The following is a 57,671-nucleotide window of genomic DNA, read 5'->3' as shown; positions in this document are numbered from 1 at the left end:
AATGTTGGTGGAGAACTCCAATCTTAAGGGCAGGTTGTTCAACTAGAACTAGCGTCCGAGAGTAACGGCGTACGTACTTACGAAGGCTTCATCGAGCTGGATGGTGTGCGTATTACCGTATTTGATGTGGCGATTGATGCACCTGCATTGGGCGAATACCAATTCAACTTGTATGAACAACTTGACCATACGGGTGCTAACGATGACTCGCTCACTTTCTCACTGCCAGTTTACGCGGTAGATGCGGATGGTGACCGCTCCTCTATTACCGAAGGTTCGAACACACCAGAAGCTGCGCAAATTGTCATTCAAGTTCAAGATGACGTTCCTTCGATTGATGGCGTTGATGCGCTAGCCGTCGATGAAGACGATTTATCAAGCATTGGCTCCGATCAAAGCGACTCTGTGTTCGCGCAAGGTAGCTTCACGACGACTCAGGGCTCAGACCGTGTTGTAAGTTATCAATTAGAGAGCGGCACTGATCCACTCAATGGGTTGGAATCGCAGGGGCGATCTATCTCTCTGACGGAAACAACCAATTCAGATGGCAGCTTTACCTATTCTGCAACGGCAGAAGGGGACGCTATCTTCACCTTACAAGTGAACCCTGACGGTTCTTATTCATTTACCCTTGAAGGTCCAATCGATCATGCTGTGGGTAGCGATAGCTTAACTCTAGACTTCACTATTGTCGCAACGGACTTTGACGGTGACACCAGTTCACTTGTTCTACCGGTAACCATTGCCGATGATGTGCCAACCATTAATGACGTTGTCGCTCTTACCGTCGATGAAGATGACTTAAGTTTGGTAGGCTCTGACCAATCACAGTCAACGCTGGTCGAAGGTCAGTTTACGACAACTCAAGGTTCTGATGGCGTCGTACAGTATCAGTTGGATGTAAACGCTGATTCTTTAAATGGCCTGCAATCTCAAGGTCAAACCGTTTCCATTGCCGAAACGCAAAATGCAGATGGCAGTTACACCTACAGCGCAACGGCAAATGGCAGTGCAGTTTTCACATTAATTTTGAATACCGACGGCTCGTACAGTTTTGAGCTGCAAGGTCCAATTGACCATGCGGCAAATAGCGACAGCTTAACCCTTGATTTTAGCGTTATTGCTACAGACTTCGATGGTGACACAAGCCAAATCGTATTGCCTGTTACCATCGTGGATGATAAGCCAACTATTACCGATGTTGATGCGATTACTGTTGATGAAGATGATTTAGGCACGATTGGTTCGGACCAGACTGACCCGATTTCTATTGATGGTAGCTTCACCACCACACAAGGCTCTGACCGAGTGGTAAGTTATCAGCTTGATGCTTCTGCAACACCAGTTGACGGCCTTACATCACAAGGCGTGGCAGTTACGCTGACTGAAACCGCAAACGCTGATGGCAGCTTTACTTACGAGGCGACAGCGGGTAGTGAAGCGGTCTTTACGCTGACGGTGAATACTGATGGTAGCTATAACTTCACGCTTGAAGGTCCAATCGACCACGCGGTAGATAGCGATGAGCTGACACTCAACTTCCCAATCATCGCAACAGACTTTGATGGCGACACCACAAATGCCACTATCCCAGTGACAATCGTGGACGATAAGCCTGTTATTACCGACGTCGACACCATTACGGTTGATGAAGATGATCTAGCGTCAATTGGCTCAGACCAAAGCAATCCAATTTCTATTGATGGCAACTTTACTACCACACAAGGCTCTGACCGAGTGGTGAGCTACCAACTCGATGCTTCAGCAACACCAGTGGACGGTTTAACATCGCAAGGCGTGGCTGTCACACTGATAGAAACCGCAAATGGTGATGGTAGTTTCACTTATGAAGCGACTGCGGGTGGCAACCCAGTATTTACTCTGACAGTAGATACTGATGGCTCTTACAACTTCACACTTGAAGGGCCAATTGATCACGCGGTTGATAGTGATGAGTTGACACTGAACTTCCCAATTATCGCAACCGACTTTGATGGCGACACCGTTACTGAAACCATTCCAGTCACGATTGTTGATGATGTACCGACCATCACAGCGGTGGATGCGTTGAGTGTCGATGAAGATGACCTTAGCGGCGTGGGCTCAGACCAAACTGACGCTGTGTTCGTTGAAGGCGCGTTTACCACTATTCAAGGCTCTGACCGAGTGGTGAGCTATCAACTGGATTCAACGGCTGATCCTGTTGCGGGGCTAACGTCTCAAGGTGAGGCGATTACCTTGGTGGAAACCGCGAATGGCGACGGCAGCTTTACTTATGTTGCGACCGCAGATGGCAATCCTGTCTTCACGTTGAATGTAGCAGCAGATGGTACTTACGACTTTACGCTGCAAGGCCCGATTGACCATGCAGCTAACAGCGACAGCCTGACGATTGATTTCCCAATTATTGCCACCGATTTTGATGGTGATACGACTTCGGCGACCATTCCAGTCACGATTACGGATGATGCACCAATCATCGATAATGTTGTGCCTCTGGCTGTAGACGAAGATGATTTATCAGGCATTGGTTCAGACCAAAGCGACGCTGTGTTTGTTGAAGGCGCGTTTACGACCACCCAAGGTTCAGACCGTGTGGTGAGCTACCAACTTGATTCAACTTCTGATCCTGTCGCAGGTTTAACTTCTCAAGGTGAGCCTGTTACTTTGGTAGAGACGGCGAATGCCGGTGGCAGCTTTACTTACGTGGCTACCGCGGATGGCAATCCGGTTTTCACCATGAACGTGAATGCAGACGGTACATACAGCTTCCGTCTAGAAGGTCCAATCGATCATGCGTTAAACAGCGATGAGCTAGTACTGAACTTCCCAATCATTGCAACAGACTTTGATGGCGATACGACGACCGCGACCATTCCAGTCACGATTACTGATGACGTTCCAACCATTAATAACGTTGTTCCACTGACAGTAGACGAAGATGACCTTGCCTCAATTGGCTCAGACCAAAACGATGATGCGTTTATGTCGGGCTCTTTCACCACAACTGAAGGCTCAGACAGCGTTGTTAAATACCAGCTTGATGCAACCGCAGATCCAGTAGCAGGGTTGACCTCTCATGGTGAGCCTGTCGTGCTTGCTGAAACTGCTAACGGCGACGGCAGTTTTACTTACACAGCTACAGCAGATAGCAATGCCGTATTTGAATTGGTGGTGAAGCCAGATGGCAGCTACACCTTTACTCTGCAGGGTCCACTAGACCATGCGGTGAATAGCGACAGCCTGCAAATCGACTTCCCGATTATCGCAACAGACTTTGATGGCGATACGTCGACAGAAACACTACCTGTCACCATCGTTGATGATAAACCAACCATCACTGACGTAGACGCAATCCATGTGGATGAAGATGACTTAGCGACGATTGGCTCTGACGGCGCAGATCCAATTTCAATCGACGGCAACTTCACTACAACGCAAGGCTCTGATGGGGTAGTAAGCTACCAATTAGATACTGCTGCAACGCCAGTTGATGGTCTAACATCGCAAGGTGTGGCAGTGACGCTGACTGAAACCGCAAACGGCGACGGTAGCTACACTTATGAAGCGACAGCAGGAACTGAAGCCGTATTTACGCTGACCGTTAATACGGATGGTTCATACAACTTCACGCTGCAAGGTCCTATCGACCATGCGACAGACAGTGATGAGCTGACACTGAACTTCCCAATCATCGCGACGGATTTTGATGGTGATACCACCACAGAAACGATCCCAGTCACCATCGTGGATGATAAGCCGACCATTACCGATGTCGATGCGATTACCGTTGATGAAGATGACTTAGGCACGATTGGCTCAGACCAGACTGACCCAATTTCAATCGATGGCAACTTCACCACCACACAAGGCTCTGACCGAGTAGTGAGTTATCAGCTTGACGCTTCTGCAACACCAGTTGACGGCCTTACATCACAAGGCGTGGCTGTCACGCTGACTGAAAGCGCAAATAGTGATGGCAGCTTTACTTACAAGGCGACAGCGGGTACTGAAGCGGTCTTTACGCTGACAGTGAACACTGATGGCTCTTATAACTTCACGCTTGAAGGCCCAATCGATCATGCTGTTGATAATGATGAGTTAACGCTCAACTTCCCAATTATTGCGACCGACTTTGATGGCGACACCACAAACGCCACGATCCCTGTGACGATCGTGGACGATAAGCCAGTTATTACTGACGTCGACGCAATCACGGTTGATGAAGATGATCTAGCGTCAATTGGCTCAGACCAAAGCAACCCGATTTCTATTGATGGTAACTTCACTACCACACAAGGCTCTGACCGAGTAGTGAGCTACCAACTCGATGCTTCAGCAACACCGGTGGACGGTTTAACATCGCAAGGTGTAGCGGTAACGCTGACTGAAACCGCAAATGGTGATGGTAGTTTCACTTATGAAGCGACTGCGGGTGGCAACCCAGTATTTACTCTGACAGTAGATACTGATGGCTCTTACAACTTCACACTTGAAGGGCCAATTGATCACGCGGTTGATAGTGATGAGTTGACACTGAACTTCCCAATTATCGCAACCGACTTTGATGGCGACACCGTTACTGAAACCATTCCAGTCACGATTGTTGATGATGTACCGACCATCACAGCGGTGGATGCGTTAAGTGTCGATGAAGATGACCTTACCGGTGTGGGTTCGGACCCTGGCGGCGATCTGTTCGTTGAAGGCGCGTTTACTACCACACAAGGCTCTGACCGAGTGGTGAGCTATCAACTGGATTCAACCGCTGATCCTGTTGCGGGGCTAACCTCTCAAGGTGAGGCGATTACCTTGGTGGAAACCGCGAATGGCGACGGCAGCTTTACCTATGTTGCGACCGCTGACGGTAATCCAGTCTTCACGTTGAATGTCGCAACAGATGGTACGTACGACTTTACGCTGCAAGGCCCGATTGATCATGCCGCCAACAGCGATAGCCTGACGATTGATTTCCCAATTGTTGCCACCGATTTTGATGGTGATACGACCACGGCAACCATTCCCGTTACGATCGCAGATGATGCGCCAATCATCGATAATGTTGTGCCTCTGGCTGTAGACGAAGATGATTTATCCGGTATTGGCTCAGACCAAACTGACGCTGTGTTTGTTGAAGGCTCGTTCACGACTACTCAAGGTTCAGACCGAGTGGTGAGCTACCAACTTGATTCAACGGCTGATCCTGTTTCAGGTTTAACTTCTCAAGGTGAGCCTGTTACTTTGGTAGAGACTGCGAATGTCGATGGCAGCTTCACTTACGTGGCTACCGCGGATGGCAATCCGGTCTTCACCATGAACGTGAATGCTGACGGCACATACAACTTCCGTCTGGAAGGTCCGGTTGATCATGCGTTAAACAGCGATGAATTAGTTCTTAACTTCCCAATCATTGCAACAGACTTTGATGGCGATACGACGACTGCGACCATTCCAGTCACGATTACTGATGACGTTCCAACCATCGATAACGTTGTCCCACTAACAGTAGACGAAGATGACCTTGCCTCAATAGGCTCAGACCAGAACGATGATGCGTTTATGTCGGGCTCTTTCACCACAACTGAAGGCTCGGACAGTGTTGTTAAATACCAGCTTGATGCAACAGCAGATCCAGTAGCAGGGTTGACCTCTCATGGTGAGCCTGTCGTGCTTACTGAAACTGCTAACGGCGACGGTAGTTTTACTTACACAGCCACAGCAGATGGCAATGCCGTATTTGAATTGGTTGTGAAGCCAGATGGCAGCTACACCTTTACTCTGCAAGGTCCACTAGACCATGCGGTGAACAGCGACAGCCTGCAAATCGACTTCCCGATTATCGCAACAGACTTTGATGGCGACACCTCATCGGAGACGTTACCTGTCACTATCGTTGATGATAAGCCAACCATCACTGACGTAGATGCCATCACGGTTGATGAAGATGACTTAACGACGATTGGCTCTGACGGCTCTGACCCAATTTCCATTGATGGCAACTTCACTACAACGCAAGGCTCTGATGGGGTAGTGAGTTACCAATTGGATGCTTCTGCAACGCCAGTTGATGGCCTAACATCGCAAGGTGTGGCAGTGACGCTGACTGAAACTGCAAACGGTGATGGTAGCTACACTTATGAAGCGACAGCAGGAACTGAAGCCGTATTTACGCTGACCGTTAATACGGATGGTTCATACAACTTCACGCTGCAAGGTCCAATCGACCATGCGACGGGTAGTGATGAGCTGACGCTGAACTTCCCAATCATCGCGACGGATTTTGATGGTGATACCACCACAGAAATGATCCCAGTCACCATTGTGGATGATAAGCCGACCATTACCGATGTCGATGCGATTACCGTTGATGAAGATGACCTAGGCACGATTGGTTCGGATCAGACTGGCCCGATTTCAATCGATGGCAACTTCACTACCACACAAGGCTCGGACCGAGTAGTGAGCTATCAGCTTGACGCGTCTGCAACACCAGTGGCTGGCCTTACATCACAAGGCGTGGCAGTCACACTGACGGAAACCGCAAATGGTGATGGCAGCTTTACTTACGAGGCGACAGCGGGTACTGAAGCGGTCTTTACTCTGATAGTGAATACTGATGGTAGTTACAACTTCACGCTTGAAGGTCCAATCGACCACGCAGTAGATAGTGATGAGTTGACACTGAACTTCCCAATCATCGCAACAGACTTTGATGGCGATACCTCTGCTGAGACAATTCCTGTCAAGATCGTTGATGACAAGCCGACACTTGGTGGAATCGAAGCAACAAGTGTGCAAACGGTTGATGAGGATGATATCCCAACAGTCGGATCTGATGGTACACAGTCGAACAGCATTGCCGGTAACTTCATCGCGACTGATGGTTCTGATGGCATTGTCGAGTACAGCGTTTCTGACCTAACGACGCCAGTACAAGGCCTGACCTCTGGTGGTCAATCACTGGTTATGGTTGAAGTATCAAACGCAGGTGGTGTTTCAGTTTACGAAGCTCGTATTGATGGCACGACGACACCAGTATTCCGTGTAACCCTCGATGCCTCTGATGACAGCTACACGTTCGATTTGCTCGCTCTTCTCGATCATCCAAATGCTGATGGACAAAATGAACTGATCATCAATTTACCGATAAACGCGACTGACTTTGATGGAGACGTGTCGAACAACATCACCTTACCAATTACGGTTGTGGATGATGTTCCGACCATTGATGGTTTGCTAGCAGGCAGCGAACAAACCGTTGATGAAGATGACCTACCAGCAGGTACGGATGCTGCAAGTGCAGAAGATACTGTTATTTCAGGTACTTTTGATATCACCGAAGGTGCTGACCAAGTTGCTTCTATTCAGCTGAGTGACCTGACCACGCCTGTTGCGTCACTGACTTCAGATGGTGAAGCTATCACCTTAGTTCTGTCTTCTAGCGCAAACGGCGTGAACGTATACCAAGGTGTTGCTGGCAATCCTACTGAAGTGGTTTTCGAACTGACGCTGGATGCAACGAACAACTCCTATGAGTTCGATTTACAGAAGCCGCTTGATCATCCCGATGGTAATCAGCAAAACGAGATTGTTATTAACCTCCCTGTGACGGCGACAGATAATGATGGTGATACTTCACCAGCCTTCACATTGCCAATTACCGTTGTGGATGATGTTCCAGTTGTTACCAATATTGAAAGTCTACGTGTCGACGAAGATGACTTACCTCTTGGTTCTGATGGAACGAAAGAGCCATTAACGGTATCAGGTGAGTTCGAAGTTACTAGCGCAGATGGTATTGATGCTTTCGAATTGGATCTAAGCTCAAATCCTATCCCGAATCTGAAATCGGGTGGAGAAGAGGTAACACTTTCTCAAGACGTTGGTGCTTCAACTGCTGACGCGCTTGTTTACGTGGGACAAACTCCGGGTGGAGTGACTGTCTTCACGTTGACACTTCATCAAGATGGTAAATACGACTTTGAGTTATCTGGTCAGTTAGATCACGCGGTTAACTCTGATGAGATTTTGTTGAATCTACCTGTGAAGATCACGGATAGCGACAACGATATCATCACTGCGACCTTGCCAGTGACGATCGTAGATGACAAGCCAACCATTGATGCTATTAGCTCTGGTAGTACCTTGTCTGTGGATGAGGATGATATTCCGAGCCAAGGTTCGGACGACACGCCAGAATCCAATATCATTGGTGGCAACTTTGACGTTACTGATGGTGCCGACTCTATCGTTAGCTTCCAGTTGGATAGCTTAACGTCGCCTGTTTCTGGACTTACCTCAGGTGGTCAGCCGCTTGAATTGGTTGAATTTTCAAATTCAAATGGTGTGATTGAGTACCGAGCTTACGTACAAGGTACGACGGATACCGTCTTTAAACTGACGCTAAATGGCTCAGCTGACAGTTATGAGTTTGAACTATTAGGTGCACTTGATCATCCTGCGGGTAACGATGAAAACTCGTTGGTCATTAACTTCCCAGTCAACGCGACTGATTTTGATGGCGATGTGTCCAATAACATCACCTTGCCGATCACCGTGGTGGACGATGTTCCAGCTATTGTGAACGTGACAGACTCTAGCCAACAAACCGTTGATGAAGATGATCTTGCCGGTGGCTCTGACACGACAAGTAATGATTCTACGGTATTGAACGGCGGATTTGAGGTCGTTGCTGGTGCAGACAAGATTGTCAGCTACCAAGTTTCAGACCTCGATGCAGTCGTGTCTGGTTTAACGTCGAACGGCAGCAGCATCGAGTTGAATCTAGTAGGCACGAATGGTGGAGTAACCAGTTACGAAGCGGTTATTACTGGCACATCAACTAAGATCTTCACGCTGTCTCTTGATGCGAATAATGACAGCTACCAATTTGAGCTGTTGGGACCAATCGACCACGAAGCTGTTCAAGGTGAAAACAACCTTGTCATTGATATTCCAATTACAGTAACAGACTTTGATGGTGACACGTCATCACCACTGAATCTTCCAATTACCGTAGTTGATGACATTCCCGAAATTAAATCAGCAGATGCTTTGGCTGTTGATGAGGATGACCTTGCCAACGGCTCCCAGGCAACCAACAAAGAAAGCCTAGAAGCAACGGGCAATTTCGATACGGTGGAAGGGGCAGATACCGTTGTCTCTTATCAGCTGGATCTTACTTCTAACCCGATACCAGGAGTAACTTCAGGTGGTCTTGCGGTGACGTTAGTTCAAACCGCGGTAAGCAACAACAACTTTACTTATCAAGGTCAAACACCTGATGGTAACTCAGTGTTCACGCTAGTTTTGAACGCTGACGGCTCTTACAAGTTTACGCTTGAGGGTGCGCTAGATCACTCAACTCAAGGCGAAGATACACTCATACTTGATCTCCCAGTCTTTGCGACCGATGTCGATGGCGATACGGCAGGTATTAACTTACCAGTGACGATTACCGATGATGTTCCAACCTTGCACGATGCATCTATTTCGCGTGTTGAGGGACAAGGCAGCCGCACGGTTCGTTTATTCCGAGACCCTGTAGAGGGGGATGATGACCTTGGTGCTGACGGCGCACAAGTGACTTCATTCTCGGCTGATGATTCAGGCATTTACTTTAAGCAAAACGGTGTTGATTCTGATTCTGTCGATTTGAACGGCAGCGACCAAGTCGTATTTGTTCACAAGGTTCTTGACGGAGTGGATACTGAAATCGGTCGTTTGGTTGTTCGAACCGATGGCAGTGTGTCATTCCGTCCGAATGACGATCTTGACCATACCGAAACCGACTCGATTGATTTCACCATCAACGTTGTTGCAACCGATGGTGATGGCGATATCGCAGATGCCGATGTGGATATCTCGATAAGAGACCGCAATGCGCAAATTGACACGTCTACCGTTACTGCGTTCGAAGACCAAGGGCGTGATGGTGTCGTTGTGGGCGTTGACTCTGCAAATACTCAGGACAACTTGTCGACGCTGGATGTTAGCCCTGCGAAAGTCGACTTGGTTATCAATTTACATGATATCGACCGTAACGAGAGCTTAGGTGACATCACTATTCGAGATGCTGATACTCACAACGGTACGTTCTACTACAGAGACGGCAGTGGCAACTACATTGAGTTAACATCTGTGGGCAATACGGTTGTTCTCGACGCATCAAATGTTGAGCAGTCATTCAATGGTGAGCTTGTCTCGTTAGATAACTTGTACTTCGTACCAGATCGTCATACATCAACCGATGCTTCTGGTATCGATCCTCGTATCCGCGTGGAAATTCTTAACAATGGTACGCCAGATCATACGATTAATGGTCGTTTAGACATTGAAGTTGCTGCCGTCGCAGATATTGCAACGTGGACGGCAAGCAGCGAATTTAACTATTCGGTTGATGAAGATGGAAACAATGTCGCACTTAACATCACGGCTGAAACCCAAGACACTAGTAACCCTGAAGGCATTGTGTACGAGCTTGTCTTTACACAAGGAGAAGGTAACGCAGAGTTAGTCTATTCAGATGGTAGTGCGATACCAAAATCCGGTGGTGTTTATCTGGTGGATGCAAGCCGAATTGATGAAGTTCAAGTTGATCCGATAGATAACTTCTCGGGCGAAATCAGAATTGATGTCACCGCTATTACGACGGAAAACAACAATCCACTGCTTGGGAAAGATACCGCTCGCTCAGAAACCGAAACCATCATTATTGATGTAAACCCAGTTGCGGATAAAGGTAGTTTTACTGTAAACCGAATTAATGTGTTTGAGGATAATGCTCGAACTCAAAATACGGTAGACCCTGTCACTGATCACGACCCACTCCAATTAAGTGAAGTGATCACCATGAAACCATCAGCGGACTTAGATGGTTCTGAAGCGCTATTTGTGCGCATTTCTAACTTCTCAATTGATGGGGTTACTTTGGTGTGGCTGGACTCAGCAAACCCAAGTCAGATAGTAGAAGTGACCGATTCAGGCGGCAATGTACTTTATTACGAAGTGCCAGAGTCTGAATTAGCGAACGTCGAAGTTCTTCCTCCGTTGCACAGCAATGATGACTTTACTTTCAATGTCGAAGGCATTGTGAAAGACACAGCATCATTGTCTACCGGTACGACAGAAGATGTGTTGTCACTGGGCAGTAAGACTGTCATCGTTGGTGTAAAAGGTGTTGCTGACATACCAGACACGGTATTAATTGACGCGGGGAACGTTTGGAACCGATTCGTAGACGGAGATGTGGCCGGGATAGAGACGACTATTGAAGAGAATGGTGTTGTAAACCTCAACTTCTCGGTTGTATCAGGTGAAGTTGCCGATAGACCTCTGGATGATTCAGAAGCCATTACTGTTATCCTGTCCAACATCCCCGATGGTGTTCGTGTCGTAGATTCAGACGGTTCAAGCGTTGACCTCACCTTTGTTGGCTATGATGGTAACGGTCAACCGATTTACGAAGCAAACATCACTGGGCTGAATTTTAATTCCGGTATTCAAATTATTCCAGAAGCCTCTTCAACCGAAAACATTGCGATTACAGGGACGATCATTGTTACCGAAAATGATGGTCATAGTCGTGTGATTGAAAGAGAGGTAAGGATCAAGGTCGAACCCGTTATTGACGCTCAAGATAACTACGTTGTTCGATCTGAGGGAGATGAAGATACGCGCTTTGACATCGATTGGAAACCGACGCTCGTACAAAGCCCTGATACCGATGAATTCTTTAGTGATGTAACCATCTCTGGATTTCCTCCAGGCAGCACGGTCTATGTAGATGGTGTGGCACAAGCGCTTGTTTCTGGAACACTAACGCTTTCACCGCAAGCTGGTGAATCAGAGCAAGATTTTTCCGCTAGAATCTCTCAAAGTGGCTATGTTCAAGTCCAGTTGGAGCAGGATTCAAGTACTGACTTTGACTTGACCACAACCGTCACTGTGAAAGAGATTGACCATGAATATGTTGACGCTTCGAATCCCGGTGAAGGTATCGCTGAGAAAACCATCAATGGTACGGTGAATGTCCAAGTTAATCCAATCGTTGAGCCAGAAGATAATACGGGGGCAATAGATGACCAAACCCGTCTGCTTGTCACTGAAAGTGGTGGTGGTGCTACCGATATCGTGAAGTCAGACGATCAAGGTAACATTGACTTTACGATCAACACTTCTATGGGGGGCGAATCTGGTGCTCATATCATTAAATACCAAGAGTTTGATGCGTCTTCAGATGAAGTGGTGACTCAACTTGTTGTTCAATTTCACAATGTGGACCCTGAGATCCTCAACCAATTGGTTATCGTCGGTGCACTAAATGAAGGTGGAGGTCGCTGGACAGTAACCGATGAAGACAACTTCTCAATTAAAGCGCCGTCTGGCCTTGATTTAACACCAAGCGATGACAGCGACGATGGCGATAACGGTGGTCTCTCTCAAATTGGCTTAACCATTTACGCAGAAGTGAATGATTTGGGCGAAGATTTGGGCAACGAAAAAGATGCGACTGTCGTGCGTCAAACGGATGTGACACTAGAGTTTCCAACCGTCCTCACACCGAAAATGAGTGTAGCGGCAGAGATTCAGGTGGCTGATGATGTCCAAATTCAAGCGTTGGAAGACAATTCTATTAACCTTGGTGCTCAGTTGACGTCGAAAGTCGATGCGATTAATGCAGATGGTGTGGAAGATGTCTTAACTATTATCGTCGACCCGACAGCTCCTGGCATTCCTCCTGGTTTGGTGATCACGGGGACGGATGTTGATTTTGTCAATGGTAAATACGTGTTCCAAGCCCATATCGATGCGAGTGGAAATATTACTGGCCTTGATGGCTTGACGATGCACTTGGCAGAAGATTACGCAGGTGATTTCGAATTACCAATTCGGTTTGTCACTAAAGACACTGAGTCCGGTGATGAAAAAGAAAATAATGTCCAGTTTCCAGTTCAGGTTTTACCGGTTGCAGACGTTCCGAGTTCAGCCGGGGATCAGCCGTTGGATAGCGATGTCACACCAAATGTAAGAGTAGATATCGTCGGTACTTTCGGCTTGGATGCAAACAAACAACCGGTGACTGATCTAAATAACGACGTTCCCACGGCGGATGGTGTTGGTTACGAAGATGGCTTAATCCAACTTAACTTGAGTGTTGATTTTGCCGATCAATTTAACAACACTCAAGGTGGTCGAGAAACACTAACGAACATCAAGTTAGAGCTTGATGACACAACATTAGGTGAGTTTGTTGATGCCAATGGTAACAGCTTAGGAACCAGTATTGAGTTTAATGAAGCTGAGATTTTAGCTGGTGCGCTTGACAATGTTCTGTTTAAGCCAAAAGAAAATTACCCCGTAGGTGGTGGCCAAAATACCGTCAAGATTAATATCGAGGGAGAAATTACTGATGAAGCTGTGTTTGATCAGTCTATCTTGAATAACTCTGGCGATAATATAGATGTAAGAACCTTCACTGACGATGTCACATTTGAAGTTACGCCAGTCGTTGATGACATTACCATTACAGGTGCCGATCCGACGCAGCCAATCACGGTGATTGGTGACGAAGATACTTTAATTTCGCTGAATCAATCGGGCTCTGGTGTTTCGATCAGCCTGAACGATAATGACGGTTCTGAGAGTTTCGTTTCACTCAAGTTAACGGGGCTTCCTGATGACTTTATCGTTAAATCCAATTCCTCTGATTATGTTGTTAAGAACAACGGTGGGGGCGAATGGAGTATTCAACTAAAAGATCTCACTCAGACGTCCATTGACCTGAGTGACATCCAAATTAAACCGCCAAAACACTTTAGTGGCGAGGCTGAGATAGGTATTACGGTCTTCATTCAAGAGGAGTTGCTACAAGTTCCAACGGAACGAAACAACAACTTTACGCTTATTGTCAATCCTATTGGTGATGATGTTGATGTGAATCCCGATACTTCGGCTGCAGGTAATGAGGGCGAAGACATTGTTATTAATGTAAATGCGTTAGTGGTTGATAACAAAGAGTCCATCGGAGATGGTGCAAACTACCAGGAAAATGATCCAGAGACGCTGAGAGTTGAGGTCTCCAATGTCCCTGATGGGGCGAGTGTTTCATTACCTGATGGGACAGTGTTTACTGACCAAGGCGGCGGCATTTTTGTCTTAGAAATCAATACTCAAGACTTGGATCAAGTGGTGTTTAATTCTGGGGATCGCAACGATAACTCATGGGATGGTTCGCTGCATTTCAAAGTGCAAGCCGTTGATACTGGGCTCGATGGCAGTCAAAGCTTGGGCTCCGCAGAGGAGTTTGATGTCACTGTTGATGTTGAAGCAGTGAACGATCGTCCAGAGTTCGTCAACACAGTGGATGTGGAAACACCAGAAGATACGCCATTGCTGCTTGATGGTTTCAGCATTACCGACATTGATGCCGTACTCGATGATCCGAATGCTGAATATGTACTCAATGTGAACGTCGAAAGCGGTATCTTGGAGCTTAATCCAACGCTCATCGCTACTTACAACCTAACCGTGAGCGGTGATGGTACGGACTCCGTTGAACTGAAAGGCACAGTGGCCGATCTAAACAATGCCATTGCAGACGGTCTGATTGAGTTTAACCCAGAGCTGAACTTCTTTGGTGACGTTCAGGTGGACGTGACAGTCGATGACCAAGGTAATGAAGGTATCGTAATTGGTGGGGTAGATGACACCCTAAATACCAACAGCAGCAGCTTCAATATTGAAGTAACAGCGGTGAATGATACCCCAGAAACTACGCCAGTGACGCTACCGGACATTGAAGAAGACAGTGGTGTGTTCTCCATCTCTGAAGCGGATCTTATTGCGAATGCGACAGACGTAGAGAACGATAATCTCACGGTTAGCAATGTTCAGTTAACGGATCCGAATTCGGGCAGCATTACTTTCAACAGTGGCACGGGAGAGTGGGAATTTACCCCAGCACCAGATTACAACGGTCCAGTTGAAATCACGTACACCATCACAGATGATGGCACGACAAATGGTGCATCCGATCCTAAATCGGTTAACGGCAGCGCATCGTTCAACGTAACGGAAGTCAATGATGCTCCAACGACGTCTGAAGTGACACTTTCTGATATCGCAGAAGACAGTACGGCGGTTGATATTACCCAAGCTGATTTGTTGGCGAATGCGTCTGATATTGAAAACGACACCTTGATGGTGAGCAATGTCCAGTTGGTTGATCCAAGCAGCGGCACATTGGATTTCGACAACGTAACAGGTACATGGTCATTTACTCCTGCGCCTGGCTACAACGGCAAGGTCGATCTGACCTACGACATTACCGACAACGGTACAACGAACGGCGTTTCAGATCCTCAAACGGTGTCAGGAACGGCGACCTTCGAAGTCACTGAGGTGAACGATGCACCGGTAACATCAGAGGTAACGTTGAGTAGTACCGAAGAAGATGGTGGTTCGGTAACTATTACGGCTACTGAGTTGCTGAGCAACGCAAGTGATCCTGAGTCAGACAACTTGACCGTCGATAATGTTGTGTTAGTGGATCCAACTTCCGGCACGCTGACTCAAGTGAGTGCGACAGAGTGGACGTTTGAACCCGCAGCAGATTTCTTTGGTGACGTTAATTTCACTTATGAAATCACAGATGACGGAACCACTAACGGCGCTCCAGACCCAATTACAATCGCGGGCACAGCAGTGTTGAATGTTGAAGCGACCAATGACGCACCTGAAATCACTGCAACGTCGGTAACGGATACGATCAACGAAGCCGATGGCCAGAAAATAACGGGTATTAGTGTAAGTGACATCGACTTCACTGGTGCGCAGGCGAATGAAATCATGACGGTGACTCTTACAGTTACCGAGGGCGACCTTCGTGTCGAGCCGCCAGCAGGTAGTGGTGTGACTGTTGGGGCGGGGATGGCTGGTGAAATAACCCTAATGGGCACACCAGATAATATTAACTCCGTTCTTGGAGCAACAGACGCTTCTGAGGGTGTATTTGTGGATGCAGGAGATGTCAACGCAGCTTCAATCACTTTATCGGTGAAAGTCGAAGACAACGGTGTGTACTTCGAAAATGCATCGGGTTCCGCATTGGAGGCGAATCAAGACTTCACTATCAATGTGACACCTGTAGCTGATGCACCTACATTGAATATCAATCCTCAGTTTAATTACATTCGTCAAATTACGGCTAGCCAAACCGCGAGCAGTCAAGGTTTAGCGATTGTCGGAATCATGGCGGCGCTTACTGATATTGACGAGGTGCTGTCTTTGGAGCTAACGGGCGTACCAGCTAGTGCTGAGGTAACAAGTGGCGTTTCTCCATCAGGCATTAGCTTCGATGGTACCACTTGGACAGTACCAAGCGATGAAATTGATACGCTAGAAATTGTCGCAACAGATACTAACAGTGGTATTGATGTCGGTTCTTACGATATTTCGCTTACGGCGATATCAACGGAATCTAATGGCGATGAAGCGCAGTCTTCACCTGTCCAAATTAGTTTGGATGTGAGTAGTGATAGCGACGATATTGACCAGTCAACCGCAGTGGACGACAGCTATTTAGTTGGCGGAGACACAGGTACCAACTTGATTGGTGGAGACGGTGACGACGTTATTCTGGGTGGTGATGGTGATGACGTGCTTATCGGTGGCTTAGGCTCAGATATCTTAACGGGTGGAGACGGCAGCGATATCTTCAAGTGGACGGTAGATTCCGTTGATGAAGGGGCAGTGGATACCATTACTGACTTCACTGTTAACGAAGACAGTATCGATTTACGTGAAGTTATCTCTGATCTCAATAACTCAATGATCGACATGGATGATCTGCTTGGTCACATTTCGGCAGACTACGATGCATCGACGGAAAGTGTTTCTCTGAACATTACGACGGATGCAAATGTTCAACAGACTATTGTCGTGGAAAACTTAGGTACTTCAATCGACTTCAACGGTCTCAGCTCCAACGAAATTGTAGAGTCATTGCTCAACAACGGTGTTATTGATAACGGATAAACCTGTATACAACACAAAAATGGGCGGCTCTGATAAGCCGCCCATTTTTTTCGGGAAAGCTTGATTTTAAACAGGAGATATTTGAATCGAAATAGAAATAAAGAGCGAAGCAAAGGGGTTATCTTGTTACGACGTTATAGTGATAGTTGGAAATTAAAATAGCGATAATTTGACGTTAAATCGCCTAAACGTGGATGTCTAGCAAGCTGCCAATGATTTCATTGTTTTTCTCTATGACAGACGCGCCAACTCGGTTATAACCAGCGGCTTGTGCGAGGTTGATGAGAGATTCAACTTTTTGAGAGGGAAGGCTAGGTGTTGAGGCTGTTATTGCGATATCCGCAACCGCAGCTAAATCGATGTTGTGATCAGAAAGCTCTTCTTTTACCTTACTTACATTATTGCTAATGCCATGTGCAGCTTTCTCGGCCATTTGTTGTGACATCTGAACGATGTGGTGTCCAGATTGAATTCCCGATACAGGCATATCACTACTCCCAACATTATGATAGTGAGAGCATAGGTGGAGTTTATAAAACGTTCAAGTGTTTTATATCAATGACTTGATTAGGCAAACAGTTTGGCAAGCATTTCTCTTTCTTCACCAGATAGAACCGGTTTTTGCGCTTTATTTAGTTTCACGCTGATCTCACCTTGTAATGACTTTAACTGACTTGCCGTTAAATCACTGAGCTTTTGCTTAAGTTCATTAAATTGTTGTGCGTTCATCTCAATACCTTCGTCATGATTCGGTTTATCCGTCGTTGCCCGAAATTCTTCATCCTTTGGATACAACATATTTATTCAACCAAAATAGATTAGAATTTGATCGATTGCTTTTTGTCCGAATATTGTCAAGGTGTGTTAAGTGATACGTCAGATTTTTCCTAAGAAGGTACATAATTACCCACTTTGGGGTAGATGGAAACGTAAAAAGAAAAAGGGAAGCGATATAGCGCTTCCCTCTTACATATGGTTTGAATGTTACTAACTTACCCTGACGGCAAACTTACTAGCAAGTGAATGAAGCTCTGGGAGCATGCGATAGATAAGATGAAGTTGCTGCAATACCATGCGGGCAGAGCTGTCGTCTTCATCGCGCCATTCGTTTAAGCGTTGCTCGAGTCCAGCATCATCAATATTAGATAGGTCACACTCCTCACAATGCTGGTGAAGCTGTTTATGAAGTACATCCAGATGCTGATGAATACAACGGTGAGCATCTAAAACGAGTTTATGAATTGACTCATCTTCGATGCGAGTTCTGTGCGCGCCTAATGCAGAAATATAGTTCAACATTGCGTGATTTAACGTTAGGAAGCGAAAACTTTCATCAACAGCTGCGCGATATTTGCCAGGCTCCGCCAGCATCGTACTAATCGCAGAAGATAGTGAGGCATCATTATTGTGGGCCTGGCGGCGAGCGATACGGTAACTCAAATTGTCTTTCTTGCCGATTCTATACTGACCAATGATCTGATCGAGATACTGCTTGTTCGCCTCTATCGCATCCGACATAACTTTGTGAAGCCTTCTCGACTGCCAGTCGGGCAAAATAACTAATACTGCTCCTACTGCAAGCACACACCCGATGAGGGTATCTGCTAGTCGAGGAAGGACAACTGCGTAACCTTCACCTAGTTGATTAAATAAGAAGAGGACGAGCAGTGTAATAAAACCAGTCGCGTACCCATAGTTGTTCATCCGGAAGGCGAAAAACATCACACCAGAGATAACGATAAATACTAACTGGCTTTCTTGAGAAGGGAAAAAAGTCAGCAATGGTACACCAATCAACAAACCAGCTAATGTACCTATTACTCTTGCCGTCAATTTTTGGCGAGTGGCACTGTAGTTCGGTTGGCATACGAATAAAGTGGTTAAGAGTATCCAGTAACCTCGGTCGATGTTGAATATTTGAATGATTCCATAGCCAATCGTTAAGGCAATTGACATACGTAATGCATGCCGAAACAGCATCGAATCTTTGTGTAAATTTGCTGATATACGCTGCCACATCGCCTTTAGCGTGTGTGGGTTGGTATCGGCGAGGGTATCTTCTTCGAGGCCTTCAACATCTGGGTTGTTAATGTTATTAAGTTGTTTTTCTACCGTCGCTAAGTTGTTGAATAAATATGTTAACTGCATCAGCAGACGTTTCCAGTGCCCTTGCTTTTGTTCTTCTAGATAAGCAAGAGAGTTCTGTACTTCAGCTAATGCCAGAATCGATTGATCGGTATGGGAGTATTCATTTCCTAGCTGAATGGCTAGTGCAATATCACGACACGCTTGGGCTTGAGACTCCAAAAGATATTTAAAACGAAACAGCACATCAGAACGTTCAAATTCGGTCGCTAAATCCTGATAGCGATAATGGCTAGAACTGACTCGTTCGTGAATGTCTTGAGCGATGAAATAAATATTTAAAAATCGGTCACTAGGCCCATCAATGTGACCCCGTTTCGATCGGTTAAGTAATGTGGTTTTACAAGCGTTTAGTGCCGTAACCGTGGCAGCATTGCATTTTGCAGCTTCAATCCGTAGCGGTTGTGGCGTCAAGTTGGTCACAGGATGAAAAAGCTTGGCTTTCGCATCAAGATAATTCGCCATTTGGAAGAACACATTGGCTAGGCTTTGTTGCACCGGTTGAAGGGGCCAAAATATCTGCCAAATCATGGACATGAAGTAATACCAGGCGGCACCGGTTAACAGCAGTAGTGGCTGAAACCAAATGTTGGTGCTTTCATGTGCGCCAAGCATAGTATAAATAGCGATTAGCAACGAACCAAAAGCAATACTCGCGTACTTAGGACCTATCGCCCCAAGAATGATGAAGCCGAAGGTTGAGACAAATAATCCCAACGCAAAAGCCCAAGGGGTATCGAACAAGATTTCAATTGAAAAAGCAGCAAGCGCAAAACAGAGAAAGGTGAGAATCAGAGCCTTGATGCGTCCAGTGAAACTGTCATCACTTTCAGCCAAAGCAGCAGCAATAACGCCTAATATTAATGGCGTTATCAGCGTGTTTTGCTCGAAGTACCAAGTTGGGATAACCACACCCAGTAAGGTAATAAGGATAAGAACGCTGTAATTTATCGTCTTGTTTGCCCAATATAGCCGAAATTTAGAAGTTGCTTGCACAATGCGCCTTATGTTTCCGATGAAGAACAGGGGGAATACTACCAGACCCACTATAGCGCGTTTATGATTTACTTTAAGAAAAATTCGTGGTTGCTGATAAAATCAGCAGGGATGTCATTGACTTATATTAAAACTGCCAGGTCATGTATTGAGGATTGTAAAGCCAGCTTCAAATAACCTCAGCTTTAGGTTATTAAATCGACAGTAATGTGAATTTTATTAAAGAATAGAAGAAGAAGCTTACTTAGGTGCTCGCCGTTGCTACAATTTAGCGCCTTAAAATGATATAAATCGACAACTTCTAAACTAAAAGGCGCACGTTTCATGCAGCTTACTGCCACTAACAAAGCACAGTTTTTTATTCAAAATGAGTACCATCACGTCGAAATAAAAGAGAACAGTGTTTTATTAAGCTCGATAGGCAGTGAAGAACATATTCCTTTTACGATCTGGAATGGCAAAGTTAGCGTAAAGCGTGGGTTATTATGGAGCTCTTTACAGTTTTTTGCTCATGAACACGAAGGCAAACAACAAAGCTGGCTAGTCCAAGGTTTACCGTGGCCACAATGCCGAAAGTTCGCGCTTGAGGCCGTTCGTCAATATCAAGAGTGGCACAACACTCAGTGCCGAAAACTGGCTGAGTATCTACCTAAGTGGGAAGAAGAGCTTTACAAACTAAAGCACTTGCCTGCTTACTTATCGCATTCTCAAGTGGTCTCCTGGGTTGAAAGTCTTAACCAAGAGTTAAGCGAGATGAAAACCACCCTAGAAGAAGCCAAAATGCGAATGCCGAATCGTATGTCGCAAATAGAGCCTTGGCTCATTGATACCTCTGAGGCGCTTGGTGAGCGTAATCGCGATTGGCTAGAAGCAGAACGTCCAAATTGGGAAGTGCTGTTTAATCAAATTGAATCCTCTCCTTTGAATTTATCCCAGCAATATGCGGTATTACTCAACGACGACCACAACTTAGTTCTTGCTGGTGCCGGCTCGGGCAAAACCAGCGTTTTAACCGCACGAGTTGCCTATTTGTTGCAAAGCCATCAAGCTCAAGCAGAAGAGCTTCTCATGTTAGCGTTCGGTCGTGATGCGGCGACTGAAATGAAAGAACGCTTAGTAGATAAAGTGGGCATGGCGGCAGACGGTGTGCGCGTCAACACATTCCATCAGTTGGGCTTGTATATTCTTAAACAAGTCGAACAGCAACCTGTCGAAATTAGTCCTTTAGCGTTGGACGAAAATCAACGAACAGCATGGTGTGTAGACTGGTTGAAAAAACATTGGATGACACCCACCAACTTTAAACGTTGGCAAAAACATTTAGACAAATGGCCGATTGCGTACCTAAAAGGGGATGATGAGTTAGGAAGCCATTCAGAAAATCCAAAACTGATCGCTTGGCTAGATTCGCAGCTGTCTCATTTAGCGGCGGTGGGCTTGACCAAAAAGCAAGTACAAGAAAAGCTCGTAAACCACCAAGACTATACGCGTTTAAATAGTGAACTCGCCTTATGCTGGCCATGTTTTACAGCGTGGCAGAAAATGCTTAAAGAAAGCAACCAAGTGGATTTCCCAACCATGATCAGTCGTGCGACAGATTATGTGAATAAAGGGAAGTTTGTCTCGCCATGGCGCTTTATTATGGTCGATGAGTATCAAGATATCTCTCCAGATCGTCTGGCATTGATTGAAGCACTGTGTGAATCCACTCAGAAACAAGCAGGTGCCACGTTATTTGCTGTTGGCGACGATTGGCAAGCGATCTATCAGTTTGCAGGAGCGGATGTCGATCTTATCACTGGTTTTAAAGAACGCTTTGCTCACTCAACCGTTCATCACTTAGATACAACTTATCGTTTCAACAATCAGATTGGTGATGTAGCGAATACATTCGTGCAGCAAAACCCATCGCAGTTGCCGAAAACACTAAACAGCCACAAACAACGCAAGCAGAAGAGCGTACATACCGCGCCGAGCAATCAAGTGGAAAAGATCTTGGACCACTTGAATCAACAAGCCAAGCAAACCAAGTCAGTTTTATTGCTAGGACGTAACCATTATCATAAGCCCGATTTGTTCGACGATTGGTTGCGACGTTTCCCTAATCTCGATATTCGCTTTATGACTTGCCATGCGAGTAAAGGACGCGAAGCTGACTTTGTGATTATTCTTTCTGTGGATGAGGGGCAATTCCCCGCTAAGAAGAAGCAAATTCACATTGATGGTGCGTTGACGGAGTCCAAAGACAAATTCCCTTACGCAGAAGAGCGCAGGCTATTTTACGTGGCGATTACACGTGCGAAAGAGAAGGTTTGGATTACGCATACTGGTGCGGGATCTGCATTCGTTCAAGAGCTCGTTAATGGTGACTATCCCATCGTGACTTCTCGTTAAATGCAACGTTTAGAATGTTAAAAACAGTAAAGGCGATACTTGGTATCGCCTTTGCTTTATTTGGTTAGCATCAAAGCTTACATGCGCTCAGCAAGATAGGCTTCGTAATCCGGCACTTCGATGTCTACTTCTTGCTCAAGAAGAGGGGAGTTAAACAGGAACTTAGCGGTGGCTCGGTTCGTTGCTACAGGAATATTCCAAACACTAGCAATACGAAGAAGCGCTTTAACGTCTGGGTCGTGAGGTACGGCATTCAGTGGATCCCAAAAGAAAACGAGAACGTCGATTTTGCCTTCTGAAATAAGAGCGCCTAGTTGTTGATCACCGCCCATCGGACCACTGATCATGCTCTTGATCGCAAGTCCAGTTTCTTTACTTAGCATGTGTCCTGTCGTGCCAGTTGCGTAAAGGAAGTGACTCTGTAGCTTTTCTTTGTTTTCTTTTACCCAGCGAAGTAGCTCAGGTTTGCAGTTGTCGTGAGCAACCAAAGCCACATGTTTATGGGTTGGCATGGTACGAATGGTTTTTTGCATCAAGATGTTTCCGTTTGTATGATTTTAAAATTGTTGTGACTCAATAGAACACGTTTTTGGTCTTTCAATCAACAGCCTTAACACGGAATGTCGGCCTATATTCTGACGGAGATAACGATTCTTCGATCGTGTCGTCATGAAGCGTCTTCGGAGTCAGTGGTTTGATGGTTGGTGAGGCATGTTTGTCATACGTTTTACCTCTTAAGTAATGCGTTGCTTGCATCATGGAAAGCCGACCTTGCTGCACCATTTTATCTGTTGGTGCGAAGAGCACTTTGTTACGTAACAGGCCTCGATATACACCATGACTTAAGTACACAGAAACTAGACCGATCTCCTCAGCTTTGCCGGCACTGCGCAGCTCACTGATGGCCGCTTCAATCGCCACTGCACTGCCAACAATGTAATCTATATTTCCCATATCGATCACACGTTGAACTAGGTTACGTTGTAACTCCTTGTCGTTGTCTGCCCAAAATGAGTCAACAATGTTGATATCACTTCCTTGTATCGCTTCATAAAATCCGGCAGTAACGGGTTTCGTACCACCACGAGTTCGCGGCCCCAAAAGTAAGGCAATGTTGGTTTTTCCTGACCCCTTTGGATGGCGAGCGGCCAAATATTGACCCGCTTCGTATCCCATCCAATGCCAGTCAACACCGACAGTCCCTTTTAGCAACTCACTTTGTTCTTCATCCAAGTCGAGTTGGTTCACAGTAGCAAAAACGGGAGTATTCCCCACCCAATTTTTAAGTGAATGCTCGTAAGCCTGTGGGTCCACGGTCCCAAGGATAACCGCATCTGCTCCCCATTGGTTACACAGTGCGAGTTGTTGTTCTTGACGGGTTTTGTTTGGGTAGCCGCCCGCTTCAAGGACTCGTAGCTCGACACCTTCTCTTTTCGCTTCGGACACCATTCCATAGTTTACTGACAACCAGTATGAATCCTTTAGGTGAGGGTATATTGCACATATTTTCTCTGCGGCAACCGCTGGCAAAGAAGCAACTAGGGTTAAAGTGGCTGCAGAATGTTTGAAAAATGTGCGAAATGCGTGTTGATTTTTAACCATGAAATGAAGTTCGTTGGCATAGATTAAGTAAACACTGCAAAATATAACGTAATATGTCGCTGAACACGAACATTAAGGTCATGAAAATATGCTGCTAGCAACTGCAAGCATCGGTCGTAAACTTTTGTTGTCTTTCATTGCGATGGCAATACTGGTCATGTTATCGGCACTTATTGGTGTGTCTGGATTTTCTTTGGTTGCCAAAACCGAAAGAAATGTTGTGGATTCTGCGATTCCCGCCATGATTGAGGCGAGACAAGTCTCTGAGTTGAGTACTCGTATTATTTCGTCTGTACAAATGTTGTCGAACGCAAGAAACGAGCAGGAAAGAAAGGAGTCAGGGCGAGTGCTGTTCGAACAGCTCGAGTCTTTACTCACTCACATCAAGGAGCTCGGGAGTGAGTCGTTCGATTCTCAATTGTTAGAAGCTTTAGAGAATAACGTCCAGAACGTTATCGACAATTTGGCAGAACTCGGTGTTTCGGTTGAAAAAAAGCTGTGGCTTGCAAAAGAGATAGATACTCGTGTTGAAGAAATGCGTCTGCTCAGTGAAGAGCTAGAACAACTAACTCGTACGCAAGTTCAGAATACAAGCACCATTGCTGTTGCTAACGTCACGCATATTTATGACTTATTAGAATCGAATAAAAAATCGCAAGTTTATCAGGCGCTAGATGCACTGGTGGAGGTCGATCTTGATCTGACTGAGCGATTGCATGAACTGCACTTGTTGGCCTTTAAAATGTTGAATCAGATTGAAGAGGCTCGGACATTAACGAATATTGAGCGAATTCAACAGGTTCAAAGTGATTTCGATAGCAACCTCAAAATCATGCAACGCCGTGTACTCGCTGTGGAAGATCCTACGCGCTCTAAGCAAATGAGCCAACTGCTCATAGAGCTTGGTAAGCGTCAGGTCGTATTTTCTATACTGATGCAGCAATACGAGAATAACGAACAGTCACAACAACTGATGCAAAAGACATTAGAGTTGTTCTCAGAGCTTAATGGCACGGTCAACAAATTGGTTGATGATTCAAACAAAACCACTACCGTCGCTGTAGACCAATTGACCAGCACACTGAAATTCGCTCAGTGGTCTTTAACCGTTATTTCAATTGTTGGTTTGATTGTATTGGTGCTGATTTTATGGCGTGTGGTGTACCTTTCTGTTGTGAAGCGGTTAGCTGAATATTCCGCTGCGTTGCTGTCTGTGGCGCAGGGTAACTTAGCGGTTGAGTTGGAAGTGAAAGGCAAAGATGAGTTGGCGCATATGGGGCAGGCCATCATCACGGCTCGTAATACCGCGCAAGCACTAAAAGTGGTAGCAGAGGGTGAAGCTCAAGCCAAGCGAGAGCTTGAGGAGCATAAAGAGCATTTAGAAGAGCTCGTTGAGCAGCGCACTTCGCAGTTAAAACAAGCAAACCGCCGTTTGAATGAAGAGGTTTTGAATCACGCTAAAGCTCGCAAGCAAGCAGAGCAAGCGAGCCGAGCAAAATCGGCATTCTTGGCGACGATGAGCCATGAGATAAGAACGCCAATGAACGGAGTGTTGGGGACAGCACGCTTGTTGATTGACTCAGGCCTCAACCCAATTCAAAAGCGTTATGCGGAAATCATTAATCGTAGTGGTAAAACGTTGCTCGCGATCCTTAATGATGTACTGGATTACTCCAAGATTGAAGCGGGGCATTTAGAAATTCGTCACATGGGCTTTGATTTACACCAAATGGTGGAGGACACTTTCCAGTTAATGAACAGTCGAGCACAAGAGAAGAAGCTGCTGTTCTCCTACCATATTGAAAGTGATGTTAGTCGCTACTGGAAAGGGGATGTCACCAGAATCAGTCAGGTGCTGAACAATCTCGTTGGTAACGCGATTAAGTTCACTGACGAAGGAGAAATTGATATCTACGTTAACCTGAACCCTGAGGACGAGTCGCAAGTCCTGTTTGAAGTATCAGACACTGGAATAGGAATTGCCAAAACATACCAGAGAACGTTGTTTGATGCCTTCACGCAAGCTGAAGGTGGGATGAGCCAAACTGGAGGCACGGGGCTTGGACTTGCCATCAGTAAGCGAATCATTGAAGCGATGGGCGGTGTTTTAGAAGTCGATTCCGAAGAGGGAAATGGTAGCCGATTCTGGTTCTCTATTCCGTTAGAGGAAAGCGAACCTGTTGAAACAGGAACCGTGGCAACCGCACGTTGCAAAGTGAAAGCAAAGGTCTTGCTAGTAGAAGATAATGAAGTCAACCGAGTGGTCGCGGAAGGCTTTCTAGAAAGCATGGGGCATCAAGTCGTGATGGCGGAAAACGGCTCACAAGCAGAGCAACTGATCAGCACACAGGATTTTGATATCGCTTTAGTCGACATCAACCTCCCTGATTGTGATGGAACTGAGTTGATCCAACGCTTAAAGCGGATTGAGTGTGATAAGCCGGCCAATAAAGCGCTTGCCGTCACGCCAATGATTGCAGTGTCTGCGCACGTTTTTGCGGAAGAAGTTGAGCGCTATCTAGCCGCTGGTTTTGACGGATACTTGCCTAAGCCATTGGCAAAAGAGGCACTCGCGGCATTGATTCAGGATGCGCTAGACGGAAAGCCGTTGTTGTTGCCACAAAATGCCGACTGTACCCCGTTTGATCAAATTTCGCCTCAAGAACAAGAGCTACAATCAAAGGTCGTTCAAGCACCCCAAAAAAAGGAACCCGATGTGGTTATCATTAATCCGAGCGTGATTGAGTCCGATATGAAAATCTTGGGCAGAGATAAGATGTTGCACATTATTAATCTGTTTAGATCCACGAGCACTGATGTATTAAGCAAACTGCAAGCGTCTGCTGAGGACAATGATAGTAAAGAAGTAAAGAACCTTGCCCATAAATTAAAGGGCAGCGCGGGAAGTTTAGGACTAACTGCATTAATGAACGCTTGCCAAGCAATTGAAGCCGCGGCTCAACCTTTAGATACCTATAATGCGACTAAAGATGATTTAGTTTCTCAAGTGTCTGCATCAATTCAAGCTCTGGATGAGTTAATGGCGAAGTAATCCATCGAGCATTGAAAATAAAAAACCTCCGGCTTTCCGGAGGTTTTTTCTATTCGGTCATGTCATCTTCCCACTCGAATCGAGTGTCTAGGGCATAAGGGTCATCATCAAAAGGATGTTCCACTTTGCCACGCAAGTATTCGAGTTGATGCTCAAGCATATTGACCGTTTCGTAGTCTCCCTCAGAACAAGCAACGTAAATCTGTTGTTCAAGAGCGGCAATGTTATCTCGGATACCCATGAGAACCCCCTTAAATCATCATCGATTCTCAAAACGATTATAGTCAAGTAATCCAAATTCGATCGGTTGTTTTGTACGGTACCAATTGTGTAAACGATCGCTAAATGACCAGAATTTTTCTGAGCTTCTACGAATCGCAAAATTATCCAATAACTTAACGTAATCGGACTCGTTTTGGATGGCACTAAATTGATCGACAAAATCTTTTACTTGGTTTTCGTTGATCGAGAAAAATGCCGCAGGGTAGCTTCCCACAACGCCGCGTACAATGGTCATATCGTCGTTAGCAAAGTCACGGTTACTTTCTTCATCAAACAAGCTAGAGATGTTTGTGTGTGCATTGTTGTGAAGTAAGGTGAACAGTTCATCTTCCCCTGATTGACTTCTCACCATAAGCATAGTGATTTGCGGAACGGTTTTTAGGCCTTCACCACGAACGTGGTCAATACGTTTTAGTTGCTTTTCACTACTCGCAGAAAGAGCCGTGCCTTGAATTTCGTAGCGAGGCAGAAGCACATCTGAAACATGTTCGCTCAACAACTCCACCAACTCCGTTTTTGGATCGTCACTCTTATACTGAACGCTGGTTGGTTGGTTAAACGGCTTCACATTTCGTTGTAAAAAGTCACTCAACTGCGGGCTTTGATCTTTATACCAGCTAGATTGAAGTTCATGGCGCATATCGGCGGGTAACAACGAGATAAAGTTACTTTCGCCTTCTAGACGCAAGAAGTCCATAAACATTCGTGTCATGAGCTGATGGCCGAAGTTACCGTAAACGTCAAACCCAGCAACAAGCAAATAGTGGATACGCTCTAGTAGCGCGTAGTCAAGAATCCACACTGTTTTAGGCTGCTCACCAACTAACCCTTGAACAACAGAAGCACTATCAAAATGGCGGAATATCGTTAATGCCGCATTATGGTTGGTGCCATTACCATCCCAAATTACATCGGTGGATAGGTTTTCACCTTCTTTAAACCAGTTATTAGTGAACTCAGATTTAGCCTCTAGGTAGCGAGCTTGCTGGCGCGCGTACTTGACCCAGTTGGTAACAGGTAGCGTGTTACTTTCTTGCTCTGCCGGTAGTTTTAGATTATCAGCCTGAGATCGGTAAAACTCATTTACTTCTGGGATGTCTGCTTTATCTGGATCAAGGAAAAACACCCAAAAGCGATCATTGATAACATTCAATGCCAGTTGGCCACGACAAACTGGGCCTTTGATGTATGCCATTATTGTATTTTGTGCATTATCTAGCATGAACTTAAAGCGCGACTTCACTGGAAGGCCGATGAATGATGTCATCGGGTTTGCAGCAACTTCTGGTTCATAACTCGGTAGCTGACTAACCATGTAATCAGCATCAATAAACCAAGTTTTCCAGTTCTCTATGCGTTGCTTGTTTAACGCGAATGGCATGTGAGTTTTATCTACTATGGTCCCTTGCTCTGGAATAATTCGATAAAACACACGTTCAACCCCTGGATCATCGTACGGGCGACGCGTTGAAATACGTTTGACGGGCTGTCCTGGTGGTGTCGCAGAGCGGACGAGCGTGAAGAATCGGGGATCTTCATCGAGTTCCGAAAAGTAGAGATGAGATAAAAACAAATGCTCATATATATACCTAGCCATCAGCTGATTTTTCAAATCAGAGTGGTTAAGTAATGTTTCGTACTTATCTATTTGCGCTTGCTCATTCTCACTAACAGGTTGGTGAACGTTCATTATTGCGCCGTTTTCCAACCAAGTCATGAGTGTGTGGTATTCACTGTTTGATAGATTTGGCATACCAAAAGGCATTCCCCAGGTCGGGTTATCCTTTTCGTATTGCTCGTATTCTTCAATCGTCGGACAGGTTTGCTCTCGGTCTATCGAAAAGTCAAAGCCTTCTAACTGGACTTGGTCAGGCAATGGGTGGCGCTCTTTTTGTTGTAGCAAACGTGCGATAAGGCCTGCATCAATGTTGGCTGCCATGCTTTGATCACGTTCGTTGAGAACCGGATGAAAACCCGCATCGCGCCACTCTTGGGTTGTTTCTGCATCTTCGAATAAGCGTGTTGGTGCTGCGGCTGTGAGTCTTGTTCCTTCATATACCAGTGCTTTACTCGCACCACGGTCAATGCCCTCAACAGAAGAGAGCTTAAGTTGACATGGTGCATCGTAGCACGCGTGGCAGACGACACAGCGGTTATCCATAATGGGTTTAACTTCGCTTTGGAAGAAGTTTGCTTGAGGGGTTTCCACGTCAACTGTGCGTTCACGCACGAGCTGTGGACCAAACAGTTGGTCATAGTTAAGACCAGCATAGGTTGCACAGCCGGCAAACAAAGTAGCAATGCAAAGTGTAAAAATTAAGCGCAAATTCATTGAGTTATTTTACGTGATTCGAATTTGCATTAATTAAAGCAAAATAAGCGGTCAATTACCAAAAGTTGGGCCAATTAGCGTTAATTTTTCTGTTGATTGTCTGAGCGCTTGAAAATGTAACCCTGGCGGTGGACTGTCTGAATTCTGTCTGTTGGAACGCCTTCGTGAACTAGACGCTTTCTCATTCTGCTCATGTGCATATCGAGTGCTCGATCATGTTCAGTAAATTCACGTTTTAGTACTGTTTCGTAAAGAAAATGCTTACTAAGTACTTGATCTTGATGGTGAGTGAGAGTTTGCAGCAGCTTAAATTGAATGCTTGTTAACTGAACAGATTTCTTGTTTGGCAAGTAATTGAGTACCACAGAGTGAGTGCGCTTATCTAGTAATAGCTCCTCATCATTATGGTGAACGCCGTTGTGTTGGCATTGGTAAGTTTTTCCATTTGAAACCTTGGAGTCAAGCACGCGGGCACCTTAATTATTAATGGTAGTAAAACGTATTATCATTAATATTTATATAAAAGCAATCAGGTACTTTATGGGCACTGTGATATGCGTAGACAATCTTAATATTTGAGATTAACAGTAGTGATGAATGGTGCGATGGCGCTCTGAACTAAAGTGCTATTGGAGTGCGTATTAGCTACAAATAACGGTGTAATGTTAGGCGAAGATAGAAAGAATTCTCATTTAGTAAATTCGCTTATCCGCTATTTGTGAACTATACATTCTGTTGCAGGAAGCACTTTTCTAATACACACAGAGGTTTATATGACAGCGAAATATGGCGTTAAACGCCGATTAGCGATTCTTGCCGCCGCTTTAATCGGTGCGACAAGTAGCAGTATCGCAGCAGAGAAACCAAATATTCTCGTCATTTGGGGTGATGATATTGGCCAGTCCAATCTCAGTGCTTACACGTTTGGCTTGATGGGGTACAAAACACCAAATATAGACAGTATCGCCAAAGAAGGCATGATGTTCACTGACTATTACGGTGAGCAATCTTGTACAGCGGGCCGTTCTACTTTCATTACGGGCCAAACCGTTCTTAGAACAGGTTTGAGTAAAGTGGGGCTTCCAGGTGCTGATCTTGGCTTGAAGGAAGAGGACGCAACCATTGCCGAAATGCTGAAGCCGATGGGCTATATGACAGGGCAATTTGGTAAAAACCACTTAGGTGATAAAGATGAGCACCTTCCTACTAATCACGGCTTCGATGAATTTTTTGGCAACCTTTATCACTTGAACGCCGAGGAGGAGCCAGAAAACGTCGATTATCCTAAAGATCCTGAGTTTCGTAAAAAGTTCGGTCCGCGCGGCGTTATCCGTTCGTACGCTGATGGCAAAATTGAAGATACAGGACCTCTAACTCGCAAGCGCATGGAAACCGTGGATGAAGAGACGTTAGATGCGGCACTCGACTTTATGGATCGTGCAGTCAAGGCTGAAAAACCTTTCTTTGTCTGGTGGAACGCAACTCGTATGCACTTCCGTACTCATGTGAAAGAAGAGAACTCTGGAAAAACAGGTATCAGCGAGTATGCAGATGGTATGGTCGAGCATGATAACCATGTAGGTCAGCTACTGAAAAAAGTGGATGATTTGGGTATTAAAGACAATACAATCGTCTTTTACTCCACCGATAATGGCCCACACATGAACTCGTGGCCAGATGCAGGTACAACGCCATTCCGTGGAGAGAAAAATACCAACTGGGAAGGTGCGTACCGAGTTCCTGCGATGGTACGTTGGCCAGGTAAAATTAAAGCTGGCTCTGTTTCGAATGATATCATGCATCACATGGACTGGATGCCAACGTTTGTTGCTGCCGCGGGTGATGACAATATCAAAGAGAAATTGCTCAAAGGTTATAGTACGAATGGTAAGAAATTCAAAGTTCACCTAGACGGCTATAACTTCCTACCATATTTGACTGGTAAAGAGGATAAGGCCCCACGAGAAGAAATTTTTTACTTCTCAGATGATGGAGACTTAACTGCACTTCGCTATAACAAATGGAAGCTGGTCTTTATGGAGCAACGAGCAAAAGGCACGTTGCGTATTTGGGCTGAACCATTCACCACACTTCGTGTTCCTAAGATCTTCAACTTGCGTATGGATCCTTACGAAGTGGCTGATATCACTTCTAACACTTACTACGATTGGATGCTAGACCGTGCTTACATGCTTGTTCCTGCGCAAGCTTACGTAGGCAGATTCCTTGAAACGTTTAAAGAGTTCCCACCAAGGCAAAAAGCAGCAAGCTTCTCGCTCGATCAAGTGATGGAGAAACTAAAAGAGAACCCAAATAAGTAGGAAAAGCTAAGTGAAGTATCACATATAGAAAGAGGCTCATTAACGTGAGCCTCTTTTTTATCTGTAAAATTCTATCTATTCAGGTTTGTAGAAAGCTTGATGACGAAAACGCCTAACGCTTCAATTGACAAGAGTTATAAACAAATTGGTTCGTAGTGGGCTGCCGTTAAGTTGGCTTTGATTTTTTCACGTAGAGCGATGTGGGCTGGGTTGTTTACCTCTCGCTTATGGTAAACGAACTTGTAAGGGATAGAGCGTATCGAAATGGGGCAGGGCAAAATTTGAAGTTTGAGCGCTTTGCTCCACTTGTTTGCAAAAGATTGAGAAACGATCCCTAAACTGTCTCTTTGGGCGACATACAGCGCCATGCCTGCTAGCGAAGATGTGATCAAGTCGACTTTTCTTTCTTGAATTGTTTCCTTTGCTAGTTGCTCGAACCCCGACATGTTGTTCCATTTTCCTGAAAATAAACAGTGAGTTTCCTCATAAAATTGCTCTTTTGTGAGCGTGCCGTGTACACGGGGATGGTTCTCACGACAGATAACCACGGCTTCTTCCTCATAGGCATCTTCAATAATAAACGCTGCATCTTTCGTGATCACCGTATCGATTACTAGATCGACTTTTTGTTGTCTTAACAGCTCAAATAATAGGAACTTTTCGGGTGGTGATTCATAAAAAATAGTGTTCTTTATTGGGTCCATAATGTGCAACAAAATTTCCGAACAACACACTTCAAAATGATTTTTATCAGATATCGCATTGTCAATAATATTAACCGCTTGCTGGAATTGCGGCAGTAATTGATAAGCGGTGGAGGTTAGTGCGATCCCTCGTCCTTTTTTAACGAATAATTGCTTATCTACGACTTGCTCTAAACGCTTTATTGCAGCGCTCACAGCAGGTTGTGTAAGCCCTAATTGTTCCGCGGCTTTTGTATAAGATTGAAACTCCGCAACAACAAGAAAAGTTTGGATCAAATTCAAGTCCATAACGTCACTCATAAATTTAATTTATAGGTTAACTAATTTTGACTGCATTTATCGCCTGAAATTAGTGCTTTATCTTATATCAACAATGGTATTGAAAAGCGAATACCATTTTTACGCACTAGCGAACTCTTGGAGATAATATGAAAAATGCGACCAAAACGAGCAGTAAAAAACTCGTACTTAACGCATGTACGTTAGCTTTGGGCGCTGCATCTGCAGTTGCACATGCAGCGGACAAACCCAACATTCTTGTCATCTTTGGTGATGATGTTGGTTACTGGAACCTTAGTACCTATAACCAAGGCATGATGGCGTACAACACGCCAAACATCGATAGCATTGCTAAAGAAGGTGCGAAGTTCACTAACTTCTACGCACAGCAAAGCTCGACAGCAGGCCGTTCTGCATTCATCACTGGTCAAATGCCAAAACGTACAGGTCTATCAAAAGTGGGCTTACCAGGCGCTCCGGAAGGTATCTCGGAAAAAGATCCGACGATTGCAACCGTGCTTAAACAAATGGGTTACGCAACCGGACAATTTGGTAAGAACCATTTAGGTGACCGAGACGAGCATCTTCCTACCAACCACGGTTTTGATGAATTCTTCGGCAACCTATACCACTTGAACGCAGAAGAAGAGCCAGAGAACGTGGATTACCCTAAAGATCCGGAGTTCAAGAAGAAATTTGGTCCTCGTGGCGTTATCCATTCTTACGCTGACGGTAAAATCGAAGATACCGGTCCACTTACGCGTAAGCGTATGGAAAATGTTGATGGTGAGTTTCTTGATGCCGCAGAAAGCTTCATAGAAAAACAAGTAAAAGCGGACAAGCCGTTCTTTACTTGGTTTAACACCACTCGCATGCACAACTTCACACATGTTCCTGAAGAATACCAAGGTAAAACAGGTGCCGGTTTCTACGCGGATGGTGTTAAGCAGCACGATGACCAAATCGGTCAGCTACTTAACAAGATCAAAGAGTTAGGTGTGGATGACAATACAATCATTGTTTACACCACTGACAACGGCCCTATGGTTGATTTGTGGCCGGATGCAGGGATGACACCGTTCCGCTCAGAGAAAAACACTGGCTGGGAAGGGAGTTTCCGTGTGCCAATGTTGATTAAATGGCCTGGAAAAATTGAGGCAGGTAAAACATTCAACGGCATGATGTCATTAGAGGACTTTTTCCCGACACTAGTTGCTGCGGCAGGTGATACCAAAGTTAAAGACGAACTACTAAAAGGCAAAAAAGTTGGTGATATGGACTACAAAGTTCACCTAGACGGTTACAACCAATTGCCATATTTAACGGGTAAGTCAGACAAATCCGCACGAAATGAGTTCGTTTACTGGAGCGACGACGGCGATCTTGTGGCATTGCGCCAAGGAAAGTACAAGTTCCACTTTATGATTCAAGAGAATGAAACGGGTATGGATGTATGGCGTAAGCCGTTCACTAAACTTCGTGTGCCACTGATCTTTGACTTGAGCATTGATCCATTTGAACGAGGCGATCAAGGCATGGGTTATTCTCGTTGGATGTACGAGCGTTCATTCTTAATGATGCCAGCAATGGATACAGTGAAAGAGGTGATGGGTACATTCAAAGAATTCCCGCCTCGTATGGAAGCAGGTTCGTTCGTACCTAAGTCTTCTAAGTAAATTAAGATTATATAGCGCTTTTTGGAGCGCTATATACCCAAATAGCTTCACTTTTGCTGTACAGCGCTCACGAGGTTATTTGGGTATATGTAATAGTGAGAAACGTATGAGTAAGATTTCCCCTCGCCATTCTACTACTATGCCTATTGTTCCTCTTAAAACGGCGTCTAAAGCGCCGGTTTTGGGCGCGTATGACCGTCGATTCCATGTGATGGCAAAGCCAGGCGGAGCAAAGTGCAACATCGATTGTCAGTACTGCTTTTATCTGCATAAAGAAAATCTACTGCACCAAGAAAAGCAGCCAAAAATGGACGACGCAACACTGGAAGCGTTCGTGAAAAGCTATATCGAAAGTCAGGATGGCGAAGAAATTGTATTCTCATGGCAGGGCGGGGAGCCGACGCTGTTTGGGTTGGACTATTTCCGCAATGTCGTAGCTTTGCAAAAGAAATATCAGCCGAAAGGCGTTCGCATTGAAAACGACCTTCAGACCAACGGCATTTTGCTAAACGATGAGTGGTGTGCGTTTTTAAAAGAGCACAACTTCCTAGTTGGCTTGTCGATTGATGGACCACGAGAGCTGCACGACAAATATCGCAAAACCCGCAGCGGTAAGCCAACGTTTGATCTCGTGATGAAAGCGGTAGATAAGCTCAAAGCGCATGGCGTGAAATTCAACGCGTTGGTCACGGTGAATCGTCACAATGCGAAATACCCGCTCGAAGTATATCGATTTTTAACCCAAGAATTGGGTGTGACTTATATTCAGTTTGCGCCGGTGGTAGAAGCCAACAACTTCCAAACAACCGCGCCGCAGTTTTGGAACGAACAGATGATCCCAACCAAAGGCAGTGATCTGGCTAAACCGGGGCATCCAATGTCGATTGTAACGGATTGGTCAGTCGATCCTGAAGACTGGGGACGCTTTTTAATGGCGACCTTTGAAGAGTGGGTGAATAACGATCTTGGCCGTGTGCTGGTTAATCTGTTTGAAACCGCGGTGGCGCAAGTAATGGGGAAACCGTCTCAGCTTTGCGTGACGGCGGAGTTTTGTGGCAAAGGGTTGGCGATTGAGCACAATGGCGACGTGTTCAGTTGCGACCACTATGTGTATCCAGAATACAAACTCGCCAACATTCATGAACACTCACTGAATGAAATGGCCTTCTCTACAAGACAATATACTTTTGGCATGGCAAAACGCGATTCATTGCCGACGTATTGTAAGCAATGCCCTTACTTGCCTTATTGTTGGGGTGAGTGCCCAAAAAACCGTTTGATCAAAACGCCGAATGGTGAGAGTGGTCTAAACTATTTGTGTTCGGGAATCAAAATGTTCTTTGATTATGCGTTACCGATGTTGGTTGGTCTTGCACAACTTCTCCAATCTCAAGAACCGCAAAGATAACATAGTGAATATAACCTTAAGTTATTTCATTTGTTCTTATACTTAAATATCGAAAAGACGGCTTAAACCATTGAAAAGGTATCCTATGAACCACGCACAACAAGCGATAAAAGAACTCATCGAACAAACAGAAAAAAGCGTCATTGGACAAAGCCACGTGGTTCGAGCTTTAGTCATCGGGTTATTAACAAATGGGCATATTCTGCTAGAAGGTTTACCGGGAACGGCAAAAACACGTTCCGTAAAATCTTTGGCGAACTTGTTAAACACCAGTTTTGGTCGAATCCAGTTTACGCCGGATCTTTTACCATCTGACGTGACGGGTACTGAGGTTTATCAAGAGCTGGATGGTAAGCCGCAACTCCACTTTCAACCTGGGCCCATTTTTAACAGCATTGTACTTGCTGATGAGGTCAACCGTGCACCTGCCAAAGTACAAGCGGCACTGCTTGAAGCCATGGCCGAAGGCACAATCACGGTAGGCGATAAAACTCACGTATTGCCGGACTTATTTATGGTGCTTGCAACGCAAAACCCAGTAGAGCAAGAGGGCACGTACCCACTGCCAGAAGCGCAAATGGACCGCTTTATCATGAAGGTTACCGTCGATTATCCAGAAGATGACGCCGAACGTGACATCATTCGTTTGGTGCGCAGTGAAGAATTGGGTGCGGAAACCAGCAGCGAAATTATTACGCCAAAACACATTGAGCCAGACGTGGTGCTAGAAGCGCGCCGTCAGTTACCAAACATCGTGGTATCGGACCTAGTGGAAAACTACATCGTTGCGTTAGTGATGGCGACTCGTAAGCCAGAGCGTTATGCCGATTCAAACTTAGCAAAATGGATTGAGATTGGCTCTAGTCCTCGTGCTTCCATCGCACTCGACAAATGCGCTCGTGCGTATGCGTGGATGCAAGGACGTGACCATGTGACTCCTGACGATGTGCGTGCCATGGTTCCGTCTGTATTGGGCCACCGTTTTTCTTTGACCTACGACGCACTAGCAGACGGAGTCGATCACCAACGAGTCGTACAAGAGCTGCTAGATTGTGTAGAAATTGGGTAAGTGGGAGGCATTATGGCTAAGCCAACTCTTGCGCCAAAATCACAGGGGATGGATCCCCGTTTGTACTGCGATTACGCTCGTTTAGTACGTCTGCAAGCACAAGCAGAATCATTCAGTTTACTTCCTCACCTAAAGGCGGGTAGCGTACTCTCTGGCCGACACAATTCGTTGTTTCGCGGTCGTGGATTGAACTTCGAAGAGCTGCGCCATTACCAATTGGGTGACGATATTCGTAACCTTGATTGGAAAGTTACGATGCGTACGGGTAAGCCGCATGTACGCAGTTATACAGAAGAAAAAGATCGCAACGTAATCGTGTGTGTCGACCAGAGAAGCACAATGTTTTTTGCTTCGACGCAAGTAATGAAATCAGTTGTCGCGGCAGAGATCGCAGCGATGTGTGGGTGGCGAGTATTAAAAGATGGCGACCGAGTCGGTTTTGTCATCGCATCCCAGCAGGCGTTGTTTCACAGCAAGGCGCAGCGTTCGCAAAACGATCTTCTGGCGCAACTTAAACGTCTCGCTAAAGCCAATCAATCGCTCAATGTGGACTCCCGCAATTCCGAAAAAGCAACGTTCAGTCAATGGATTGAGCTTATTAAACGCATGAAGCTCAAGCAATCCACTTTGATTTTTATCAGCGACTGGAGCGACTGCGAGGAGCTCCATCTTGATCACCTTAAACAGCTACAACAGCACAACGATGTTCTTGCAGTGATGGTCAGTGACCCATTAGAACAAGCGCTACCAGACGATTTGGCAAAATCGAAATGGGTGGTTGGTGATGGGCAGTATCAACTCAATTTAGACAGCAAAGCAAAGGTAGAAGCTGCGAGCGCAAAGCTTGAGGCTCGAACTAGCTTACAGCGTCAATCACTCTCTCAACTTATGGCGATGAAACACCTTCCGCACATCGAACTCGATACGACAGGTGAGCACATTAAACAATTCCAAAAACTGGTAGGAGGGCGTTAAATGAGTGATCTTCCTACGCCTCCGAGTACCTACATACTCAGAGAGCTGCATGATGTGGCTGTACCACCCAGCGTGAGTTGGTACCCGCAAACTATTGGCTGGAAAATTTTAGCGGCGGTTGTGCTCATTGCATTGGTGTATGTCGTATATCGATTGGCTCGGCAATGGTGGCATAATCGTTACCGAAAAGAAGCTCTACTGGCGATTTCGCAAATCAAATCGAGCGACAAAGACATGCCAAAAGTATTGTTCTCTGTGCTTAAAGTAGTGCTGATTCATATTGATAGCCGCAACGCGAAATTGTTTGATACCGCCTTTCTGCGCAAGCTCGATGCGCTGTATCCGCAAACCGAAGATTCTCAAGCAAACTCGCAAATGGTTTTTAACGATGAGCTTTCAAAGTGCTGGCTACAAAGTATTGTTGACCCAAGCGTTACGCTAACCAACGAAGAGCGAGTAACGCTTATTGCTCGTGCGAAAAACTGGGTGAGTGAGCACCGTTGTGATGCTCAAAAAAGCGCGGCAAATAAATCACCACGATTGAAACGCAAAGCACATCAGGGAGGTCAACATGAATGATCTTCTTGCATCGATAACTGGTTTGTCTGGTTTTGAATTTGCTCACCCAATGTGGTTTCTGGTTTTGCCCTTGCCGTTGGTGGTGTACTACTTGGTGCCCGCATATCGCACTAAGCAAATGGCGATCAAAGTGCCGTTTTTTAGTCAGCTGGTGGAAGCGATTGGCGAGACGCCATCAGAAGGTGCAAGCCAGTTGACCCCGAGTTGGTGGCAGCGAGCAACGTTAATTCTTTCATGGCTTTTGGTGGTGTGTGCGATGACAAAACCCACCGTGTTAGGCGAGCCTCAAGTTCGCGCGAGTTTAGGCCGCGATGTGATGGTGGTGGTGGATCTTTCGGGCTCCATGGCCGAGCCAGATTTCACCTCACGTACAGGCGAAAAAATTTCTCGTCTTGATGCGGCAAAAGAAGTGCTGTCGGAGTTTGTTCAGTCTCGTAAAGGTGACCGATTAGGCTTGGTGCTTTTTGGTGATGCTGCTTTCGTGCAAACGCCATTTACCGCAGACCAAAAAGTGTGGCTCGAACTGCTTAACCAAACCGATGTGGCAATGGCAGGGCAGAGTACCCATCTTGGTGATGCGATTGGCTTAGCGATTAAAGTTTTTGAGCAAAGCGATAAGTCGCGTGGTGCTTTAGAACAAGATCAAAACCGTGAAAAAGTCGCGATTGTATTAACCGATGGTAACGACACGGGCAGTTTTGTTGAACCGATTGATGCGGCGAAAGTTGCGAAAGCCAAAGGCGTGAGAGTACACGTCATTGCGATGGGCGATCCGGAAACGATAGGTGAAACCGCGTTGGATATGGACACGATTCATCGCATTGCGAAAGAATCCGGCGGTGAAGCGTTTGAAGCACTCAACCGTGATGAACTATCGGCTGCCTACGACGAAATTGGCAAACTGGAACCTCAACTTTACGAAAGCACCACATACCGCCCAAAACAAAGCCTTCATCATTACTTGATGGCGTTAGTGGTCATCATGCATTTGCTCGCGTTCAGCGTCGCAACACTTAAAAGAAGGGCTGTTACACGATCATCATTAGGAGAGAGCGATGTTTGATTCTCTTAGTTGGACGCAATTCTTTACGCAGTTTCATTTTATTCGACCACTGTGGTTACTGGCTTTGGTCCCCATGTTTTTCTTGGTGTGGTTACGCTGGCGAGAAGAAAGCAAGCCAAGCTGGAAGGATATTCTGCCCGAACATTTACGCAATGCTTTGACGATAGGTGAGCGAGGCTGGCGTAAGCAACTGCCGCTTAAGCTCTTGATGCTGATTGTGTTCATCGCCATTGTGATTTGTGCAGGCCCAACGTGGCAACGTGAATCTTCCCCCTTTGGCGAAGATAAAGCCTCTCTGCTGGTGGTGCTTGATAACAGCGAATCGATGCTGCAAAAAGATCTCCCACCAAGCCGCCTTGAGCGTTCCAAACAGAAAATACGCGATTTGCTAGCCGTGCGAAAAGGCGGAAAAACGGGTTTAGTCGTGTTCGCGGGCAGTGCTCATGTCGCGATGCCTATAACTCAAGACAGCAAAGTATTTGACCCGTTTTTGGCGGCCATTACGCCAGAAATTATGCCCGTGCAAGGTAAGCTTGCCGAAAAAGCATTGCCGTTAATTGACCAACAATTGCAAGGTCAACCAGGCTCCACCGTTCTGTTGGTGAGTGATGGCGTTAATCCAGCCACGATTGAGCAATACCAAGCGTATTTCTCGGGCAAACCTTATCAACTGTTAATTCTTGCGGCAGGGAATGCTGACATTGTGAGTAACAACCCAATGGATTTGGATTCTCTACAAAAACTGGCTAGTCAGACTAACGGTCGATTGGTGGAAGTGACCGTCGATAATAGTGATATCGAGCAACTGAATCGATACGTTGAGCGCAATATGCAGCTTAATGGCGAATCTTCAATGCCTTGGAAAGACATGGGGTATCAACTTCTGTTCCCAATCGCGCTGATCATGATGCTGTGGTTTAGAAAAGGGTGGTTAGTGCAGTGGTGCGTGATTGTAATGGTGAGCGGCACGTTATTGATGCCAACAAGTGCATTGGCCGAGAACATTTCAGTTAAAGCCGAGCAGCCACAAGTTGTGCAAAAAGTGACGGCTTTCGACAAGGTGACGCAATGGTGGTGGGATTTGTGGCTAACGCCAGATCAACAAGGACAGCGTTTGTTCAACCAACAAGCGTATTTAGAAGCCGCGAAACACTTTGTCGATCCATTACGCAAAGGGACGGCGTACTACTACGCTAGCGAGTTTGAACTCGCCCACAGTGCGTTTTTGGAAATGCAAAACGACCCGTCCGAAGAGGTTCGAGATTACGGTCTTTATAATGCGGCGAGTGCATTGGCGCGTCAGCGTGAATATTTGGCTGCACGTGACTTGTTAAAATCCCTAGCCAACAAGCCAACGTTAAGCGAGAGGCTAAGACCGGATGTTGAGCATAACTTGAAAGTGATTGGTGGTATTGTAGAGGACATCAACCGGATGAGTGAGAGTCAGGCAGGAACGGAGCAAGAAGCATCAACCGAGCTAGGCGATAACCCTCAAACCGCAGAAGGGGCGGATGAAAAAACGTCAGCGGAGTTGATGATTAAAGAGACGTTAAGTGCAGACGACATCTTAGGTAGCCAAGAATTAGCCGACAAATGGTTAAAGCGAGTCGAAGCGGATCCTAAATACTTCTTAAATGCGAAGTTTCAGATTCAATTGCGTTCAATAGAAACCGGAGAATCAACCTCTACTGCGAACGAAAATACAGAGGAGGCGGTGCAATGATGAAAAGCCACCGTTTTACGCACTTTGCTTTACCCTTGTGGTTAGTTATCTGTTTCGGTTTCCTCCTGAGCAGTAGTGTGTTGGCTCAAGATATTCGTGACGTTCAACGAGAGCATGGTGTTGAGTTACAAGCGTGGGTTGGTCAACAACCAACGGCTGGAGAGAAGCGGAAAACACCAAGTTTTAGCGTCAATGAGCAAGTTATTTTAACCATCGAAGTGGCAACGCCGCGTTGGTTTACGGGTGGTACGAGAATTGGCAATATTGAAATACCCAATGTTATCGCCAAACAGCGTAATCAACTAGCAACCAACTTTACTGAGCAAAAAGAGGGACAAACTTGGTCGCGTCAACGCTGGGAAGTGACTTTGTATCCTCAAGCTTCTGGTGATTTTGTGATTCCACCTGTCGCAGTGGGCGTTCAGGTGTCGGCGCCGGACGGCGAGAAGGTGTCAGGCACACTTTACACGCAGCCGATTAAGTTCAAAACCGTATTGCCATCGGGCCTGCTGAGTGGTGAGACACCTTGGTTTTCTGCAACAGATGTAGAGGTAAAGCAAGAGTGGGATACCTCCACTGAGTCACTCAAAGTTGGGGATGCAATCACGCGTAAAATCACCATTTCGGCTCAAGATTCACTATCTGTATTGCTACCAGACTTGTTGAAAGGAGAATCAACAACCCGTTATCAAGCGTATCCTCAACCCCACCGTTTGACAGATACGCAAACACGTGGTGATTACCAGTCAACACGCACAGAAGAGAGCGTGTACGTGATTCAACAAGGTGGTGAATTAACCCTGCCGGATTATGAGTTCCGTTGGTGGAACAGTAAGACTCAGCAAGTGGAAACGGTGATGTTAGAGGGCAAAACTTTTGCCGCGAAGCACACGTTGAAGTCCTTCATCAGAACGTACTTTGAATGGATTGTTTCCACGCTTGTGTTGCTGGGTTTTGTGATTATTTCATTGGTAGCCATTAAACGTTACTACCGCAACAGACCGACACCAGCATGGCTGACGTTCCACCGTTTGTTAAAGGCTAAACGTTGGTCTGAAGCAAGGACCATATTGTACAAACAATTGCGTTTAAATACGGCCGAGCTAGAAATGACCAAAGCCGATACGAGTGAATCGTGGCAAAAAAGTGCGTCGCGAATGCAAAATGGTGAAAATAGCGCTCATTTACTGAAGTCGATGTGGCGCAAAGTCCAGACCAAACAAAAACGCTTTAAATTCCGTATTCCGCGAGCGTTACCAGAATTGGACAAAGTCATTGGAAGAGATGGCAATGAATAAAACGGGGCGCTAATATAGCGCCTCGTTTTTATTAAAGAATAGAGTTCAAATGAGCCAAGAGTTTATGCGCCGCGCATTGGAAGTGTCCAAAAATGCGCTTCCTGAATGTCAACCCAACCCGCCGGTTGGCTGCGTGTTAGTGAAAGACAATCAAATCGTTTCTGAAGGTCATACTCAAGCGATTGGTGGCAATCACGCGGAAGTGGAAGCGCTGAATGCGTATCAAGGCTCGTTAGAATCGGTGACGGCATACGTTACGCTGGAACCGTGTTCGTTTGTTGGTCGCACGCCAGCTTGCGCGGTGACATTAGTCAAATCCGGCATAAGCAAAGTCGTCGTAGCCATATTGGACCCCGACCCGCGCAACAGTGGTCGAGGTATTGAGATTCTAAAACAAGCAGGTATAGAGGTAGAAACGGGTTTGTGCGGCGAGGAAGTCAGCGAGTTTCTTACCCCTTACCTAGGCAAAGCCTAAGTCAAGCTTTACGTTGCACTATGGTGCCAGTTTATGTGGTGAATGAAGTGCGTCAAAATTGAGTTAAAACTCATTAAAACAAGCGATACCGCCCATTTATTGCACTTGGCTACGTGAAGGATCATGCTGTTAGATTAAAATAGAGAAAGTGACTTTTGAAAAATTTAATAGCATGAAACCGACCGACCTTAATCTTATTCCCATTTTCACTGCCATCTATGAAGAGCGTAACTTGTCTCGGGCGGCGGCGCGTTTAAACATCACCCAGCCTGCGGTGAGTAAAGCGCTTGCAAGGCTACGTGATATCTACGATGACCCATTGTTTCATCGTTGCGTTAAAGGTGTCGAGCCTACCTCGTTTGCGATGGATATTTATCCTGCTCTTCTAGCTTCAGTACAAAATTTCACTTCGACATTATCGGCCTCTAGTGAGTTTGACCCTAAAGTGTCGAATCGAGTGTTTTCTATTGCCTGTGTGTCCGTTGCAAGTTTTGAGTTGCTACCTCAAGTCATGAAACAAATCCGTGTGTCGGCGCCAAATGTTGCATTAGAAGTGCATCCGCTTTTTACGGAAGATTTTGAAAGTGATCTGCGGTTACAACGATACGATTTGATCATTGATATCACACCAAGAGCAAGAACGGTGCTAAAACTGGAAACTGTACTTACGGAGCGTTTGGTGGTGGTATGTAGCGAAGCGCATCCACGCCTGAATGACGAGATTACGGCTGAACAATTTTTTGAAGAAGAACACGTAGTGGTTTCGCAGTGGCAGAGTCGTAAGAGCTTGTTAAACGCCGATGACATTGTCGACTTGGATAAGAGAAAGATTAAGTATCGAGCCTCAGGCGTACTGGAAATGCTCCCAATTATTTGTGGTAGTGAATACATTGGTTTAATGCCAGAGTCGATGATCAACTTGTTCAATAACACCTATCATGTTAAATCTTTATCAATGCCATTTGATGAACAAATGTATGAGCTTTGTACAATCTGGCATCCTAGTCGCACAAACGACAGCGCCCATCAGTGGTTGCGTTCACAGATTAAGCAAGCAGGAAAAGTCATCAACCAATAGGAAGTGCAATGAAAAAGACAATACGTGCCATCCTTAACGGAAAAAAAGCTGGGAATCCAGAGTTAAGAGATGCAATCATGAAAATGAGAGACAAAGGCATCGACGTACAGGTGCGTGTGACGTGGGAATCTCAAGACATGCCGCGGCTAGTGAAAGAAGCGGTTGATGAAGGCATTGAACGTATTGTTGTCGCTGGTGGCGATGGGACCGTCAATGAGGCGGCTTCTGCGATTATTCAAATTGACGAAGAAAAACGCCCTGAGTTAGCCATTATTCCCCTTGGTACCGCCAATGACTTTGCTACCGCTATTCAAGTACCTAATTCCATTAAGGCGTCTTTATCTCTTGCTGTTGAGGGGCAGTCCGCTTTGGTCGATTGCGTCAAAGCGAACGATCGCTGCTTTATTAACGTGGCAACAGCAGGGTTTGGCGCAGAAGTTACAGCAGAAACGCCTGTTGAACTCAAAAACTTTCTTGGCGGCGGAGCTTACACGTTAACTGGTGTTATAAAAGCACTTGGCTTTAAACCATATGACGGAACAATAAAGATTGAAGGTGGCGCGTATCAGGGAGAAATGTTGCTCGGTGCGTTTTGTAATGGGCGCCTTGCTGGAGGTGGGCAAGAGTTAGCTCCAAAAGCGATGATTAATGATGGGATGATGGATCTAACATTGGTGCGCCCATTTTTACCTCATGAGCTGCCTAAAGTAATCGACGAGATCAATAACCCGAGTGAGAAAGGAGAGTTTGTGAAGTACACTAAAGCAAGCTGGTTGGAGATAGATTTTCCGAATCCATTGCCTCTTAATTTAGATGGAGAACCTTATCATTCGAGAACCATTAGATTTGATGTTCAGCCTAAGAGTATACGATTAGTCGTACCGCAAGATTGCCCTTGCTTGACTAGCTAAACGAGCGTTTTCCATGATTATTGCGTAACACAGCCACTAAAATGTGGCTGTGTTATTTGTGTTGAGGTATTAGTCAACTTCTTAACGTTTTTGAATGGTCTCAACGTCTATTTGCGTAGTTGTCCAATCTGCGTCAACCTCTCCTCGAATCATTACGGTATCTTTTGGTGTCACTTCTTGACCCATCCAATCTTCGTTGTCGATCTCTACTTCGATCTCACCAGTGTTGTCTTTGAACAAGTAAGTCTCGTTACCAAATGATTGAACAATATGCCCGGTTAGCACTACAGCGCTGTCGTCGGTTGCGTTGCGCGCCTCTTTCACCGTATTGATTGCACTGACTTCTGGACCATTAAACGCGGCGAAAACCGAGCTTGAAAGTAGGGCAAGCATGGATGTTAACAATACTCTTTTCATTATCATCTCCTTATATTAGAAGTAATAAGTTGTGCCTACGTTAAAGGATGCAGTGTTCGCGTATCGGTCTAGTTGATATTTTGCGTTTACACCTATGGTGAGCTGCGGGAAAATTCTGTATTCCGCACCCACTGAGAACATTGCGCCTAGCTCGTTGTTTTTCTCCGCGCTATGGAAAAGCGTGTTGGTCATTTCCACATCGTCGTTCGTGACAAGTTCGTATTCTTGATGTTTAGAAACCTTGGCGTTGTATTCCGTGTACGTTAGACCCGCTTTGAATTTTGTTGTCCATTTATCATTTAATGCATAGTTAAACACAGGAGCCAACGACACTTGCTTGGCTTTGATTGACGCATCCCAATCCATTTCATGATGGTAATCTTTGCCATCGATTGACTTGATACCTAGGTTTTTTGAACGACTATCATCAAGGTCAAACTGGCTGTAACCCAGTTCCAATGCCCAGTTGTCATTAAATGCGTAACCGACAAAGCCTGAGAAAATACCGTCTTCAAGCTCAGGGTTGAGTGTTACGTTGTCAGTTGAAAAGTGAGGTTCCAAATCATGGTCAGTGGTGCCTAGTCCATATTCCAGACCTACATAAGGAGCCGCAGATACCGAAACTGAGCAGGTAACAAGTAACGCAAGAAGTGTTTTGTTCATTTTATTTTGCCTCTTCAAATCAACTTAGTGAGTAGAAGCGCATTTTGTGTGAAGAAGCGTGAAGCGATCGTGAAGAAACGAAAAAATGTTTAGAAAAAAGAGCAAGGGGCGATAACCGAGGGGCGGTTTGAGTGAACAAACACCAAGCTCTTTATATAGAGTAAGTTAAGTTGCTGCGACGTAACACACCGCAAACGGGACATTAAGGCGAGTAAACTCTTTGATCCAACGCCATTGGTTATCCTGGAGTTTATCGCCAGGGCCTTTCACTTCAATCCACTCGAACTCGTTTTCTTTAAAAGCAATGAGATCCGGCATCCCATTACGGTAAAGCTTAAGGTCGCTCAATTGTATTTTGAACAGCGCCATCAGCATATTGGTTGGGATAGTGTTGAGTGCTGTTTCGAGTAGCTCTTTACTTATTAAATTCCAATGTACAAATGGATTACTGATGCCAAACTTCTCATCGTATTTTGTCAATAACATCTGGGTGTTGCCCGCTTCTAGTTCGGCAAAAGCGGTGTCTATCAAAGCTTGGCGCTTGTTAACAAAATCCGAGTGATATAAATCTAAAGGACGGTGTTGATAAGCGTTAATGAATGCCCCTTCAATAGGAGCAAAAATCGCATCCCAAAAAGTGAGACCAAGTAATGCATTAAGCAGTGCATTTTCGGCGTAAAATACAGTCCAGCCTAAGGACTCAAAATACGCTTTGCTGGCGAGTTCGACTCTCTGTTGAGATAAATCCAGTTCAAGGCGGTATTCCGTACAGGTTGGCTTCGTCACTCTTGGCACTTTCTCGCCTTGTTTTCGTTTTAACCGTTGCTCAAGTTTTTGTGCAACTTCGAGCTCAGACACATCGATCGGTGAGTTAAGCATATCTATGACAATGTCACCAAATAAATCATCATGGTTTAATTTGTCATAGATACGTGCGCGTCGTTCTCGGCTCGGTGTGAGTTGAGTTTGGCCAAATAGAGATAGGGCGGTCTCTAGATCATTAAGCCGTTCGTAATCACGTGCTATGTCATTCAACATGTGCTCGCGTTTACGATCTACGTAACGGTGTTTAACGGGCTGAGGCATCGCCTCAATTAATAAGTCGAGATTGGCTTTGTCTTTTCGGTCAAATTGCCAGTACAGGTTGGCCAACTGGCTCAGTTCAATTAAACGGTCTATTTGCTCACGTGAATCAAAGAAACGGCGCACTTTACTCAATTGATATTGCTCGAACTGATGCAAACCTAAGTCATCAAGCACAAACTGACTTAAGTCTTGATGGGTGTTGGCAAAAAACAGAGTGAGCAAAACGTCGATCATATGAGCAGAATTGAGTTTGACGATCGTAAACTCAAGCTTCTCTGTACGATCAAATTCCGCATTACTCAAACGTTCGACAAGGGCGTCTTTCTTGAGTGATTTCGGCAGTTCGGGATAAAGCGTGGAGATTTCTGGCTTGGTCAGTAAATTAGCCGCTAACCCTTGATGAGAAAGGGGTGGGGAAAGGGCTACAAACTCATGTTGACTCAATTCTGCCAGTGCTTCATTGATAGAAGGTATTTCTGGATAACTCAGCTTATCACTTCGAAACCAACATCCCTTTCGGCTGTATAAACGTACCAAAAGGCACTGGGCGTGTTTGCTCAAAGAATCAAACGAGCAAAGCCATGCGTGTTCTTCCTTGGTCAGTAAATCGCTGTACCAAGTTACTGCGTGATGAGTCAGCTTAAAGAAGTTCTCTAGATAGTAGTCTGGTGCAAGTTCGATAGGGCTTTCCATAAACGACCGATAACAAAAAAGGCTTAACCCATAGGTTAAGCCTTTTCGCTATCAAATCAATTCGCAATTATGCGTTTTTTAGCTGTGCTACTTTCGCTTCAGATAATGGCTTAGTGATGAACGCTAGTACGATACATACTGCCATCATTGCTGAAGAAATTGTGTAAGCCAAGGTGTAGCCGTCGCCATTTGTCATCGAGAAACCAACAACCGCTGCGCCGATTGCACCACCGATACCCCATGCTGTGTAAAGCACGCCGTAGTTAGTGCCGTAGTTTTTCAGACCGTAGAACTCAGCCGTTAGAGTAGGGAATACCGCTAGAAGTGTGCCGTAACCTACCGCTGCGATTGCTGTACCGATGATCAGTGTAAACTCAGAGTCGAACGTCGCGAACAGCACCATGTTTACGCCTTGTAGAACGAACGCGAGTAGAAGCGTACGAACACCGCCGATTTTATCTGCAAGCATACCCGCGGCAACACGACCGCCAGAGTTAAATACAGCAAGAATAGACGCTAGGTAAACCGCGTTTGGCAAGTTTGCTTGAACGCTTGCGATTGTCGTGATGTTACCAATGATCATTAGACCAACAGAAGCTGCAAACGCGTACATGATCCATAGAGAGTAGAACTGTGGCGTTTTCAACATTGCTTTCCAAGTTAAGTCATCTGACTTTTTCACCGCTTTAGGTGCTTGGCCTTCTTTTACTTTAGGCTCCGCAGGTGTGTAGTCTGCTGGTGGGTTGTTGATGGTTGCTGCAAGAGGAACCGCAATCGCTAGGATACCAACACCAAGAACCATAAAGCTAGTTTGAATGCCCATGCTGTCTATTAGCGCAGAAGTTACTGGCGCAAGGTAAATAGCCGCTAGACCAAAACCTGCCGCAATAATGCCGTTAACCATACCTTTCTTCGAAGCGTGGAACCACTTCATCGCAGAAGGTGATAGGCATGCGTAACCAAAGCCGATACCTGCACCTGTGATCACACCGAATGTAATGTTCAACATTAGTGGAGAGTTCACAAAGCCAGAAGCGATCATGCCCAGACCTGTAAGAACAGTACCTAGGATAAGGATCATTCGAGGGCCCATGCGGTCTTGAAGAATACCTGCAATAAGAAGACAGATAGAGAAAGTGATGGTTGCAGTTGCGTAAGGTGCAGAAGCTTCTGCAGCACTCCAGCCTGATTCAGTTACCAGTGCCTTGTTGAATACACTCCAAGCATACAGGATGCCAAGACAAAGGTTGATACAGAACCCTGCTAACAGGATGCGCATAGCTTTATCAATCTTGCTCATTTTTATTCTCAGTTTTTCCTCTTATTGGCAATGCCGCAAAGAAGGTTGGTTTAAAGATGTTTTTTCTCAAAATTAGTTTGCGTTTTTCAACGTTTAACGCAATGAGCGCGGATTATAACCAATAAATATGTGATTGGAATCTCTTTTTACGGTTACTGATAAAATAATTTGCAACATTAAAAGTGGATGTGAATTCATGGTTTTGTATGTAGTAAGAACGTTGTAAAAAAGTGATATTTTTTGTTCGCTAATAACGAATGATGAGTCAAGACAGAGAGGTTTTACGCTGTTGAGTGCACAGTTCACATTTCAAATAAAAAATTTCAAAATGTTTCCATGTTAACCATCTGTAACAAAAATGGCGAATTTATCATCTAACTGTCGTAAGTATCAGATGCAAAGGGTTTCTTAATTTTTAATTGTTAACCTTTTGTAATAATTGAAGCTGATTAGCTTTTGTGTTCATTAAGTGAGCAAAAAAGTAACTTGTAATTGCTGATTTTAGGCGCAGAATATAGTGAAAAATGAGTTTTCATTTATGAAGGGATGCTTTTTAGATTTGTTGTGAGGTGACTTATGAAACTGTTCCTATTACTCATGGCTTCGGTATCCGCTGGTATCGCATCAGCAGACCACATCCATTCATTTATGTTGGGCTTATCTATTGCTTCTTTAGCGGTAGGTAGCTGTTATTTCTTCGCATTTCGCAGCTCGCGCTTTCCACAGCTTGCTTTATTCCTACTCATTTGCGGTATGCTTTCTAAGTTGACGATAACCGTAGTCGGTGTGATGTGGGGAATGTCCGCGGAATTAATCACGTCTCCAATCGTATTCGCACTTTCATATTTATTCTTTTCGCTTGCCGTTACCTACTTATGGTTTAGCTACAGAGAGAGCATCACTAAGATTCCTGACCGATTTAAGTCAGCGTAAATCAACACATTAGAATAAAAAAACGCCAGCACATTTGCTGGCGTTTTTAATTAAACGTAATTTTGCTCGGATATTGCTTTTAGTTTGATCGTGGCAATACCGTTAGGCACTCATTGGAACAAGCACCATAGTACCAATAATCACCGTGATAAGGCCTGCTAGAACTGGAACGGATGTGCGTTTTACAACCTCAAACGGGCTGATGTTTGCCATACCTGATGTCGCAACGATTACGCCAGATACTGGTGAGATAGTACGGCCTAGGTTTGATGCTTGAAGCATCGGGATAATTAGGAAAGCAGGGTTTAATCCCATTTTCGCAGCCAAAGATGGTGCTAACTCCACGAACGCATAAAAAGGCGCGTTACCCGAACCCGTTGCAATTGCTGCTGCAACTGTCAATGCAGTTAGAATAAGCATTAAAGCAACGCCGCCTGCACCAGCATTATCTGCTAGATGAAGTAGGTTATCGATAGCTCCGATAGACATCAGACCTTGTGCAAAAACCCCTGCGGCAACCAAAAGCATCACAACGCCTTTGAACGCGTCAGCCATGCCTGCGTAACAAGAATCTAAATCTTCTAGTGATTTCTTACCATCGAACTTATTTACAACATAATGGATCAGAGCTCCAAAGAAAATCGAACCAACCACAATAGTGTAGATGTCTAGACTAAGTCCTGGAATGGTACGACCGTTGAATAGGAAAACGCCGATGATAGGTAGAAAAGGAAGAGCTGCATAAAACGCTGGTGCGTCAGCTTTGATCTCTGATACATCAATTTTTTCCATTGGTGTATTTTCTTTCTTATCTAAGTATTTGTTCCAGAAGAACGCTGCCGCTGCCATGACGATGATTGCGCAAATAGAAACAGGCAACACAGTTTGTACCGCAAACACATCAAGCTCTAAACCAGACTTTTCTGCTGCGATAACAACATCACCAGAAGTAGGAGAAAGGATGATTGCCGCTGGAGAGGCACACACTGCAACGGCTGCTGGACGAGAAATGCCCATCGCGACCATCATTGGGAATAATGTCGCCATTAATAGTACGCCAAGGCCTGTTGCAGAACTTACCGCAAGAGACATTAAACACGCCACAATGTAAGCCGCTACCAAAAGGACGTAAGGAGACTTGATGACAGAAAGCGGTTTAGAGAACTGTTTCACTACCACGTTGTTCGCGCCGATATGAGTCATGTATGACGCAAAACCACAAAGCAGCATGATTTGCATACCAAGACCGCCACCGCGGTATTGAAGCATGTATTTCACGTATTCAAGCGCATCTGTCACCATGTTACCAGTTGAGGTGATTTTTGACGGCAGCACGTCGTGCCCCAAAACGCCAGTCATAAGAAGTAAAGCAATACCAGCTGTCAGTAACACGCCTGCAGCTTTATAGCCTTTGACAATAAAGTAACCCACCGCAATGGTAACCACTAAGCCAATTAAGAGCTCTAACATAGGGATCTCCGAATGTTATGTAAAAAAGAAAGAAACTGTTTCAGTTTATGACAAGGAATTTACAGAATTCTTAGCTGTGGCACGAGACAAATATGGGGCTTGCATGATCTGAGACAAATAATAATTTAATAAATAATTTCGTTAGATTGTATTGTTGGAATTTGGTTTTCTAAGTGTTACGTGCTGGTTTGAAGCTATTTATAGGAAGGAAAATATGACTAGGAAAGTGAATGAATAAAGAGTGAATTGATTCACAATAGGAAAAAGACTTTACTCAGTAAGCAATTATTGGAAAACACTCTTCACAACAAAAAAGCTTCGCCGAAGCGAAGCTAAGTAATCGTAAGAATGAGGATAAACTATGCGTATCGACGAACCATAAGGTTCCAACTACGTTGCTGCCGTTCGAACTCTGCTTTAATTTGCTGGTACTTCATTTTCGTTACAGAACATTCGTATTTCTTTACCACACTGGCAGTTTTGGCACCGAGTACTTCTTTGCGCATCTCGTAGTATTCCTGCATGTGATGAACTAGAGTATCAAACTCGTGCTGTAGCTGATCGAGGATTGTTTGCGTGTTCGGTTTCGATTCTAGCTTTTCTCTTGCTTTCTTCAAAAGTTGACTAGCACGGGCTTTTTCAATTCTAAATGTAGGCGTTGTGCGCAACTTAGATGTGAGTCCTAACCAAGAACATGACTTTATCAACCACTTCGTTGGGTCGTAATGCCACCAATACACGCCATTGCGATAGTCATTCTCGAAAATATGATGGAAATTATGGTAACCCTCTCCAAATGTGAAAAAGGCGAGTACACCATTATCGCGAGCAGTGTTTTTGTCTGTGAAAGTTTGCTTACCCCAAATATGTGCGAGGGAGTTAATGAAAAAAGTCGTATGGTGACTCATAAAGAGTCGAGCCGCACCAACGACCAATAACATCCCCCAGATATCACCGTAGATCAGTCCGAGCATGACTGGGAAACCAATATTAGTCAGTAGGGCAAGTGGAACATAATACTTATGCTGCCACATGACGATTTTGTCGCGCTTTAGATCACGGCAGTTTGTATATTCGTTTTCCTTTGATTTATTGTAATCACGTAACATCCACCCAATGTGAGAATACCAAAAACCCCGCTTGGCTGAGTACGGATCTTTACCGTTATTGTCGACATGTTTGTGATGCACACGATGATCAGAAGACCAATGTAATGCACTATTTTGCAAAGAAAATGCTCCTCCAATCGCAAAAATGGCGCGCAAAATAGGATGAGCTTCGTATGTTTTGTGGCTCCAGAGACGATGATAGCCTGCTGTAATAGAAAGGTTAGTAAAACTAAATGCAATCACTCCCCAAATTAGATGTTCCCAACCCAGTCCAAAATGATATGCATACCAAGGCATTACAATAAAAGTCAGAACAAAACTGGCAGAAAATATTAATGTATTCAACCAGATAACAGGTGGTTTGTTTTGAGTCACAGGTGTATCCCTAACTTTGAGCTAACAACTGTTCGCCAGAATATCAGCGTACACATGTAAGTCAAATTAAAGTTAGACAAATGTGACTATTCCTTTGGGTGTAGATTAAGGAACTTGATGGGATATTTTGCTTTTAATTGAATAATGAGTAGTATTAAAAAATGAGCTCTGGCTTAAGGTGTATAAAATCTGCCAAGAAACAAGTGTTATAAAGGTGGAATATACCGAGACTCTATAAAGAAGCAAAAATGTAAGAAAATAGGAATACGTAATGGATTTACGATTAGCGGAATATAAGGACTACGAGCGCATTGCGCATCTTCATGCGGATAGCTGGAAGCGTCATTACCGTGGCATTCTTAGTGATAACTATCTTGAGAAAGAAGCGATTGACGACAAACTACTGATTTGGCAAACCCGTTTGACCAACCCACCATTCAATCAGCACATTGTCTTGGCGGAGGAGGGAGGTTTGCTACTTGGCTTTGTTTGTGTGTTCGGCAACCATGATTTCGAGCGTGGAACCTTTATTGACGCATTGCATGTTGATGACAGTTACCGTGGTCGTGGGATTGGTAAGCAGCTATTACTTGCTGTCGCAGAATGGCAACAGCAGTACTTTCAAGACACAGGTCTTTATTTAGAAGTTGTGTCGCAAAACATTTCTGCGATTGAATTCTATCGCCACATTGGTGGACAAGAGGATCAAGAGCGAACTTGGCGCGCACCTGATGGCAAAGAGGTGTTAGAAAAAGTATTCCGTTGGAAGAACGCCCAGTCATTAGTTAGTGGGATTGAGGAAAACGTGATTTACTCCTAACCTAGCGTTCTAAAACATTAGATAAGAGCAGTCTCAACACTGCTCTTTTTTGTTTATGCACCCTAACGTTATGTTTTATTAAAAGCTTTCTAGAAGTTAACCCCCATAGCTTTTAGTTCGAGCTCACATTGCTGAGCATTTTCAAACTGAATAGCAGCCATGCCAACTGCTCGGGCACCTTCAACATTGTAAGGCATGTCATCAATAAATACTGTCTCTTCGGGGTTAAGCTGATACTTTGAAAGTAGAGTTTGGTAGATCTCCGCTTGTGGTTTTAGTAATTGAACTTCAGAAGAGATGATTGCTCCATCAAACAGTGGCCAAAACTCATAGGTAGTACGAAGATGTTCCACAATTTCGTTGATGTTGTCTGTGAGCGCATATACGCCATATCCGGCACTTTTTACTCGTTTTAACAGCTCTATACTGCCGTAAAGTAGTATTTGAGTGTGTTTTACATAATAAAAGAAGCGGTCTATTTCTTCCGTCGTTACTTGGTGTTCACGTTGATAACGCTGTTTTGCTTCCCTTTCGGAGATCGTCCCTTTATTTAAATCTTTCCAGATTTGTGATGAAAATAGCATCTGAGCCATTTTCTCTGACTCTACGGAACCACCAAATGTTAAGCGAACGATTTCTACTGGAGACCAGCGTACCAATACATTACCTACATCAAAAATGACATTTTTTATCTGGACAGAATTCATAACACATCCCAAGCCAATTGTTCTTCACCACGCTATATGCGGTGAGTACTGTTTTTGAATCGTTGGAAAGTCGTGCCAAAGGCGCGACTTAAGTTTCTTGCACAAAATGAGATTAACATCCAATTGGATACAGAGCGATTATCGCAAAATTGCACTAAACTATATGCAACTTTGTTTATTTGGTTGTAAATCAAGTGTAGCTGTCTTAAAAGATTGAAACTAAAGATAAGTATTGCGAGCTGTTTACGTCATTTCGCGCTGCTTATAAATGATGATTAATATATAATTAGTTAATAATAAAACGATAAAAGTGAATCAAAATCACACTATTGTGCGTCAGGCGGAGTAAGCAAAACAGATTATATGGACTCGATACGTAAGGTTTATCAATATGCAGAACCAAACCTAACTCTCGTTGGCTGGATGGGGTTTCTTGGCTTTCCGCTGTACTACTTTGTCTGGGAGTTTGCCTTTCCACAGGCTTATGAAAATTTACCTCTTAGATTGTTTTGCTCGTTATTGTTTTTCGGCATCATTTTTAGAAACCGCTTATCATCGACTTGGAGAGATTATGTTCCTATTTACTACCAAGTGACGATAACGCTGTGCTTACCGTTTTTCTTTTTTTATATGTTACTGATGAATGACTGGTCCAATGTATGGGTTATGTCGTTTATGTCTGCAATTTTCTTACACATTTTACTGGTTCATGTTACTAGGGTCATGTTTGCTCAAACCTTTGCTGGGATAGGTTTAGCAACATTCTTCGCTTGGGTTGCAAAAGGGTTCCATCTTGACTTGACCATGGATTGGACTCATGTGCCAATCTTTCTGTTTATTTATGTCTTCGGTAATTTGTTCTATTTTCGTAACCAAGTTGAACATGAAGCGAAAGTCTCGCTGGCAAAATCATTCGGGGCAGGGATCGCACATGAAATGCGTAACCCGTTGAGTGGGCTTTGCACTTCAATAGATGTTATCCAGTCGATCTTGCCCAACATGAAAGAGGCAGGAAAAGAGCAGTACGTCATGAGTGTAGAGGATGTCACCTTATTACGTGAAGTGAGTCAGGATGCAATGAACATTATCCAATCGGGTAATGAAACCATCGATTTATTGCTAACTTCGATTGATGAAAATCGAGTTTCTCGTTCTAGCTTCAAAAAATATTCAGTTCACTCGGTCGTTGAACGGGCAATTGAAAGCTTCAGTTATAAACGTGCCACTGATCGATTTGCCATATCGCTGGATGCGAGAAGTGAGTTTGAGTTTCTAGGTAGTGATACATTACTTAAATACGTTATGTATAACCTCTTCAAGAATGCCTTCCATCACCGTAAATCTGAAGATTTTCACATACATGTATCCATGATAAGTTCAGAACGCTTTAATCAAATTGTTGTAACCGATAATGGTGCTGGCATTGCTCCTGATGTTCTACGCAATATCTTTCAAGACTTTTACACCACTGGCAAATCAGGAAGTTATGGTTTGGGTCTACCGTTTTGTAAAAAAGTCATGCGTTCATTTGGGGGGAACATTGAGTGTCAATCTCAGTTAGGGGAGTGGTCTCAATTTACGTTAACTTTCCCACTAACGACATCTGATACCGTTACTGAAATCAAAAACGATCTGACTAAACTCAAAACCATTCTAACGGTGACTAGCCAAGATATCTTGGTGTCTAAAGTAACAGATATTAGCCGTTTTATGGGCTTTGACTCGACGATTTTAGATGCCAACCAAGTACTCAAAAAGAAAGAGTACGAGTTCGAATTCGATCTGATTTTTATCGATCTTGAGAGCTTAGATCCAAGAGCAAACCAATTGGATAGATTAGAATCTCTCTTGTCTTTCACTGAAGCACGCATCGTTTATCTTTTTGAGCATCATCCGACTCAGAGAGCACGTAAGGCTGCATATGAACCTATTTGGATCGAAACGCAAGCCTGGTTATTGAATACTAAACCAACTATTGAGCGTCTCTTATATGATTCAAGCTATGTATCGACACCAACGGCCTCGGTGACGTTAGATAATTCAAATAAGCGCACAATTATGGTCGTGGATGATAATGAATCTTTGCGTAAATTCACGGCAATGTTACTTGAAAAGCAAGGCTTTGAAGTGATTCAGAAAGAAGACGGGCAGCAGGCTCTGGATACACTAGAGCAAGAAGATGTTGATCTCATTCTGATGGATATCGAAATGCCAATTATGGATGGTGTAGAAGCGTCTAGGCGAATTCGAAGCTCGGATAAAAACTATGCGTCGGTACCTATTATTGCACATACAGGGGATAGTTCACCTGTCACGTTGGACAAAATTGGGTCTTCGGGTATGTCTGACTTCATCGTAAAACCGGCGGATAAAAATCGTTTGTTCGATAAAATCGCAAACTGGATCTAATCATTCGCGACTTGTTTTCTTGAGGCGAGTTGCTCACAACGAATAATACGAATAAAGAGCTCAGCAAAACTGTTGAGCTCTTTAGTTTTATCTACACACTAACTTACACAAACTCTAAGTCAGGGTGTGCAAATGCTTGTTGGCAGACAGTGAGTACATGATCAACTTCAGCAGCTGTCATGTCTGCATTGACTGAAAAACGGATGATGTTTTTGTTCCTTCCAGTTGCAGGGCGGCAAAACACTGCGCCGTAAACATTTCGCTCTTCGAGAAAGTCGCGGACTCGCTCA

General features: G+C 44.9%; 34 protein-coding genes and 1 pseudogene (2 of these 35 cut by a window edge). 18 read left to right on the top strand and 17 right to left on the bottom strand.

Going from position 1 to position 57,671, the window contains the following annotated elements; all coding sequences use genetic code 11:
- A pseudogene (locus R7Z77_RS08005) lies at positions 1-17,037 on the top strand (retention module-containing protein); it begins 1,584 nt to the left of the window's first position.
- Positions 17,038-17,221: 184 nt separating this feature from the next.
- Here the strand turns inward: R7Z77_RS08005 and R7Z77_RS08000 are convergent.
- The 3 genes from R7Z77_RS08000 to yccS all read right to left on the bottom strand — a co-directional run bounded on the left by R7Z77_RS08000 (position 17,222) and on the right by yccS (position 20,178).
- Complete coding sequence (locus R7Z77_RS08000) at positions 17,222-17,524, bottom strand: hypothetical protein (RefSeq protein WP_017821544.1); 303 nt, start codon at positions 17,522-17,524, stop codon at positions 17,222-17,224.
- Between the two features lie 80 nt (positions 17,525-17,604).
- Complete coding sequence (locus R7Z77_RS07995) at positions 17,605-17,835, bottom strand: hypothetical protein (protein WP_005376575.1); 231 nt, start codon at positions 17,833-17,835, stop codon at positions 17,605-17,607.
- A gap of 189 nt (positions 17,836-18,024) precedes the next feature.
- Entirely contained in the window at positions 18,025-20,178 is a 2,154-nt protein-coding gene (gene yccS, locus R7Z77_RS07990) for a YccS family putative transporter (protein WP_064354722.1), read from the bottom strand.
- A gap of 324 nt (positions 20,179-20,502) precedes the next feature.
- Here yccS and helD point away from each other — a divergent pair, with 324 nt between their 5' ends.
- The gene (gene helD / locus R7Z77_RS07985) at positions 20,503-22,572 is read left to right on the top strand and encodes a DNA helicase IV (protein WP_213967550.1); all 2,070 of its coding nucleotides are present in this window, start codon (positions 20,503-20,505) and stop codon (positions 22,570-22,572) included.
- A 77-nt stretch (positions 22,573-22,649) separates the two neighbouring features.
- Here the strand turns inward: helD and R7Z77_RS07980 are convergent, their stop codons facing one another.
- Complete coding sequence (locus R7Z77_RS07980) at positions 22,650-23,105, bottom strand: methylglyoxal synthase (RefSeq protein WP_005376571.1); 456 nt, start codon at positions 23,103-23,105, stop codon at positions 22,650-22,652.
- Between the two features lie 64 nt (positions 23,106-23,169).
- Positions 23,170-24,219, bottom strand: a complete 1,050-nt coding sequence (gene torT, locus R7Z77_RS07975) for a TMAO reductase system periplasmic protein TorT (protein ID WP_081051359.1) — start codon at positions 24,217-24,219, stop codon at positions 23,170-23,172.
- Positions 24,220-24,262: 43 nt separating this feature from the next.
- Here torT and torS point away from each other — a divergent pair, with 43 nt between their 5' ends.
- A complete protein-coding gene (gene torS, locus R7Z77_RS07970) occupies positions 24,263-27,226 on the top strand; it encodes a TMAO reductase system sensor histidine kinase/response regulator TorS (RefSeq protein ID WP_213967549.1) in 2,964 nt (987 codons plus the stop codon).
- Between the two features lie 49 nt (positions 27,227-27,275).
- Here the strand turns inward: torS and R7Z77_RS07965 are convergent, their stop codons facing one another.
- The 3 genes from R7Z77_RS07965 to R7Z77_RS07955 all read right to left on the bottom strand — a co-directional run bounded on the left by R7Z77_RS07965 (position 27,276) and on the right by R7Z77_RS07955 (position 30,307).
- Entirely contained in the window at positions 27,276-27,467 is a 192-nt protein-coding gene (locus tag R7Z77_RS07965; protein ID WP_005376565.1) for a hypothetical protein, read from the bottom strand.
- 18 nt (positions 27,468-27,485) lie between these two features.
- Positions 27,486-29,840 carry a fatty acid cis/trans isomerase gene (locus R7Z77_RS07960; protein ID WP_213967548.1) on the bottom strand — a complete coding sequence of 785 codons (2,355 nt, stop codon included), beginning with the start codon at positions 29,838-29,840 and terminating at the stop codon, positions 27,486-27,488.
- Positions 29,841-29,920: 80 nt separating this feature from the next.
- Positions 29,921-30,307 (bottom strand): winged helix-turn-helix domain-containing protein, encoded by a 387-nt coding sequence (locus R7Z77_RS07955; protein ID WP_017635365.1) that lies wholly within the window; start codon positions 30,305-30,307, stop codon positions 29,921-29,923.
- A gap of 306 nt (positions 30,308-30,613) precedes the next feature.
- Between R7Z77_RS07955 and R7Z77_RS07950 the strand changes: the two genes are divergently transcribed.
- The gene (locus R7Z77_RS07950; RefSeq protein ID WP_213967547.1) at positions 30,614-32,161 is read left to right on the top strand and encodes an arylsulfatase; all 1,548 of its coding nucleotides are present in this window, start codon (positions 30,614-30,616) and stop codon (positions 32,159-32,161) included.
- Between the two features lie 134 nt (positions 32,162-32,295).
- On the opposite strand, the gene R7Z77_RS07945 is transcribed toward R7Z77_RS07950, so the two are convergent.
- The gene (locus R7Z77_RS07945) at positions 32,296-33,153 is read right to left on the bottom strand and encodes a LysR family transcriptional regulator (protein WP_025767859.1); all 858 of its coding nucleotides are present in this window, start codon (positions 33,151-33,153) and stop codon (positions 32,296-32,298) included.
- A gap of 140 nt (positions 33,154-33,293) precedes the next feature.
- Between R7Z77_RS07945 and R7Z77_RS07940 the strand changes: the two genes are divergently transcribed.
- The 11 genes from R7Z77_RS07940 to yegS all read left to right on the top strand — a co-directional run bounded on the left by R7Z77_RS07940 (position 33,294) and on the right by yegS (position 45,399).
- Positions 33,294-34,820 (top strand): arylsulfatase, encoded by a 1,527-nt coding sequence (locus R7Z77_RS07940; RefSeq protein WP_017635363.1) that lies wholly within the window; start codon positions 33,294-33,296, stop codon positions 34,818-34,820.
- 106 nt (positions 34,821-34,926) lie between these two features.
- Positions 34,927-36,228 carry an anaerobic sulfatase maturase gene (locus R7Z77_RS07935; RefSeq protein WP_213967546.1) on the top strand — a complete coding sequence of 434 codons (1,302 nt, stop codon included), beginning with the start codon at positions 34,927-34,929 and terminating at the stop codon, positions 36,226-36,228.
- Between the two features lie 85 nt (positions 36,229-36,313).
- Entirely contained in the window at positions 36,314-37,297 is a 984-nt protein-coding gene (locus R7Z77_RS07930; protein ID WP_005376549.1) for an AAA family ATPase, read from the top strand.
- Positions 37,298-37,309: 12 nt separating this feature from the next.
- Entirely contained in the window at positions 37,310-38,272 is a 963-nt protein-coding gene (locus tag R7Z77_RS07925) for a DUF58 domain-containing protein (protein WP_213967545.1), read from the top strand.
- Positions 38,273-38,851 (top strand): DUF4381 domain-containing protein, encoded by a 579-nt coding sequence (locus R7Z77_RS07920; RefSeq protein WP_054729304.1) that lies wholly within the window; start codon positions 38,273-38,275, stop codon positions 38,849-38,851. It begins immediately after the preceding gene.
- Positions 38,844-39,914: a vWA domain-containing protein gene (locus tag R7Z77_RS07915; RefSeq protein WP_222716375.1), complete on the top strand. Its 1,071-nt coding sequence runs from the start codon at positions 38,844-38,846 to the stop codon at positions 39,912-39,914. The genes R7Z77_RS07920 and R7Z77_RS07915 overlap by 8 nt, the downstream gene beginning before the upstream one ends.
- Complete coding sequence (locus R7Z77_RS07910) at positions 39,907-41,637, top strand: vWA domain-containing protein (RefSeq protein ID WP_213966174.1); 1,731 nt, start codon at positions 39,907-39,909, stop codon at positions 41,635-41,637. Before R7Z77_RS07915 ends, R7Z77_RS07910 begins: the two co-directional genes overlap by 8 nt.
- On the top strand, positions 41,634-42,935 hold the full coding sequence (locus R7Z77_RS07905; protein WP_213966175.1) for a BatD family protein: 1,302 nt from the start codon (positions 41,634-41,636) through the stop codon (positions 42,933-42,935). The genes R7Z77_RS07910 and R7Z77_RS07905 overlap by 4 nt, the downstream gene beginning before the upstream one ends.
- Before the next feature lie 49 nt (positions 42,936-42,984).
- Complete coding sequence (locus R7Z77_RS07900) at positions 42,985-43,410, top strand: bifunctional diaminohydroxyphosphoribosylaminopyrimidine deaminase/5-amino-6-(5-phosphoribosylamino)uracil reductase RibD (RefSeq protein ID WP_005376542.1); 426 nt, start codon at positions 42,985-42,987, stop codon at positions 43,408-43,410.
- A gap of 172 nt (positions 43,411-43,582) precedes the next feature.
- A complete protein-coding gene (locus R7Z77_RS07895) occupies positions 43,583-44,488 on the top strand; it encodes a LysR family transcriptional regulator (protein ID WP_005376541.1) in 906 nt (301 codons plus the stop codon).
- Positions 44,489-44,496: 8 nt separating this feature from the next.
- Positions 44,497-45,399, top strand: a complete 903-nt coding sequence (yegS, locus tag R7Z77_RS07890; protein WP_213967542.1) for a lipid kinase YegS — start codon at positions 44,497-44,499, stop codon at positions 45,397-45,399.
- 81 nt (positions 45,400-45,480) lie between these two features.
- On the opposite strand, the gene R7Z77_RS07885 is transcribed toward yegS, so the two are convergent.
- The 4 genes from R7Z77_RS07885 to R7Z77_RS07870 form a co-directional block, all read right to left on the bottom strand.
- Complete coding sequence (locus tag R7Z77_RS07885) at positions 45,481-45,816, bottom strand: YgiW/YdeI family stress tolerance OB fold protein (protein ID WP_042520734.1); 336 nt, start codon at positions 45,814-45,816, stop codon at positions 45,481-45,483.
- A gap of 15 nt (positions 45,817-45,831) precedes the next feature.
- Entirely contained in the window at positions 45,832-46,479 is a 648-nt protein-coding gene (locus tag R7Z77_RS07880; RefSeq protein WP_005376538.1) for an AcfA family outer membrane beta-barrel protein, read from the bottom strand.
- Positions 46,480-46,644: 165 nt separating this feature from the next.
- Positions 46,645-48,258: a VRR-NUC domain-containing protein gene (locus R7Z77_RS07875; protein ID WP_318136637.1), complete on the bottom strand. Its 1,614-nt coding sequence runs from the start codon at positions 48,256-48,258 to the stop codon at positions 46,645-46,647.
- A gap of 67 nt (positions 48,259-48,325) precedes the next feature.
- Positions 48,326-49,558 (bottom strand): OFA family MFS transporter, encoded by a 1,233-nt coding sequence (locus tag R7Z77_RS07870; RefSeq protein ID WP_005388232.1) that lies wholly within the window; start codon positions 49,556-49,558, stop codon positions 48,326-48,328.
- Positions 49,559-50,134: 576 nt separating this feature from the next.
- Here R7Z77_RS07870 and R7Z77_RS07865 point away from each other — a divergent pair.
- Positions 50,135-50,491 (top strand): hypothetical protein, encoded by a 357-nt coding sequence (locus tag R7Z77_RS07865; protein WP_005376535.1) that lies wholly within the window; start codon positions 50,135-50,137, stop codon positions 50,489-50,491.
- 102 nt (positions 50,492-50,593) lie between these two features.
- Here R7Z77_RS07865 and dcuC read toward each other — a convergent pair whose 3' ends face one another.
- Positions 50,594-51,961, bottom strand: coding sequence for an anaerobic C4-dicarboxylate transporter DcuC (dcuC, locus tag R7Z77_RS07860; RefSeq protein WP_182039356.1), 1,368 nt, complete (start codon positions 51,959-51,961; stop codon positions 50,594-50,596).
- Positions 51,962-52,320: 359 nt separating this feature from the next.
- Positions 52,321-53,445: an acyl-CoA desaturase gene (locus R7Z77_RS07855; protein WP_171345645.1), complete on the bottom strand. Its 1,125-nt coding sequence runs from the start codon at positions 53,443-53,445 to the stop codon at positions 52,321-52,323.
- A 271-nt stretch (positions 53,446-53,716) separates the two neighbouring features.
- On the opposite strand from R7Z77_RS07855, the gene R7Z77_RS07850 reads away from it, so the two are divergent.
- A complete protein-coding gene (locus R7Z77_RS07850) occupies positions 53,717-54,265 on the top strand; it encodes a GNAT family N-acetyltransferase (RefSeq protein ID WP_104980607.1) in 549 nt (182 codons plus the stop codon).
- 89 nt (positions 54,266-54,354) lie between these two features.
- On the opposite strand, the gene R7Z77_RS07845 is transcribed toward R7Z77_RS07850, so the two are convergent.
- Positions 54,355-54,972, bottom strand: coding sequence for an HAD family hydrolase (locus R7Z77_RS07845; protein WP_171345646.1), 618 nt, complete (start codon positions 54,970-54,972; stop codon positions 54,355-54,357).
- Between the two features lie 363 nt (positions 54,973-55,335).
- On the opposite strand from R7Z77_RS07845, the gene R7Z77_RS07840 reads away from it, so the two are divergent.
- Positions 55,336-57,381, top strand: coding sequence for a response regulator (locus tag R7Z77_RS07840; RefSeq protein ID WP_025767846.1), 2,046 nt, complete (start codon positions 55,336-55,338; stop codon positions 57,379-57,381).
- A 103-nt stretch (positions 57,382-57,484) separates the two neighbouring features.
- Here R7Z77_RS07840 and cqsA read toward each other — a convergent pair whose 3' ends face one another.
- Positions 57,485-57,671 carry the end of an alpha-hydroxyketone-type quorum-sensing autoinducer synthase gene (gene cqsA, locus R7Z77_RS07835; protein WP_017635350.1) on the bottom strand. The gene runs 995 nt beyond the window's last position, so 187 of the gene's 1,182 nt are visible here — the last part of the coding sequence; its start codon lies beyond the right edge, outside the window; its stop codon occupies positions 57,485-57,487.

The organism is Vibrio sp. 1401 (assembly GCF_033340295.1).
Note: the sequence above shows the minus strand (reverse complement) of the source record. Positions and strands in the feature narration are given on the sequence as shown.

What these genes read in the sequence shown, in the direction of transcription:
- R7Z77_RS08000 (WP_017821544.1), bottom strand. Translation starts at nt 17,524, where the DNA reads ATGCCTGTATCGGGAATTCAATCTGGACACCACATCGTTCAGATGTCA.
- R7Z77_RS07995 (WP_005376575.1), bottom strand. Translation starts at nt 17,835, where the DNA reads ATGTTGTATCCAAAGGATGAAGAATTTCGGGCAACGACGGATAAACCG.
- helD (WP_213967550.1), top strand. Translation starts at nt 20,503, where the DNA reads ATGCAGCTTACTGCCACTAACAAAGCACAGTTTTTTATTCAAAATGAG.
- R7Z77_RS07980 (WP_005376571.1), bottom strand. Translation starts at nt 23,105, where the DNA reads ATGCAAAAAACCATTCGTACCATGCCAACCCATAAACATGTGGCTTTG.
- torS (WP_213967549.1), top strand. Translation starts at nt 24,263, where the DNA reads ATGCTGCTAGCAACTGCAAGCATCGGTCGTAAACTTTTGTTGTCTTTC.
- R7Z77_RS07965 (WP_005376565.1), bottom strand. Translation starts at nt 27,467, where the DNA reads ATGGGTATCCGAGATAACATTGCCGCTCTTGAACAACAGATTTACGTT.
- R7Z77_RS07960 (WP_213967548.1), bottom strand. Translation starts at nt 29,840, where the DNA reads ATGAATTTGCGCTTAATTTTTACACTTTGCATTGCTACTTTGTTTGCC.
- R7Z77_RS07950 (WP_213967547.1), top strand. Translation starts at nt 30,614, where the DNA reads ATGACAGCGAAATATGGCGTTAAACGCCGATTAGCGATTCTTGCCGCC.
- R7Z77_RS07945 (WP_025767859.1), bottom strand. Translation starts at nt 33,153, where the DNA reads ATGGACTTGAATTTGATCCAAACTTTTCTTGTTGTTGCGGAGTTTCAA.
- R7Z77_RS07940 (WP_017635363.1), top strand. Translation starts at nt 33,294, where the DNA reads ATGAAAAATGCGACCAAAACGAGCAGTAAAAAACTCGTACTTAACGCA.
- R7Z77_RS07935 (WP_213967546.1), top strand. Translation starts at nt 34,927, where the DNA reads ATGAGTAAGATTTCCCCTCGCCATTCTACTACTATGCCTATTGTTCCT.
- R7Z77_RS07930 (WP_005376549.1), top strand. Translation starts at nt 36,314, where the DNA reads ATGAACCACGCACAACAAGCGATAAAAGAACTCATCGAACAAACAGAA.
- R7Z77_RS07925 (WP_213967545.1), top strand. Translation starts at nt 37,310, where the DNA reads ATGGCTAAGCCAACTCTTGCGCCAAAATCACAGGGGATGGATCCCCGT.
- R7Z77_RS07920 (WP_054729304.1), top strand. Translation starts at nt 38,273, where the DNA reads ATGAGTGATCTTCCTACGCCTCCGAGTACCTACATACTCAGAGAGCTG.
- R7Z77_RS07915 (WP_222716375.1), top strand. Translation starts at nt 38,844, where the DNA reads ATGAATGATCTTCTTGCATCGATAACTGGTTTGTCTGGTTTTGAATTT.
- R7Z77_RS07910 (WP_213966174.1), top strand. Translation starts at nt 39,907, where the DNA reads ATGTTTGATTCTCTTAGTTGGACGCAATTCTTTACGCAGTTTCATTTT.
- R7Z77_RS07905 (WP_213966175.1), top strand. Translation starts at nt 41,634, where the DNA reads ATGATGAAAAGCCACCGTTTTACGCACTTTGCTTTACCCTTGTGGTTA.
- R7Z77_RS07900 (WP_005376542.1), top strand. Translation starts at nt 42,985, where the DNA reads ATGAGCCAAGAGTTTATGCGCCGCGCATTGGAAGTGTCCAAAAATGCG.
- R7Z77_RS07895 (WP_005376541.1), top strand. Translation starts at nt 43,583, where the DNA reads ATGAAACCGACCGACCTTAATCTTATTCCCATTTTCACTGCCATCTAT.
- yegS (WP_213967542.1), top strand. Translation starts at nt 44,497, where the DNA reads ATGAAAAAGACAATACGTGCCATCCTTAACGGAAAAAAAGCTGGGAAT.
- R7Z77_RS07885 (WP_042520734.1), bottom strand. Translation starts at nt 45,816, where the DNA reads ATGAAAAGAGTATTGTTAACATCCATGCTTGCCCTACTTTCAAGCTCG.
- R7Z77_RS07880 (WP_005376538.1), bottom strand. Translation starts at nt 46,479, where the DNA reads ATGAACAAAACACTTCTTGCGTTACTTGTTACCTGCTCAGTTTCGGTA.
- R7Z77_RS07875 (WP_318136637.1), bottom strand. Translation starts at nt 48,258, where the DNA reads ATGGAAAGCCCTATCGAACTTGCACCAGACTACTATCTAGAGAACTTC.
- R7Z77_RS07870 (WP_005388232.1), bottom strand. Translation starts at nt 49,558, where the DNA reads ATGAGCAAGATTGATAAAGCTATGCGCATCCTGTTAGCAGGGTTCTGT.
- R7Z77_RS07865 (WP_005376535.1), top strand. Translation starts at nt 50,135, where the DNA reads ATGAAACTGTTCCTATTACTCATGGCTTCGGTATCCGCTGGTATCGCA.
- dcuC (WP_182039356.1), bottom strand. Translation starts at nt 51,961, where the DNA reads ATGTTAGAGCTCTTAATTGGCTTAGTGGTTACCATTGCGGTGGGTTAC.
- R7Z77_RS07850 (WP_104980607.1), top strand. Translation starts at nt 53,717, where the DNA reads ATGGATTTACGATTAGCGGAATATAAGGACTACGAGCGCATTGCGCAT.
- R7Z77_RS07845 (WP_171345646.1), bottom strand. Translation starts at nt 54,972, where the DNA reads ATGAATTCTGTCCAGATAAAAAATGTCATTTTTGATGTAGGTAATGTA.
- R7Z77_RS07840 (WP_025767846.1), top strand. Translation starts at nt 55,336, where the DNA reads ATGGACTCGATACGTAAGGTTTATCAATATGCAGAACCAAACCTAACT.